The sequence below is a fragment of the Streptomyces inhibens genome (assembly GCF_003389455.1).
GTDB classification, from domain to species: Bacteria; Actinomycetota; Actinomycetes; order Streptomycetales; family Streptomycetaceae; genus Streptomyces; species Streptomyces inhibens.
Map to the genome: position 1 here is coordinate 1 of NZ_QUAC01000110.1, position 54927 is coordinate 54927.

Consider the following 54927-nt stretch of genomic DNA (forward strand, 5'->3'; position numbering starts at 1 on the left):
AGCCCTTGGCGTCCTGCCGCGGGCGCTCGGTCCGCTCCGGCGCACTCGTCGACGCGGCCGCGGCCTTGGCGGCGCCGGCCTTGGCGGCCGCCGGCTTGCTCTTACCGGCCTTGCTCGCACCGGCCTTGCTCCCGGTCCCGGCGGCCGGTTCGGCCACCGGGGCGGCCGGCTTCGCCTTCGGCCCCCGCGTCACCCGCGACTTCGGGGCCGCCTTCGGCTTCGGCGTGTCCTTGGGCTTCGGCGCCACCCGCTCCTCGGGGGCCGTCGGCAGCGCCATCGCCCGGGTCGCGTCGGCCGGCGGCTCCGGCGCCTGTGCCTCGGGGGCGTGGATGACGTCCAGCAGCAGCGCCCGCGCGCCGGCGTCGTCGAGGCGGTTCGCCGGATCCTTCACCAGCAGGCCGTAGATGACCTCTTCCAGTACGCCGGCGTTCTTCGGCGGCTCGACCGGCTCGGTCATCACCGCCGTCAGCGTGGCGATCGCCGACCCCTTGTCGTACGGCGGGACGCCCTCGACGCAGGCGTACAGCAGACCGCCCAGCGACCACATGTCGGCCGGCGGGCCGGGCTTGTGGCCGCGGGCGCGCTCGGGGGAGATGTAGGAGGGAGCGCCGACGAGCATGCCGGTCGAGGTGACGGAGGGGTCGCCCTCGACCTGGGCGATACCGAAGTCGGTCAGCACGACCCGGCCGTCGTCGGACATCAGGACGTTGGACGGCTTCACATCGCGGTGCAGGATGCCCTCGCCGTGCGCGGAGCGCAGCACGTCGAGCACGGCAAGGCCCACCTCGGCGGCGCGGCGCGGGGTGAGCGGGCCGTCGTCACGGATGACCTCGGCGAGCGAGCGGCCCTCGACCAGCTCCATCACGATCCACGGCCGGTCGTCCTCGTCGACCACGTCGTAGACCGTCACCGCGCCGTTGTTCCGGATCCGGGCGATCGCCTTGGCCTCGCGCAGCGTGCGGGTGATCAGACGACGCTTCTCGTCCTCCTCGACCCCGCCCGGGAAGCGCAGTTCCTTGACTGCGACCGTACGGCCCAGAACCTCGTCGCGTGCCCGCCAGACGGTACCCATACCGCCCCGGCCGAGAACATCGGCGAGCCGGTACCGGCCGGCGAGCAGCCTGCCCTCCTTGCCGTCCATCTCGACCTCGTCGCCCACTGAATCCCCTCTGCAATCCAGCCGAGTTGGCAGCTTCGACTTCCCATCGATCACCAAACTGGCCCAACTCGGACAACCCACCCTGGCAGAGCCTTCATTCTCCCTCATCCGCGGCCATGCGGAAGGCCCGGGTCGGTGCCGGTCGGTGCCGTGTACCCGTCATGATGGCCCCGACGAACGGGAGTCCCGATGACGATGCGCTCGCCCCGCCCGGCCGCGGCCGGTGCCTTCCCTCCGGCGCCGTCACCAGCCGGTCACCGCGGCACCACGGTGCGTACCGGCGCGCTGGCCGCCCTGGCCGCGCTGGCCCTGACGGCGTGTACCGGCCAGACCCACTACGCCCCGATCCTGCCCCTGGAACTCGAACGGCCGCCCGCGACGACCGGGCACGCACTGCACCGTCTGGTCGACGACGGGGCCCCGGGCGCGGCCTCCCTCATCACCCGCGTCGGGTTCCCGGCCCCGCGCTTCTCCACGGCCGGCGTGGCCGATCTGCGCAGCGGCCGCAAGATGGGCCCGCTGGACCACTTCCGGGCCGGCAGCCTCACCAAAACCCTGGTCGCCACGGTGATCCTGCAACTCGTCGCCGAGGGGAAGCTGACCCTGCACGACACCGCGGCCGCGCACCTCCCGCCGGACGTGCCGGCCACGGGAGAGGGCGACCGCAGCGATCTGCGGAAGGTGACGATCCGCCAGCTGCTGGACCATACGAGTGGCTTGTTCAACTACACCGCGGACCCCCGGCTCTCGAAGCAGCTGTACGGCAAGGGCTTCGGCGCCCACCGCTACGACAGCCACACCCCGGCGGAGCTGCTGCGGATCGCCCTCAGCCACCCGCCGGTCGCCGCACCGGGCACCCGTTACGCCTACTCCAACACCAACTACCTCGTCCTCGGCCTGGTCATCAAGGCGGTCACCGGACACCCGTACGCCACGGAGATCCGGCGCCGCATCCTCTTCCCCGCCGGGCTCGACCACACCTCCTTCCCCGGCACCGACCCCGCGCTGCCCATGCCGCACGGCCGCGCGTACTCCCGGATCGGCGACCGGCGGGTGGACGCCACGTCCCTGGACCCCAGCCGGGCCGGCGCGGCCGGCGAGATGGTCACCACCCTGGGCGATCTCAACCGCTTCTTCTCCGCGCTGCTCGGCGGCAAGTTCCTGGCGCCGCGCCAGATGGCCCAGATACGCAACGAGAAGGGCACCGGCGGCACGTACGGCCTCGGCCTGTACGCGACCGAGCTGCCCTGCGGCGTCACGGTCTGGGGCCACAGCGGCGATATCAACGGCTCCTTCGCCCAGACCGCGGGCACCGCCGACGGCCGCCACCTGGTCAGCTACCGCGTGAACACCGACATCCTGCCCGACCGGGCACACGCCACCGCCGTACTGACGGCGGAGTTCTGCGCGCCCTAGGGTCTTTCCGGCCCTGATCCGCCGGACGCGCCCTAGAGCGGCACGATGTCCGGCGCCCCCAACCGCGCCGCATCCGCCGTCAGATCGTCCGGCTGCCGCTGGGATTCGCGCTCCGCCTCGACCCGCTTCTGGTAGTGCGCGATCTCCTTCTCGATCTGGTCGCTGTCCCAGCCCAGCGCCGGCGCGATCAGCTCGGCCACCTCGCGGGCGCTGCGGGTGCCCCGGTCGAAGGTCTCGATGGAGATACGGGTACGCCGGGTCAGCACGTCGTCGAGATGCCGGGCGCCCTCGTGCGTACAGGCGTAGACCGCCTCGGCGCGCAGATAGTCGTCCGCGGCCGCCAGCGGTTCGCCCAGTGAGGGATCGGCCACCACCAGCTCCAGCAGCTCCTCGGCGAGCGAGCCGTAGCGGTTCAACAGATGCTCGATGCGCGCCACATGCAGTCCGGTGCGCGCCGCGATCCGGGCCCGCGCGTTCCACAGCGCCTTGTAGCCCTCGGCCCCGACCAGCGGCACATCCTCGGTGACACACTCGGCGACCCTCTGGTCCAGGCCGTGCACCGCCTCGTCCACCGCGTCCTTGGCCATCACCCGGTACGTCGTGTACTTGCCGCCGGCGACCACCACCAGGCCGGGCACCGGATGCGCGACCGTGTGCTCACGCGACAGCTTGCTGGTGGCGTCCGACTCACCGGCCAGCAACGGCCGCAGCCCCGCGTACACGCCTTCCACGTCATCCCTGGTCAGCGGCGTCGCCAGCACCGAGTTCACATGCTCCAGCAGATAGTCGATATCCGCGCTGGAGGCCGCCGGATGGGCCTTGTCCAGATCCCAGTCGGTGTCCGTCGTGCCCACGATCCAGTGCCGTCCCCACGGGATGACGAACAGGACGCTCTTCTCCGTCCGCAGGATCAGCCCGGTCGTCGAATGGATCCGGTCCTTGGGTACAACCAGGTGAATTCCCTTCGATGCGCGGACGTGGAACTGCCCGCGCTCACCGATCAGCGCCTGGGTGTCGTCCGTCCACACACCGGTGGCATTGACGATCTGCCGCGCCCGGACCTCGTAGTCCAGGCCCCCCTCGACGTCCTGCACCCGCGCGCCGACCACCCGCTCGCCCTCGCGCAGAAAACCCACCACGCGCGCCCGGTTGGCGACCTGTGCGCCATAGGCGGCCGCGGTCCGCACGATCGTCGCCACATACCGCGCGTCGTCCATCTGCGCGTCGTAGTACTGCAACGCGCCGACCAGCGCGTCCTTCTTCAGGCAGGGCGCCACCCGCAGCGCCCGCTTGTGCGACAGATGCCGGTGTACGGGCAGCCCGCGGCCGTGCCCCGACGAGATCGACATCCCGTCGTACAGCGCCACACCCGCGCCCGCGTACCAGCGCTCCCAGCCCTTGTGCTGCAACGGATACAGGAACGGCACCGGCTTGACCAGATGCGGCGCCAGCCGCTCCAGCAACAGCCCCCGCTCCTTCAACGCCTCCCGCACCAGCGCGAAGTCCAGCATTTCCAGATACCGCAGACCGCCGTGGATGAGCTTGCTCGACCGGCTGGACGTGCCCGAGGCCCAGTCGCGCGCCTCGACCAGTCCGGTGGACAGGCCGCGCGTCGCCGCGTCCAGAGCGGTCCCCGCGCCGACGACTCCGCCGCCGACCACGAGAATGTCCAGCTCCCGCTCCGCCATTCGGGCGAGCGCCTCGGCCCGCTGCGCCGGTCCCAGTATCGCTGTCTTCACCGCTGCCTCCCGCTGTGATCGGGGCCACACCCCCCGTCCGTCGATTCTGTCCGCGCTACGTGTCGGTATCCACCCTCCGCTCACGGCGGCAACACCCCGCCACCTTGATCCACCAATCCCTATTCTGGGCCAAATGTCGGCTTAGTCTACTTATGCGCCATCCGGAATCGCTCGGGAAGGACGGCCGCAGCATGCCCGCAGATCTCGCCGTCATCGGACTCGGTCACCTCGGCCTCCCCCTCGCCCAGGCCGCCACCACCGCCGGCGTCGGCACCCTCGGCTACGACCCCGACCCGCACGCCGCCGCCCTCTCCGGCGCCGACGGGCCACTGACCGCCATCGAACTCCGCCGCCTGCTCTCCGCCGGCTTCCGCACCACCAACGACCCCACCGCCCTCGGCCGGGTCCGTACCGCCGTCATCTGCGCGCCCACGCCACTCGGCGAGGACCGCGCCCTGGACCTGACCGCCGTCGCCGACGCCGCCCGCACACTCGCCGCACATCTGCGCCCGCACACCACGGTGATCCTCGAATCCACCGCGTACCCGGGCACCACCGAGGAATTCCTGCGCCCGCTCCTCGAAGAGGGCTCAGGCCTCACCGCCGGCCGCGACTTCCACCTCGCCTGCTCCCCCGGCCGCCACGACCCCGGCAACCGCACCCACCGCTACGCCAACACCCCCAAGGTCATCGGCGGCCTCACCCCCGCCTGCACGGAGGCGGCCGCCGCCTTCTACAGCCGCCTCACCGACAAGGTCGTCCGCGCCCGGGGCCCCCGCGAGGCCGAGACCGCCAAACTCCTGGAGACCAACTACCGCCACATCAACATCGCCCTGATGAACGAGATGGCGGTCTTCTGCCACGACATCGGCGTCGACCTGTGGGACGTCATCCGCTGCGCCGAGACCAAGCCGTTCGGCTTCCAGTCCTTCCGCCCCGGCCCCGGCGTAGGCGGCCACGCCGCCCCCATCGACCCCAACTACCTTGCCTACAAAGGCCGTTCGATGGGCCACCCGCTCCGCATGGTCGAACTCGCCCAAGAGGTCAACGGCCGGATGCCGCGCTATGTCATCCAACGCTGCGCCACCCTCCTCAACGAACACGGCAAGTCCGCCCGCGGCGCACGCGTACTGCTCCTCGGCGTCACCTACAAGCCGGACATCGGCGACCAAGCGGGCTCCCCGGCCCGTGAAATCGCCTCCCGCCTGATGGAACTGGGCGCGCACCTCACCTACCACGACCCGTACATCCCCCAGTGGAACGTCCTGGGCCGCCCCGTCCCCCGCGCCGACTCCCTCTACGAGGCCGCCGCCGCCGCGGACCTGACGGTGCTGCTCCAGCCCCATCGCACCTACGACCTCCAGGGCCTGTCGGTAAAGGCCCAGCTCCTCCTCGACACACGGGGCGCCACCCCGACGGGCGCGGCCCATCGGCTGTGAGCCGCCCCTGGCAGAAACCGCAGAAGCTCGGCCGCGCCGTGGCGCGACCGAGCTTCTGCTGTGGGGACTGCGGGAACTACCGCCGGTGAGGCGCGACCGTGACCTCGACCCGCTGGAACTCCTTGAGTTCCGAGTAGCCGGTGGTGGCCATCGCCCGGCGCAGCGCACCGAAGAAGTTCATGGAGCCGTCCGGGGTCGTGGACGGCCCGAGCAGCACCTCCTCGGTCGTGCCGACCGCACCGAGGTCCATCCGCTTGCCGCGCGGCACGTCCTCGTGGACCGCCTCCATGCCCCAGTGGTGGCCACGGCCCGGCGCGTCCGTGGCGCGGGCCAGCGGGGAGCCCATCATCACCGCGTCCGCACCGCAGGCGATCGCCTTCGGGAGGTCACCCGACCAGCCCACACCGCCGTCGGCGATGACGTGGACATAGCGGCCGCCGGACTCGTCCATGTAGTCGCGGCGCGCGGCGGCGACATCGGCGACCGCGGTCGCCATCGGGACCTGGATGCCGAGGACGTTACGGGTGGTGTGCGCGGCGCCGCCGCCGAAGCCGACCAGCACACCGGCCGCGCCGGTACGCATCAGGTGCAGCGCCGCGGTGTACGTGGCGCAGCCGCCGACGATGACCGGGACGTCCAGCTCGTAGATGAACTGCTTGAGGTTCAGCGGCTCGGCCGCGGAGGAGACGTGCTCGGCGGAGACCGTCGTCCCGCGGATCACGAAGATGTCGACACCGGCGTCGACAACGGCCTTGGAGAACTGCGCGGTGCGCTGCGGGGAGAGCGCGGCGGCGGTCACGACGCCCGCGTCGCGCACCTCCTTGATGCGCTGCCCGATCAGCTCTTCCTTGATCGGCGCGGCGTAGATCTCCTGCAACCGCTTGGTGGCCGTGGCGCCGTCCAACTCCGCGATCTCGGCGAGCAGCGGCTCCGGGTCCTCGTACCGGGTCCACAGACCCTCCAGGTTGAGGACGCCCAGACCGCCCAGCTCACCGATGCGGATCGCGGTCTGCGGAGAGACCACCGAGTCCATGGGAGCGGCCAGGAACGGCAGCTCAAAACGGTAGGCGTCGATCTGCCAGGCGATCGAGACCTCCTTCGGGTCGCGGGTGCGGCGACTGGGTACGACGGCGATGTCGTCGAATGCGTATGCCCGGCGGCCGCGCTTGCCGCGCCCGATCTCGATCTCAGTCACGTGTGTGGCCTTTCCCTCTACGTCTGCCGTTCCAGTATCCCCGACACATCGAAGCCCGCGGCCGGGGTGCGGCCGCGGGCTTCGGCGTCGCGTACGGGCAAGCCCGTACGCGCAGGTCAGCGCCGGCTGTAGTTCGGTGCCTCGGTCGTCATCTGGATGTCGTGCGGGTGGCTCTCCTTGAGGCCCGCGGAGGTGATGCGGACGAAGGTGCCCTTCTCCTTGAGCTCGGGGATGTCGGCGGAGCCGACATAGCCCATGGAGGCGCGCAGGCCGCCGACGAGCTGGTGGGCGACCGAGGCGAGCGGGCCGCGGTAGGGCACCTGGCCCTCGATGCCTTCGGGCACCAGCTTGTCCTCGGAGAGGACGTTGTCCTGGAAGTAGCGGTCCTTGGAGAAGGACCGGCCCAGGCCACGGGACTGCATCGCGCCCAGCGAGCCCATGCCGCGGTACGACTTGAACTGCTTGCCGCTGATGAAGACCATCTCGCCCGGCGATTCCTCGCAGCCGGCCAGCAGCGAGCCCAGCATGACGGTGTCCGCACCGGCCGCGATGGCCTTGGCGATGTCGCCGGAGAACTGCAGGCCGCCGTCACCGATCAGCGGTACGCCCGCGGCGTTCGCGGCCTGCGCCGCCTCGTAGATCGCGGTGACCTGCGGAACGCCGACACCGGCGACGACACGGGTGGTGCAGATCGAGCCCGGGCCGACACCCACCTTGATGCCGTCGGCGCCGGCGTCGATCAGCGCCTGGGCACCGTCGCGGGTGGCGACATTGCCGCCGACGACATCGACGTTGATGTTGGACTTGACCTTGGCGATCATGTCGAGGATGCCGCGGCTGTGGCCGTGCGCGCTGTCCACGACCAGGAAGTCGGCACCGGCCTCGACCAGCGCCTGCGCCCGCTCGTACGCCGCGTCGCCGACGCCCACCGCGGCACCGACGACCAGCCGGCCCTCGGCGTCCTTGGCGGCGTTCGGGTACTTCTCCGCCTTGACGAAGTCCTTGACGGTGATCAGGCCCTTGAGCACGCCCGCGTCATCGACCAGCGGCAGCTTCTCGATCTTGTGGCGGCGCAGCAGCTCGATGGCGTCCTCGCCGGAGATGCCGACCTTGCCGGTGACCAGCGGCATCGGCGTCATGACCTCGCGGACCTGACGGCTGCGGTCCATCTCGAAGGCCATATCGCGGTTGGTGACGATGCCCAGCAGCTTGCCCGCGGCATCGGTGACCGGCACACCGCTGATCCGGAACTTGGCACAGAGCGCGTCGGCCTCGGCCAGATCGGCCTCCGGCCGGACCGTGATCGGGTCGGTGACCATGCCGGACTCGGAGCGCTTGACCAGGTCGACCTGGTTGGCCTGGTCCTCGATGGACAGGTTGCGGTGGAGTACGCCCGCACCGCCCTGACGCGCCATGGCGATGGCCATCCGGGCTTCGGTGACCTTGTCCATCGCCGCGGACAGCAGCGGGATGTTCACCGAGACGTTGCGCGAGACCCGGGAGGCGGTGTTCACCGCGTTCGGCAGCACCTCCGACGCACCGGGCAGCAGCAGCACGTCGTCGTAGGTCAGCCCGAGCATGGCGAATTTGGCGGGCATACCGTCGACGTTGTCACTCATGACACCTTCCCCAATGCTCTTGCCTCAGCGCGGACTCCCATGCTAACGGCCTAAAGAAGTGTCCCAATCCACGAGCGATGAGGGCCTCGTCACTTGTGCCTTTCTACGGCGATTTCTCGCCGCCTACGGCAGGGGCCGTTACTGCTCGGCGAGCGCCCGCAGCCTGCTCAGCGCACGGTGCTGGGCGACCCGTACGGCACCGGGCGACATCCCCAGCATCTGCCCGGTCTCCTCGGCCGTCAGACCGACGGCGACCCGCAGCAGCACCAGCTCGCGCTGATTCTCCGGAAGATTGGCCAGCAGCTTCTTGGCCCACTCGGCGTCGCTGCTCAGCAGCGCCCGCTCCTCGGGGCCCAGAGAGTCGTCCGGCTGTTCGGGCATCTCGTCGGACGGCACGGCCGTGCTGCCCGGATGCCGCATCGCGGCGCGCTGCAGATCGGCGACCTTGTGGCCGGCGATGGCGAAGACGAACGCCTCGAACGGCTTGCCGGTGTCGCGGTAGCGCGGCAGCGCGCAGAGCACCGCGACACACACTTCCTGCGCCAGATCCTCGACGAAGTGCCGGGCGTCACCCGGCAGCCTCGACAGCCGGGTGCGGCAGTAGCGCAGGGCGAGGGGGTGCACATGAGCCAGCAGGTCATGGGTGGCCCGCTGGTCTCCCTCGACGGCGCGTGCGACGAGATCGCCGATCTCCTGCTTCCCGTCATCGCGCATCGGTCCATGGTGCCTTGGCGCCGCACGATCCGCGGCACCAGGTCCGTGCTTGTGCACTGAAGCGTTATGCGCGGCAGGTGCGCCGGCTGTCATGTCCTGCGCCCTCCCCTCGTGCCCGACCGACCCGTCCCCGAGGAACTCCATACCTCAAGGATGCGGCACCGCGCGGGGAATCGGACCGCCGTCGCACGCGGGCGGCTTGCGGGGCACCATGTCGCCCCGCCCGCCGCAGGGCGGGCGGGGATCTTCACTCCCCCGCATCGCTGCACGTCACAACGCCTTAGCGGACCAGTCCCCAGCGGAAGCCCAGGGCCACCGCATGCGCCCGGTCCGAGGCGCCGAGTTTCTTGAAAAGGCGCCGCGCGTGGGTTTTGACCGTGTCCTCGGAGAGAAAAAGCTCACGCCCGATCTCGGCGTTCGACCGGCCGTGGCTCATGCCCTCCAGGACCTGGATCTCGCGCGCGGTCAGCGTCGGCGCGGCCCCCATCTCGGCGGACCGCAGCCGGCGCGGGGCGAGCCGCCACGTCGGGTCGGCCAGCGCCTGGGTCACCGTCGCCCGCAGTTCGGCGCGCGAGGCGTCCTTGTGCAGATAGCCGCGGGCACCGGCGGCGACCGCGAGCGCGACACCGTCCAGATCCTCGGCCACCGTGAGCATGATGATTCGGGCGCCGGGGTCGGCGGACAGCAGCCGGCGCACGGTCTCGACACCGCCGAGACCGGGCATCCGTACGTCCATCAAAATCAGGTCCGAGCGATCGGCACCCCAGCGGCGGAGGACTTCCTCGCCGTTGGCCGCGGTCGTCACACGCTCGACGCCGGGCACGGTCGCAACCGCCCGACGGAGCGCCTCTCGGGCAAGCGGGGAGTCGTCGCAGACGAGGACGGATGTCATGACCGTCCTCCGCAGCTGATGCGCGTCACCTTGAGCCTCCAGGCTGGTACGTATCGTCACCTGTGCGATTGACGGCCGCTCGGACATCTGCCCGAGGGCTACCTCTGCCAATCGCCTCCGCACACTCAACGACGGTCACTCGAAAGAGTTACGGCTTCGGCGACCGAGTTCAGCACGCTCCGTAAGGAGCCGGATACGCAGACGACTCATCGGGCGACCGGCATCCGCGCGTGCACCCTATGCCCTATTTGGCTCTCTTTCTTCCATTTTCGCGTTGACTATGACTAGATTCGCAATGAGTCATATTTACATCTACTTCGACAGTAGATGTACGGTCGTGAGCACCGAGCCCGAATCAGCATCGCTTCGAGGGGACAAGCAATGGCAGATTTCTCCCGCCTCCCGGGCCCGAACGCAGACCTCTGGGACTGGCAGCTGCTCGCCGCCTGCCGCGGTGTGGACAGCTCTCTCTTCTTCCACCCCGAGGGCGAGCGCGGAGCGGCCCGTAGCGCGCGTGAGACATCGGCGAAGGAGGTCTGCATGCGCTGCCCCGTGCGGGCCGAGTGCGCGGCGCATGCCCTGGCCGTCCGTGAGCCCTACGGGGTCTGGGGCGGACTGACGGAGGACGAACGCGAGGAGCTGATGGGCCGGGCCCGCCACCGGCTGATCCCCGCGACCTCCATGACCGGCCACGGCGTCTCCGGCGCCTGAGCCTCGGGAGCGGATCGCTCCTGAAGAAACGTTCCTGCAGAGTTGTGCGACTGCGGGAGCACAAGGCTGTGCAGGCGCGGGGCTGTGCGGTCACAGGAGTGCGCTGTCGTTGCGCGCACACCGCACCTGATCTTGCTCGTCCACCGCACCTGATCTTGCTCGCCGCCCGGGCGGAAGCCGGGCGCGCCTCCCCCGGGCCTCAGCGGCCCGCCGCGTCCGCCAGCTGGTCGAGCGTCGCCGCGACGGCGGGGACATGCGCCAGATCCGGCAGCGTGAGCGCGACGATCTCGCGGTGCACCGCAGGCTCCATCCGTACCGTCGTGGCCCCCTTGGGGCGCACCGACTCCAGCGTGAGCTCGGGCAGCGCGGCGACCCCCAGGCCCGCGCCGACCAGGCCGATCACCGCCGGATAGTCGTCCGTCGCGAAGTCGATACGGGGCGTGAACCCCGCGCTCTCACAGACCTCCACCAGATGCCTGCGGCAGCGGGGACAGCCCGCGATCCACGGCTCGTCGGCCAGCTCGGCGAACCGCACCGTGCCCGCCTTCGCCAGCCGGTGACCGTCCGGCACCAGGCCGATCAGCCGGTCCGCCAGGATCGGCCGCACCACCAGGTCGTCCCACTCGGCGCCGGCCGCCGGGTCCGCGCCGCGCACTTCCGGATAGCGGAAGGCCAGCGCGATCTCGCAGTCGCCGTTGCGGAGCATCTCGATCGAGCGCGGCGGCTCGGCCTCGACCAGCGAGACCCGGGTGCCCGGGTGCGCGGCCCGCATCTTCGCCAAAGCGGTCGGCACCAGCGTCGAGCTGCCCGACGGGAACGACACCAGCCGCACCCGTCCCGCCCGCAGGCCCGCGATGGCCGCGACCTCTTCCTCGGCGGCGGTGAGCCCGGCCAGGATGCCGACGGCGTGCCGTACGAGCGCCTCGCCCGCCTGCGTCAGCCGCATCTCGCGGCCCGCACGGACCAGCAGGGGCGTGCCGGCGGACTGCTCCAGGGCCTTCATCTGCTGGCTGACGGCCGGCTGGGTGCAGCCCAGCTCGCGCGCGGCGGCGGAGAACGAGCCGGTCCTGGCGACGGCGCGCAGCACTCGGAGATGTCGGGCCTCGATCACGCTTCGATCATAAGCGAATCTTGGGGCGATGGGGGAAAGTCGGGTCGCCGGTTTGGGGTCGGGTGGTTAGCGTGAGAGGTGGCGGGGCTGGTCGTGGGCCCGGTGGCCGGAGTCCGACCGTGGGCCGGTGCGCGTTGCCCGGGCCCCTTGTCGTGGACCACGCGAAGGGAACGACGGAGAGCGTATGAAGCTGCTGACCGTGAACGTGGGGCGGCCGACGCCGTCCGAGTACACCGACGCCGAGGGCGGCACGGGCATCGACAAGCGGCCCGTGGACGGCCCGGTGGCGGTCACCGCCCCTGGCCCCAAGGGCGTGGGCGGCAGCGGGCTGGCCGGTGACGCGGTGGTCGATCTGCGCCATCACGGCGGCGACGACCAGGCCGTGTACGCCTACGCGCGCGAGGATCTGGACGACTGGCAGCGGGAGCTGGGCCGCGAGCTGGCCAACGGCTCCTTCGGCGAGAACCTCACCACCTCGGGCATCGAGATCACCGGCGCCCTCATCGGCGAACGCTGGCGGGTCGGCCCCCGGCTGCTGCTGGAGGTGACCTCGGGGCGGATCCCGTGCCGTACGTTCCAGGGCTGGCTCGGCGAACGCGGCTGGATCAAGCGATTCACCCAGGCTGCGGTGCCCGGCGCGTACTTCCGGGTGATCGAGGCGGGCGAGATCCGCGCCGGGGACACCATCGAGCTGGTGCACCGCCCCGGTCACGAGGTGACGGTCGGGCTGATGTTCCGGGCGGTGACCACTCAGCGGGAGCTGCTGCCCCGGCTGCTGGAGACGGGTGAGGCGCTGCATCCGGAGGCGCGCAGACGTGCCGTGAAGTATGTGGAGCAACAAGGGAGTTGACCTCGCGGGACGGGCGGGGAGGCGGCCTCGGGGCGGGGCAGCGGAGCACCCTCGGATCCGCAGGTGGGGTGGCGTGGCGCGCCCCGTACGCAAGGGGGCCGCGCACCACCGGGGGCTGGGGCTCCGGTGTCGTCCCCCGGGCGGATAGCGTGCCGGTATGACGACTGCATTGATCACGGGAGCGACGGCGGGCATCGGGGCGGCGTTCGCCCGGCGGCTCGCGAGCGACGGCCACAGCGTGGTGCTGGTGGCGCGCGACGAGAAGCGACTGCGCGAGCAGGCCACCGAGTTGCACGACCGGCACGGCATCGAGGCGGAGGTGCTGAGCGCCGATCTGTCCACCGAGGACGGCATCGCCGCCGTCGAGGCACGGCTCTCGGACACCAAGCACCCGGTCGATCTGCTGGTGAACAACGCCGGCTTCGGCAACAAGGGCGAGTACCTCGAAGTCTCGATGGCCGACGAGCTGACGATGCTCAAGGTGCACTGCGAGGCGGTGCTGCGGCTGACCACGGCCGGGGTGCGCGGTATGCGGGACCGGCGGCGCGGGGCCGTGGTCAATGTGGCGTCGGTGGCGGCGTTCGTGCCGCGCGGCACGTATGGCGCGAGCAAGGCGTGGGTGGTGCAGTTCACCCAGGGCGCCGCGCGGGATCTGGCGGGCAGCGGGGTGCGGCTGATGGCGCTGTGCCCCGGCTTCGTACGGACCGAGTTCCACCAGCGGGCCGGGATGGGCACGGACAACATCCCGGGGTGGATGTGGCTGGATGCGGACAAGCTGGTGGACGCGGCGATGAAGGACCTGGCGCGGGGGAAGTCGCTGTCCATTCCGGATCCGCGGTACAAGGCGTTGATGGGAGCGGTGAAGTTGGCGCCGCGTGGAGTCCTGGGCGGGCTGACGTCTCGGACGGGGCGGAAGTACGGGCCTCGCTAGGGCGGTGGCTTCCCACGTTGCCTTGCCGGGTGCTTGCGCATGCGATTGATCAGCTGATTTCACTTCTCATCGACCTGGATCAGTCGGGCGATCACTGGCACCGCGTTCTCACCGGCCGAGGGCACCAGCAGCGTCGCCCGCTGATCGCGTTCACGATCTCCTCCACAGCCGTTCCCGGCGTTCCTCGTGCGGTGACCAGCTGCTTGATCCCACTTGTGGAACAACTCAGCCCGCCGGGCACCGTTGAACGCGGCCGGATCGGGTCCCGTCGCTGTGCCCAGAGGCCCACAACACGCTTGTTGAGCAAGCACGCCTTGAGCGGACCGGCGCCGAGCTCGTCCGGCCAGGGAGCCAGCCGGACGACCGCCGCCTGCACGTTGAGGAGCCGCGGGGCACAGGTGCTCGACAGCGCTCGCCGCAGTTGGTCGGCGCTGCGGCCGGTGAGGGCAGCGAGCCGGTCGGCGGCCTCTGCGCTGAGGGATACCTCATGGTGCTGGGGAGAGGCTTGTCGTTCGGGAGCGTGAGGCGTCCGCGGTGCAGGGCTTTGAGGAGCTGGACCAGGTCCTGGCCGTTGGCGGACGCGGTCCAGGCGAGGTAGGAGAGCGTGGTCTCACCGGAGAGCAATGGGACGCGGATCGGGCGGTCGGCCCACTTGAGCGGCTCGCTGGCGGTGCCCTGGGTCATGCGCCGACCGTGGCACACCCCGTCCGCCTACGGCGGGGAAGCTGCATCTTGATGACTCCCGACGAGGGTACGGATACGGGTACGTACCCGTACCCTATGGGGATGGGAAGGAGTACGACGATGTCCGATGCCAATGTCCGTATCCCCGAAGAGGCCAAAGATCGGCTCGCCGCGATCGCGGCTGCCGAGGGCCTGTCGCTGCGCGCCTACCTGGCTCGCCTGGCCGAGACCCTGCTCACCCCGGCCGAGCGGGCCGAGCGCGCGGAAAAGGCCCTCGCCGCGCTGAACAAGTGGAACGGCTATGCCCCCACCGCGGCCCAGCAGCAGGATCTGGACAGTGAGCTCGACCGGCGCCTGGCTCAGGTGACCGGCCGATGAGCGACGCCATGCATATCGTCCTGGACGACAGCGCGATGACCGCGGCCGGCCAGGGCAACGTCCTCGCCTCCCGTCTGATCCACCGGGCCCACGCCGAACCCGGGTGGTACCTGTACGCGCCCTCGTGCGCGCTCGTCGAAGCTGACCGCGCCCGGCCCGGTACCGCCGAGCACCTCGCTGCTCTGCCCGGCATCACCGTCCTGGATTTGGACCTTCCTGCAGCCCTGGCCGTGGCGCAGCAGGAGACATGGGCGGCAGCCCACAGTCAGTACGCGGCCCAGCCCACCCCGGACCGCCCCGATGGGGCGATCGTCGCTACCACCACCCCGAAGCGCTGGGACGGCGAGCCGGTCCGGGTCCTGGACCTCAACGCCTGACCGCTGCAGCGCGCCGGTGGCGGGCCGGTCGTCCGGGGTACTGCTGGGCCTTCAGGCGGGGAACTGCCCGCGCTTGACGGCCGAGACGAACGAGGACCAGTCCGCGGCCGGGAAGAACAGCGCGGGGCCGTGCGGGTCTTTGCTGTCACGGACGGGGACGACGTCGGGGATACCGGGGGCTACTTCGATGCAGTCGCCACCGTCGCGGTCGCTGTAGCTGCTCTTGATCCACGTCGCCGTGCGGAGACCGTGCCTGTCCATGCTGGCCGTATCCTTCCCATGCCTCGCTGATCAGAGCGGCAGACTCGCGGGCTGACAGAGCGTCGGCCCTGAGCACATCATAAGTCTGGCTGTGACGGGCGTAGAGGGCCGGATCGTCGTTGAGATAGCCGCGGTCCAGCGACTCCGAATAAAGCCACTGGTCTCCGTCGGGCAGCGTGATCAGCGACATGGACGTCTTGGGGCGGATGAGTCCCGAAAGGGCGGCCGGGGCGACCTGAATGCGCATGTTGGACCGCTGTCCGACCTCCAGCAGGTGCGCGCACTGGCCACGCATGACGGCCGCGCTCCCCACCACGTTACGCAGACAGCTCTCGTCCAACACCGCGACATACAGCGGGCCGCCTGGGGTCAGAAAACGTTGCTGACGGCTCAGCCGTGCTCTGACCAGCTTTTCCACCTCGTCGTCGCTCGCGATCGAGGAGAACAGCGCCCGTGCGTACTCCTCCGTCTGCAACAGACCCGGCATAACCTGGTTCTGATAAGCGCGCACGGCGACGGCTTCGGCGTCCATCTCGGCGCGCCGCTCGAACCAGTCGGGGTGCTCGACCTCGGGGTACCAGTCGATACGGCCCCAGAGGCGCTGTAACACCCCACCTGTGCCAAGCAGTTCGTCGCACGCCTTCGCAAAGCCTTCCTGCGGTACGCGCGTGCCCGCCTCGACGCGCGCCACGTGTGACCGGTCGCACGGGACCTTGTGCGCCAAGGCTTCCTGGGTGAGGCCCGCTGCCTCCCGGTGGTGCTTCAGCACCTCGCCGAACACGGCGGCCGTGGTGGCCGCCGTTCCCCCCGCGGCATTGCGTCGGTTCACGACATCCCCCTTCGTGACAGTTGGCAAATGTCACGCGCCCAGCGTTGTGACCAACCGTCTCACTGAGCAACGATGAACACACCCAGAGTAAGGGGCCGTTCAGCCGATTTCGGCCTGTTCCCGTATGCCAATACCCCCGCAACGTTGGTGGACGTCCGGGGGCGTGGCCCTCAACCCCACGGAGGTTGACGACATGCACCACGCTATCCGGCTCTTCGAGTCGCTGCTACGTCTGTTACTGCCCGCGACGGGGCGCCATCGGCCGACCGATGCGGCGCCGCGCCCCGTGAGGTGCACGGACGTGCCGAGGTCGGCGCGGCGCCGCGCACCCGCACGCCACACGGAGCTGCTGCAAGGTGAGGACTCCGCCCTCGTACGCCCGTACCTGGTCGCGTACGAGCGGCAGCAGTGTTGTGAGCGGCTACAGCGGATTCACGCTATGGGGGTGGCGGCCGCGTGGTGACCTACGACCGGAACGCCGCCTCCGCACCCGTGCCCGGCCTGCGGTTGCTGCCGTGGGAGAGCGATACCGGGAAGCCGTGTTTCCTGTCTCCGGAGGGCAGCCGGAGCGCGCTGTCCCGGATCGCTGACGAGATCGAGGCGGACCAGCTGCGCGATGGCGCCGACGTGGCCGAGGGCGCACAAGCCGTACTGGACGACCGCAAGGCCGGGGAGTACGCGCTACGGCTCGCGCTGCGGGCGGCGACGCAGGCCCTCGTGGCTGTGGTGCGCGTGGCGGACAGCCGGGGCGCGCGGCTGTCCGTCCCGGACGACTCCCCCGCGCGCGCGGACTCCCCGCCCGATGGGCGGGGCACTGTAGAACCCGAACTGCCGGCAGTGTCATCTGACGACGACCGCCGGGCGACCGCGAGCACCGCGAAGGAGCACCGGTACCAGCATGCACCCCACCCCTGACAACACGCCCGGACCTGCGGAAACCCCGCCCCGGCGGCCCGCCCTGCTGCTCTCCATGGGCCCCGGCATCGCGGACCGGCTGCTTGACGCCCGTCACCACATCCGCCTCGCGGCCCTAGCCCGTACCGACTCCCGCCTTGTCGCCCATGAGTTGGCCGACCCCACGCCCGAGGTGGCCGCCGCCCTCGCCGATGCCGAGGTTCTCCTCACCTGCTGGGGTGCCCCGCGGCTCACCGACCGGGTCCTGGACTCGGCTCCCCGGCTCCGCGCCGTCGTCCACGCCGCCGGATCGGTCAGACACCACCTCACCGACGCCTGTTGGACACGCGGTATCGCCGTCGCCTCGGCGGCCTCCGTCAATGCGCTGCCCGTCGCCGAATACACCCTCGCCGCGATCCTCTTCGCCAACAAAAGGGTCTTGCACAGCGCCCGCCGCTACCGCACCCTGCGCGCCCCGCACGACTGGCACCACGAGCTGTCCGGTGCCGGCAACTACCGCCGGACCGTCGGCATCATCGGCGCCTCCCGCATCGGCCGCCGTGTCATCGAGCTGCTGCACCCCTTTGATCTGCGCATCCTGCTGTACGACCCGTACGTCGACGCCGCCGAGGCCTGCCGGCTGGGCGCGACGCCGGTCTCCCTCGGCACCCTCTGCGCCGACAGCGACATCATCACCGTGCACGCTCCCCAGTTGCCCGCCACCCACCACATGCTGGGCGCCCGCGAGCTCGCGCTGATGCCGGACGGCGCGACCCTCATCAACACCGCCCGCGGCTCGCTCATCGACGAAACGGCCCTGCTTGCCGAGCTGGTGACCGGCCGTCTGCACGCGGTCCTGGACGTCACCGATCCCGAACTGCCGCCCCCCGACTCCCCGTTGTACGACCTCCCGAACGTCCTGCTCACCCCGCATATCGCCGGCTCCCTGGGCGGCGAACTCCACCGCATGGCCGACCGGGCGCTCGACGAGGTGGCGCGATTCGCGTCCGGTCTGCCCTTCATGGACCCGGTGCACCCGGCGGACCGGAACCGCTCCGCCTGACCCCATCAAGAGCCGCATTCCTCACTAAGATGGATGTATCAATGCATCTTGGCTCTGCGCATCGCGCCCAGCCCCTAAGGGAGGCGCCATGAAATTCGTACAAATAATCGACTACAAGACCGAGCGGCCCGAGGGCATGAACGAGCTCATGGACAAGTGGGTCGAACAGACCAAGGGCAAGCGGACCGCCACCCACAGCCTCATCGGCAAGGACCGGACCGACGCGTCCCACTACGTCGAGATCGTCGAATTTCCTTCGCACGAAGAGGCGGTGAAGAACTCCCAGCTGCCGGAGACCGACCGGATCTTCCGGGAGATGACCGAGCTCTGCGACGGAATGCCGTCGTTCATCGACCTCGACGTGGTCCGGGACGAACAGTTGAACACCGCAACCGCCCGCCGGTTCTTCCACGAGATCGCCGTCGGGGGCAACCTCAACGCCATCGACGAGGTGTTCGCGGCCGACTACCGGGACCACGACGTCATCAAGGAGGAGGAGACCGTGGTCGGGTCCGACGCCCTCCGCAGCGACGTCACCTCCTGGCGGGCCGCCTTCGACTTCACCATCAACCTCGAAAGCCAGATCGCCGAGGGCGACGACGTCGTGACGCGCTGGACCTGGACCGGCACGCACAAAGGCGCATTCATGGGCATCCAGCCGACCGGCACGGTGTGCACCATGACCGGGGTGACGACCTTCCGGTTCCACGACGGAAAGATCCAGGAAGGCTGGTGGCACTACGACCTCATGCGCCTGATGCGGCAGCTCGGCGCGCTCTGACCGGGCCATCGAGAGCGCAGGCGGCAAGCGGAAGGCCCCTGTTCCCGTCGCTCACGAGCGGGAACAGGGGCCTTTTGGCCGGTTACGCGGCCGACTGCGCGGCTACCCGGCGGTCATGCCTCAGTGGGAGTGACCGTGCCCGTGACCGTGGCCGGCCTCGGCCTCCTCATCCGCGGGCTTCTCGACAACCAGGGTCTCGGTCGTCAGGAGCAGCGAAGCGATCGACGCGGCGTTCTCCAGCGCGGAGCGGGTGACCTTGACCGGGTCGATGACGCCGGCCTTGACCAGGTCGCCGTACTCGCCGGTGGCGGCGTTGAAGCCGTTGCCCTTCTCCTGCTCGGCGACCTTCGCGGTGATGACGTAGCCCTCAAGGCCGGCGTTCTCCGCGATCCAGCGCAGCGGCTCGACGACGGCGCGGCGGACGACGGCGACACCGGTGGCCTCGTCGCCCTCCTTGCCCAGGCCGCCCTCCAGCACCTTGGCGGCGTGGACCAGCGCGGAGCCACCACCGGAGACGATGCCCTCCTCGACCGCGGCGCGGGTCGCGGAGATGGCGTCCTCCAGACGGTGCTTCTTCTCCTTGAGCTCGACCTCGGTGGCCGCACCCACGCGGATGACGCAGACGCCACCGGCGAGCTTGGCGAGGCGCTCCTGGAGCTTCTCGCGGTCCCAGTCCGAGTCGGTGGACTCGATCTCGGCCTTGATCTGGTTGACGCGGCCGACGACGTCCTCGGAGCTGCCGCCACCGTCGACGATGGTGGTGTCGTCCTTGGTGACGGTCACCCGGCGGGCGGTGCCGAGCACGTCCAGACCGGCCTGGTCGAGCTTGAGGCCGACCTCCTCGGCGATGACGGTGGCACCGGTGAGGGTGGCCATGTCGCCGAGCATCGCCTTGCGGCGGTCACCGAAGCCGGGGGCCTTGACGGCCACGGCGTTGAAGGTGCCACGGATCTTGTTCACGACCAGGGTCGACAGGGCCTCGCCCTCGACGTCCTCGGCGATGATCAGCAGCGGCTTGGAGGCGCCGGCCTGGATGATCTTCTCCAGCAGCGGCAGCAGGTCCTGGATCGAGGCGATCTTGCCCTGGTGGATCAGGATGTACGGGTCGTCGAGGACGGCCTCCATACGCTCCTGGTCGGTGACCATGTACGGCGAGAGGTAGCCCTTGTCGAAGGCCATGCCCTCGGTGAAGTCCAGCTCCAGGCCGAAGGTGTTGGACTCCTCGACGGTGATCACACCGTCCTTGCCGACCTTGTCCATCGCCTCGGCGATGAGCTCGCCGACCTGCGTGTCCTGCGCGGACAGGCCGGCCACGGCGGCGATGTCGGACTTGTCCTCGATCGGGCGGGCGGTCGCGAGGAGCTCCTCGGACACGGCCTTGACGGCGGCGTCGATGCCCTTCTTCAGCGCGGCCGGGGAGGCGCCCGCGGCGACGTTGCGCAGGCCCTCGCGGACCAGCGCCTGGGCCAGCACGGTGGCGGTGGTGGTGCCGTCACCCGCGATGTCGTTGGTCTTGGTCGCCACCTCCTTGACGAGCTGGGCGCCCAGGTTCTCGTACGGGTCCTCGATCTCGACCTCACGGGCGATGGTGACACCGTCGTTGGTGATGGTCGGGGCGCCGAACTTCTTGTCGATGACGACGTTGCGGCCCTTGGGGCCGATCGTCACCTTGACCGTGTCGGCAAGCTTGTTGACGCCGCGCTCAAGGGCGCGACGGGCGTCCTCGTCGAACTTCAGGATCTTCGCCATGGGTTGCTTCAAGTCCTCTCATTGCGATCCTCGGCCACGACGTGGGGACCGCTGTCGCTCAAACGAACTGCGCCCCTGCCCCGGGTTGTTTAGACGCGGGAACCAGGGGCGCAGATCACGGCAAAACTGGTGACTTACTTCTCGACGATCGCGAGAACGTCGCGAGCCGAGAGGACGAGGTACTCCTCGTTGTTGTACTTCACCTCGGTGCCGCCGTACTTGCTGTAGAGCACGACGTCGCCGACCTTCACGTCGAGCTCGACGCGCTTGCCGTCCTCGATCCGGCCCGGGCCCACGGCCAGGACGACGCCCTCCTGGGGCTTCTCCTTGGCGGTGTCCGGAATGACCAGGCCCGAGGCCGTGGTCTGCTCGGCGTCGAGCGGCTGGACCACAATGCGGTCCTCAAGCGGCTTGATGGCAACCTTGGAGCTGGTGGTCGTCACGATCCGACCTCCCCCTTCGGAGATCTCACGGGGTTAACTGTCTGAGGTGGCGACCAGGTGGATCCGTCGTCGCGGGTGCCGGACCTGCCCGTCGCTGTGTCTGGCACTCCCCACTGGAGAGTGCCAACGCCGAGACTATGACGCGGTTAGCACTCGGTCAAGCGGAGTGCCAGCGCGGCGGGGGGTACGTCCCGTGACGGCGGTTGACCCGCCGTACGGTGCCGCCGTCCGCGGGCGCCCACCGTCCGCCGTTTTCGGCCATCGGCGGCCATCTGCGGCGGGATCGGGGCGGGTTGCCGGGCGGCCACCGGGGCGGTTCCGTGCCAAATCGGACACACCTTCCCCTTCCCTCGCAACCAGCTCACCGACTGCCTCGTCTACCTCCCCGACTGCCGAGCCGACCAACCGGGCTCAGCCCGGCCGGCTCGCGGCCAAGACGATCGATGGCGGAGGAATCCCGTGCGTGGACTGACCAGCGTTCCCCGGGCGGCCGGGGAGCCGGAGAGCGATGCCGAGCGCACCATGACGTTCGCCGCGCTGGCCCAGGCACCGAACCGCCGGAAGACCGAGGCCTGGCTGCTCGCGTTCGTCGTCCTGATCGCGGTCTTCGGCTATGCGTACACCGGCCTGTCGATGACCGGCCGGCTGCCCGGCGGGCTGGCCGGCTTCGCCGTCAGCATGTTCTTCGTGGCGCTGGTCCCACATCTGGTCCTGCGCCGCTTCGCGCCGCGCGCCGACCCGTTGATCCTGCCGGTGGCGACGCTGCTGACCGGAATAGGCCTGGTGCTGCTGCACCGCCTCGACGTCACCTACGCACAGACCCCCCGGCTGAAGATCGCCGAGGCGGCGAGCGGCCAGCTGGTGTGGACGGTGATCGGGGTGGCGGTCTGTATCGCCATCCTGCTGGTGCTGCGCGATCACCGCATTCTGCAGCGCTACATCTATCTGACGATGGTGGTCGCGCTCGTACTGCTGATGGCGCCGGCCTTCTTCGGCGCCGACATGTACGGCGCCAAGCGCTGGATTCTGATCGGGCCGCTGTCGTTGCAGCCCGGCGAGTTCGTAAAGATCATGATCTCGGTGTTCTTCGCCGGCTATCTGACCATCAACCGCGATGCGCTGGCGCTGTCCGGACGCCGCGTCATGGGCGTCCAGCTGCCCCCGGGACGGCAGCTCGGGCCGATCTTCACGATCTGGGTGATCAGCCTGCTGGTGCTGGTCTTCGAACGGGACCTGGGCACCTCGCTGATCTTCTTCGGGGTCTTCGTGATCATGCTCTACATGGCCACCGAGCGCACCAGTTGGGTGCTGTGCGGACTGGCCATGGCAGCGGTCGGCGCCACCGTCGTCGGCTCCACGGAGCCGCACGTCAAGGGCCGGATCATGGCCTGGCTGCACCCGATGGACATCTTCCTGCCCAAGAGCCAGCGCCCGCCGGGGCTGATCTCCGAACAGGCCGCGCAGGCGCTGTTCAGCTTCGGCAGCGGCGGCATCGCGGGCAGCGGACTGGGCCAGGGCCACCCCGAGCTGATCGGCTTCGCCGGCAACAGCGACTTCATCCTCACCACGGTCGGCGAGGAGCTGGGGCTGGCCGGGGTGATGGCCGTGGTGATGCTGTACGTACTGCTGGCGCAGCGCGGGCTGCGGGTGGGCCTGACCGCCCGCGACCCGTTCGGCAAGCTGCTCGCGGTCGGGCTCTCCGGGGCGCTGCTGCTCCAGGTCTTCGTCGTCGCCGGCGGTGTCACCGGTCTGATCCCGCTGACCGGCAAGGCCCTGCCGTTCCTCGCCAAGGGCGGCTCGTCGCTCGTCGCGAACTGGGTGATGGTGGCGCTGCTGCTGCGGATCAGCGACAGCGCCCAGCGCCGACGGGAACCGGTCGGCGCGGGAGCCGACCGGCCACCACGACGGCGACGCGGCCGCCGGGAGCGCTAAGGCGGCGGATCGATACGCCCCGAGGTCCCTCGCCCCGTATCCCCGGGCCTCGTCACCTGGCCCACAATGGTGCAGGTGACCGACCTCGACACCTTCTCCGCGCTGCTCGCCCCCGAGGGGCAGGCGCTGCTGGCCGAACTGCGGGACCACGATCCGGCGGACGAACTGGCGGCCGCGACCCGGCTGCGCCGTGACCACCCCGCGCCGCTGGTCTCCGCGGCGCTCGGCCAGGCCCGGCTGCGGCAGCGCGCGGCGGCGAAGTTCGGGGCGGACGCACGGCTGATGTACTTCACGCCCAACGGCGTCGAACAGTCCACCCGCGCCACGGTCGCCGCCCACCGCGCCACCCGGCTCGCCGCGCTGGGCGTCCGTACGCTGGCCGACCTCTGCTGCGGGATCGGCGGCGACGCGATCGCGCTGGCCCGGGCCGGGATCCGCGTACTGGCCGTCGACCGGGACCCGCTGGCCTGCGCCGCGGCACGGGCGAACGCCGAGGCGCTGGGGCTCGCCGGCCTGATCGAGGTGCGCTGTGCGGATGTGACGGAGGTGGACACCGCCGGCTACGACGCGGTGTTCGTCGATCCAGCGCGGCGCAGCACGGCGCGGGGCGGGAGAATTTTCGATCCGGAGGCGTATTCGCCGCCGCTGTCGTGGGCCGTGGAGGCGGCCCGTACGGCCCCGTTCGCGGCGCTGAAGATCGCGCCGGGGGTGCCGCACGACGCGCTGCCCGACGACGCCGAGACGGAGTGGATCTCGGACGGGGGCGAGGTCAAGGAGGCCGTGCTGTGGTTCGGGACGGCGGGGGGCGGCGGGGCCGGTCCGACCCCCGGCGCGCGCCGGGCGACGCTGCTTCCCTCCGGGGAATCGCTGCTGGGCGCGGGGCTGCCCGACCCTGAGCCGGGCCCCGTCGGGGACTGGCTGTACGAGCCGGACGGTGCGGTGATCCGGGCCCATCTCGTCGCGGATGTCGCCCGGCAGGTCGACGGGCGGCTGATCGATCCGACGATCGCGTACATCACCGCGGACCGGCTGACGGAGACGGCGTATGCGACCGCCTACGCGATCACCGACGTGCTGCCGTTCAACGTCAAGAAGCTGAAGGCGCTGCTGCGCGAGCGCGAGGTCGGCATCGCGGTGATCAAGAAGCGCGGCTCCGCGGTCGAGCCGGAGGAGCTGCGCAAGAAGCTGAAGCTCGGCGGCGGCCGCAACTCCTGCACGATCTTCCTGACCCGGGTCGCCGGCGCCCCCACGATGCTGCTGGGGCACCCGGCGGCAAAGGCCCCTTAGGGGCGCTCACGCCAGGTCGGTGAGGTCCTCGGCGTAGATCTGGGAGAGCGGCTGCGGGCCGATGTACTGCTGGCAGGTGCACTGGCCCGCTTCGTACTGCACCGGCTTGTGGTCGGCGTCCCAGGCGACCGCGATCTCCACCAGCTCATGACACTTGCCCTTTTTGTCATGCTTGGCGAGGTGATGGGTGCAGCCGCACACCGGCTCCGGCGGCTTCTGGGCAGCCTCCAGCGCCTGCCGCTCCATCCGGTCGGACTCCAGGCGCTCCATCTTGCGCTCATGGCGGGTGCGCAGCGCCGTACGGGCGGTGTCGGCGACCTTCGCGAAGCCACCCGCCATGAAGAAGATGAACACCCACCAGAACCAGTCCACAGCCTGCCGCCTCCCCACGTGCGCCCCCGGTGCTGCAAGCCAGGGTAAGACCTCGCGCCGGACGGCGGGGCGGGGGAGCCGGGAGGACTCGCAGAACGACAAAACAAGCCCCGGGCGCCCCGCCCGCACCGCCTCAGGAGTAGAGGTTGTGCTTGCTCACCTCGTGGACGTGGTCATGGCCGTGGTGGTGCGGGGCCGCGGCCCCGGAGGCCTCGCCGGGTACGTGCGGCTCGGTGACCGGCAGGGACGAGTCCGCCGAGAGGTCCCAGTCGGAGGCCGGCCGGTTCCGCGCCACCATCTCCGCGCCCAGGGCCGCGACCATCGCGCCGTTGTCGGTGCACAGCTTGGGCCGCGGCACCCGCAGGGTGATGCCGGCGTCCTCGCAGCGGCGCTCGGCCATCGCCCGCAGCCGGGAGTTGGCCGCGACCCCGCCGCCGATCATCAGGTGGTCCACGCCGTTGTCCTTGCAGGCCCGGACGGCCTTACGGGTCAGCACATCCACGACGGCCTCCTGGAAGGACGCCGAGACATCCGCCACCGGCACCTCCTCGCCGGCCGCCCGCTTCGCCTCGATCCAGCGGGCCACCGCCGTCTTCAGACCCGAGAAGGAGAAGTCGTAGACCGGGTCGCGGGGGCCGGTCAGACCGCGCGGGAAGCGGATCGCGTCCGGGTTGCCCTCGCGTGCGTAGCGGTCGATGACCGGACCGCCGGGGAAGCCGAGGTTCAGCACCCGTGCGATCTTGTCGAACGCCTCGCCCGCCGCGTCGTCGATCGTCGAGCCCAGGGGGCGTACGTCGGCGGTGATGTCGGGCGCGAGCAGCAGCGAGGAGTGGCCGCCGGACACCAGCAGGGCCATCGTCGGCTCGGGCAGCGCGCCGTGTTCGAGCTGGTCGACACAGATGTGCGAGGCGAGGTGGTTGACGCCGTACAGCGGCTTGCCGAGGGCGTAGGCGTACGCCTTGGCGGCCGAGACGCCGACCAGCAGCGCGCCGGCCAGGCCCGGTCCCGCGGTGACCGCGATGCCGTCCAGGTCGCTCGCCGCGATGCCGGCGTCCTTCAGCGCCCGCTGGATGGTGGGGACCATCGCCTCCAGGTGGGCCCGCGAGGCCACCTCCGGCACCACGCCGCCGAAGCGCGCATGCTCGTCGACGCTGGAGGCGACCGCGTCGGCGAGGAGGGTGTGGCCGCGGACGATGCCGACACCGGTCTCGTCGCAGGAGGTCTCGATACCGAGGACGAGCGGTCCGCCGCGTGAGTCAGCCATGAGTGTCAAGTTCCTTGTACGGAGGGTGCTTCGGAGGAGGTCTGGGTGGTGCGCCGCATCACGAGGGCGTCGTGGTTGCCGGGCTGGTAGTAGCCGCGACGGAAGCCGATCGGCTCGAAGCCGAAGCGCTCGTAGAGGCGTTGGGCGCGAAGGTTGTCGACGCGTACCTCCAGCAGCACCTCGTGGCACTCGAAGTCCGTTGCGGCGCCGAGGAGTTCGGTGAGCAGCCGGGCGCCGAGGCCGGTGCCCCACTGGTCGCGGGCGGTGGCGATGGTCTGGATGTCGCCGGTGCCGTCGACGGCGGCCAGCCCGCCGTAGCCGACCAGCCGGCCCTCATCGGTGCCGCTGTGCGGCGGCACCTCCAATTCGGCGACGAGATAGCGGCGGGTGGCGTGCGGGCCGCGCGCATGGGCCAGCTCGGACCAGAACATGCCGGGCGACCAGGCGTCCTCGGGGAACAGCTCCCGTTCGAGTTCGAGCACCGGCGCTATGTCCCACCAGCGCATCTCGCGCAGCACTGCGGCAAGCTGCGGGGCGCCGCCGCGCGGGGGAGGTGCCGCCGCGGGGATTGGGGCCTCCCCTGCTCGAACGGAGTTGAGAGCTTGGGGAAGGTCGGGCGACGGTCCGGCACTCACTTGGGAGTGACCACCTTGTAGTTGGCGGGCACCTGGGCGTCCGGGCGGCGCAGGTACAGGGGCCGCGGGGCCGGCAGCTCCTCGCCCGCGGCCAGCTTCTCGGCGGCCAGGGCGGCCAGGGCGCCGGCGGACTGGTGCTCGGGCGCCTCGCGCCGTACGCCGGTGAAGACCGTGTCGTAGAGCAGTGCGCCGGCACCCACGGCCGGGACGCCGGCCACCTGGTCGGCGATGTCGGCGGGGCGGTCGACGGACGGCTCGGTCAGTCGCGTACGGGCATCGGCATAGCGCGCCCAGTAGACCTCCTTGCGGCGGGCGTCGGTGGCCACGACGAAGGGTTCGGTCAGCCCGGAGGCGTAGGCGAGGCCGTCCAGCGAGCACAGGCCGTGCACGGGGACGTCCAGCACCGCCCCGAAGGTCGCGGCGGTCACCAGGCCGACCCGCAGCCCGGTGTACGGTCCCGGGCCCACGCCGACCACGATGTCGCTGACCGCGTCGAGTTTCAGCCCGGCCTCGGCCAGCACCCGGTCGACGGCGGGCAGCAGGAGCTCGCCGTGCCGGCGCGCGTCCACCTGGCGGGACTCGGCGAGGACGCACGCGCCGTCATGGAGCGCGACGGTGACGGCGGGCGTGGCGGTGTCAAGAGCTAGCAGCAGCACGTCCTCAAGACTACGGCTCGGCCGGTGGTCCCCGTTCCGGTGCTACCGTCACCCCCGTAGTAGACGTACGGAAAGGTGGCACAGCGGTGCCCGCTAAGAGCAGCACGATCGTCACCGCGCTGACCGCGGCTGCCGTGGTCGTGGTCGGTGTGCTCGGCTATCAGGCCGCGGCGTCCGCCCCGGACACCCTCACCCAGGCCCGCAAGGACAGCCACCGCAGCGCGCCCAAGGACCACTCGGACCGGCGCGGCACGAAGGACAAGGCGCCCGCACCGGCCCCGGTCCCGGCGGCGTCCGGCAAGGGCCAGCGGGTCGTCTACTCGCTCGGCGACAAGCGGGTCTGGCTGGTCGGCCCGAAGGGCAAGGCGCTGCGGACGTTCACGGTCGCGCCGAGCGCGGTGAGCCCGCCGCTGGGGACGTACGCGGTCAGCTCGCGGTCGGTGAGCGTCACGGGCTCGGACGGTATCGCGATCGAGCATGTCGTGCGGTTCGCCAATGTGGACAGCGTCACGATCGGCTTCAGCGCGGCCGTCGACGGCTCCAGGCCCGACCCGGACTCGTCGAAGAAGACCGGCGGAATCCGGGAGTCGCGGGACGACGGCAAGGCGCTGTGGGACTTTGCGCTGCACGGCACCAAGGTCGTCGTGATCGCCTGACCGCACGGTCTTCCGGGGCGGTTCCTTGACCCGTACGGGCTACGCGGCGTCGCGCCCCTGGGTGGACACGGGCTTGGTCTCGTCCTCCGCGGCCGGCTCGCCGGCAGACCCCGCGGGCCCCTCCTTACGGGATTCCGCGGTCTTACGGGATTCCTCGTCGGCGCCAGGGGGCGTGGAGACGGCGTTGGCCGCGGCGCACGCCGCCAGCAGGTCATTCATCGTCGGCGTCTCGCGCGCATCGTGCTGGTGGGCGGACATGGACGCCTCCCGGGGCTCCTGGGGCAAGCGACAGAAGCTAGGCTCGCTACTTAGGCTGACCTAACTGGGGTCTCCACCCATGTCACCACGCCCGGTACCAGCAGCGCAACATCTTACCGACGGCTTGTCGGAAACTACGGGACGAGTGACCGGATGCGGGGCCCGGCAGGTCCCGGACGTCAGCAGTTCTCCAGCTCCGGCAGCCCGGCGTCCGCCCAGCGCGCGCCATGGCCGGTGACCGTCACCTCGCGCACGTCGTCCACGTCGTCCTCCGGATGCCCGTCCGGCCCGCCCGGCGCGTCTGCCCCCACCGCGCGCCCGATCACGACATGCAGCCGGTTTTCCGACAGCTCCTCGACCTTGCCCTCGCCCCACTCCACGACCACCACCGACTCCGGCAGCGAGACATCGAGGTCCAGGTCCTCCATCTCGTCCAGGCCGCCGCCGAGCCGGTAGGCATCCGCATGCACCAGCGCGGGGCCGCCGACCAGCGAGGGGTGCACCCGGGCGATGACGAAGGTGGGAGAGGTGACGGCGCCGCGCACGCCCAGGCCCTCGCCCAGGCCGCGGGTCAGCGTCGTCTTGCCGGCGCCCAGCTCACCGGTGAGCAGCACCAGGTCGCCGGGGCGCAGCAGCGGGGCCAGCCTGCGGCCCAACTCCTGCATCTGGTCGGAGGACTTGACGGTGATGTGGGCGATCGCGCCGGTGGTGCTCATGTCGCAAATGGTACGGCCTGCCCCTCGCCCCGCCCCATGCCGTCATAGAGCGAGCAGGCCCGCCGGGCAGTGGATCATGCCCGGCGGGCCCTGCGCCTCAGGCGCGGGCGTGCCGTGTGCTGCGGGCCGCCACGCTCGCCCGCTCCACCAGCGACACCAGGTGCTCATTGACCAGCTCGGGCCGCTCCAGCATCACCAGATGCCCGGCGCCGGGGACGCACACCAGCTCCGCTTCGGGCAGCACCTCGACGATCGACCGGCTGTGGTCGGCGGGGGTGATCAGGTCGCTCTCCCCGGCGAGCACCAGTGCGGGCACCGCGTCGTACGCCACCAGCGCCTCGGTCTTGTCGTGCACCGCGAACGCCGGGAAGAACTCGGCGACCACATCGATCGGGGTCGCCTCGATCAGCCGCTCGCCGAACCGCGCGATGGCTGGGTCCACCTGCTCCGGCGAGCCGAACGAATAGCGCTTGATCAGCCCCGCGAACAGATCGGCGGTGGCCCGCCGCCCGCGCTCGACGATCTCGTGCTGCCAGCCCAGCGCCTTGAGCACACCCGGCGCGAGCCAGTGGAAGGCCTTGACCCCCATGGACGGCAGCCCGAAGCCGACCTCGCTGAGCCGGCCCGCGGACGTGCCGATCAGCGCCACGCCGACCACCCGCTGCGCGACGTACTCGGGGAACTGGTCGGCCAGTGCCATCACCGTCATCCCGCCCATGGAGTGCCCGACCAGCACGATCGGCCCCTCGGGCACCGCGGCGTCCAGCACCGCCTTCAGGTCCCGGCCCAGGAGGTCGATGGTGACCTCTTCCGTGCCGTCGATCTGGCCGTGGCCGCGCGCCGAGCGGCCGTGGCTGCGCTGGTCCCAGTGGACGGTGCGCACCGTGCCGCGCAGCGCCGCGCGCTGGAAGTGCCAGGAGTCCTGGCTGAGGCAGTAACCATGGCTGAAGACGACCGTGGGGGCCGCGGAGCGCCGCCCCAGCGCCGCCGTCAGCCGCTTGCGCAGGCCGCCCTGGGCCTCCTGGGCGGCCCGGGCCTCCTTTCCGCGGGCGGGCTTGACGGTCCTGTCCTTGCCGTTCTTGCCGTTCTTGGGCCTGCCGTCCCTGGCGGTCCTGCCCGCCCGGTCGTCGCTCTCCGGCCGGCCCGGCTCCTCGCCCGGCTCGTCGACCTCGTAGTACAGCTCGGTGCCGTCCTCGGCGATCGCCGCGCCCGGTGTGCCGCGCAGCGTGCCGTACGGGCCCGAGGCGTCCAGCGCGAGCCGGGCCCGGCGGCGCATCCCGCGGCCGACCGTCAGCCGCTCTATCGCCACACCGGCCGCGGCGCCCGCCGCGACCACGCCGATCGCGGCGCCGGCGATGCCCGCGTGCCGCCCCGCCCTGGCCCAGTTGTTGGCCGCCTCGGCCGCCACTTCGGCCGCCGCCTCGACCGCCTGCGCGGCGGCCTCCTTGCCGTCGGTCATGCCGTACCCCCCGTGAGCGCTGAGTCTCCTTCGGCTGCTTCGGCTTCGCCCTGTATGCCGCTGTCCACGTAGACGCGTGGAACCCGGGTTCCGATGCGTGTGACGATTTCGTACCCGATGGTTCCGGCCGCCCGGGCCCAGTCCTCCGCGGTCGGCTCACCGCGGTCCCCGGGGCCGAACAGCACCGCCGGATCGCCCGGCTCGGCGCCGTCGCCGCCCAGGTCGACCACGAACTGGTCCATCGCGATCCGGCCGGCGACCGTCCGCCACTTGCCGGCGACCAGCACCGGGCCGGTGCCGGAGGCGTGCCGCGGGATGCCGTCGGCGTACCCCAGCGGGATCAGCGCGAGGGTGGTCTCGCCGGGCGTCGTGTACTGATGCCCGTACGACACGCCGTGGCCGCCCGGGACGCGCTTGACCGAGGCCAGCGACGCCTCCAGGGTCATCGCGGGCCGCAGCCCGAAGTCCTGGGGGGTGCCGAGCTCGGGGCTGGGCGAGATGCCGTAGATGCCGATGCCGGCGCGGACCAGGTCGAAGTGCGCCTCGGGGAGGGTGAGCAGCGCCGGGGTGTTGGCGATATGCCGCACCTCGGGGCGCAGCCCGGCCGCGTCGGCGGTCTTCAGCGCCTCCTCGAAGGCGGTCAGCTGGGCGGCGATCGAGGGGTGTCCGGGCTCGTCGGCGCAGGCGAAGTGCGACCAGACGCCGGTGACGGTCAGCACGCCCTCGGCCTCGGCGGCGCGGGCCGCCGAGGTCAGCCGCGACCAGTCGGCGGGCTGGCAGCCGTTGCGGCCGAGACCGGTGTCGACCTTGAGCTGGACGCGGGCGGCCCGGCCGCACGCCCGCGCCGCTTCGGCCACCTCGCGCAGCGCCCACAGCCCGCTCACCGACACGTCGATGTCCTGCTCGACGGCCGTGCGCCAGGGGCCGCCCGGGGTCCACAGCCAGCACATCAGCCGCCCGGTGTCGCCGGCCGCGCGCAGCGCGAACGCCTCCTCGGGCAGCGCGGTGCCCAGCCAGCCCGCACCGGCCTCACGAGCGGCGCGGGCGCAGGGCACCGCACCGTGTCCGTAGCCGTCGGACTTGACGACGGCCATCAGCTCTGCCCGGGGTGCGCGGGCCCGCAGTGCACGGACGTTCGACCGCACGGCGGCGAGGTCGATGGCGGCACGGGCGCGCTTCGCTGTCTCGTTCATCCCCCTCAGTGTCGCAGGCGACGCCGTGGCGCCCAGGGGGACCGGCGGGGAAACCGCTCTCACACGCCGGGTTTCCGCCCCCAGACGTGGACAATGTCGCTCTTCTTCAGCACATCCCACAGCTTCCGCGCATCCGTCCATGTGAGATTGACGCAGCCGTGCGAGCCGGGTCCGTCGTAGATGTCCTCGTAGACACCGTGCAGCGCCTCTCCGCGGTCGAAGAACTGCGCGAACGGCATCGGCGTGTGGTAGAGGTTCGAGGTGTGGCTCCTGTGCCGCAGGTAGATCCGGTACGTACCGGTACGGGTCTCCATGGTCGGCCGCCCCGAACGGATCGCCACCGGGGGGAAAATCACCTGCTCGCCCTGCTGCACCCACATCAGCTGCCGGTCCAGATCGACACACGCGGTGCGCTCCGGACGTTCCGGGCAGTGACCGGCCCGGTTCGGGTCCTTCTTCGCCCGCATCAGCCGCACCACGGCGCCGGTGACCGGCCCCGCGAAGCCGCTCGCCGGCGCGATGTGGTGCATCTGCTGGAACCGCCGGATCGCCCGGCAGTCCCCCATGCTCTGCCGCCCGTCCACATCCCGCCGCAGATAGTGCTCCGCCTGCCGCTGGTAGGGCCCGGTGGATCTGCTGCAGCTCGACGCCCGGGTGCCCCGGCGCACCACCTCGGACCGCGGTACGTACTCGATGTGCCACTGCCGCCCCCGCGGCCGCCTCGGCATCGGGTCCTCGGCCGTACGCCCTTGGGGAATCCGCGGCATCAGGGCCCGGTCGGGCGTGTCGCCCTCCTCGGCCCGCCGCGGACCACCCGGGATGCCGGGGACCAGGTCGGACACCGCGTACGCGGCGGGCGACGGCGCGACGGCCACCGCGGGCGGCCCGGCGACAACGAGCAGCGAGGCGCAGACCAACAGGGCGGAAAAGGTGCGTTTCATGCCCTCACGCATGCCGTGACCAGGCGGCTTCACCGCCCGCCGGGGACCAGGTTCGCCCTGGTGCCCGCCCCATTCCCCCACCGGGCGTAACGTCGCCCCCCGCACGATCTGTCAGTCCGTCACATTCCGCCAGGCCGCGCCCAGATGGTCCGCGACCTCCGACGCGAGGATCGGCGCGCCCCCGGGGCCCGCCGCCCGGCGCGCCGCGAGACCGTGCAGATACGCGCCCACGGAACCCGCGTCACGGGCCGTGAGCCCCGCGGCGAGCAACGAGCCCGTCACCCCCGACAGCACATCCCCGCTCCCGGCCGTCGCCAGCCAGCTGGTCCCCGTGGGGTTCACCCGCACCGGCCCGTCCGCCCCCGCGACCAGCGTCGTCGAGCCCTTGAGCAGCACCGTGGCGGCATACTGCGCCGCCAGCTCCCGTACGGACTCCATCCGCGCCGCCTCGACCTCGTCGCGGCCGCGCCCCAGCAGCGCGGCTGCCTCCCCCGCATGCGGCGTCAACAGCGTCTCGGCCGTACGCTCCCGGACCTGCCGCGGCGTCAGGAACCGCAGCCCGTCCGCGTCCACCAGCACCGGCACATCCGCCGCCAGCACCTCCGCCAGCGCATCCGACTCGTCCCCGATCCCGGGCCCGATCACCCATGACTGCACCCGGCCGGCCTTGTCCGGCGGCCCGGGGTGCACCAGCGTCTCCGGGAAGTGCGCCAGCACCTTGTCCGCGGCCGGCCCGACATACCGCACGGCCCCCGCGCCGCCCCGCAACGCACCCGCCACGGCCAGCACCGCGGCCCCCGGATACCGCGCGGACCCGGCGACCACCCCCACCACGCCCCGCCGGTATTTGTCGCTCTCGGCCGTCGGACGCGGCAGCAGATCCGCCACATCCGCATGCTGCAACGCCTCCACGTCGGCTTCCTCGGGCAAGGTGAGCCCGATGTCCACCAGCCGCAGCGCCCCCGCCCGCTCCCGCGCCGGATCGACCAGCAGCCCCGGCTTGTAGGCGCCGAAGGTCACCGTCGCATCGGCCCGTACGGCCTCCCCCCGCACCTCACCGCTGTCCGCGTCCACGCCACTGGGCAGATCGACCGCCAGCACCAGCGCCGACTCCCGTGCCGCGCGGGCGAGTTGCGCGGCCTCGGGCCGCAGCCCGCCGCGCCCGCCGATGCCCACGATCCCGTCCACGACGAGATCGGCGCACGCGATGTCGCGCAGCGCGTCGCCGGAGACCCGCCCGCCGGCCGCCCGCAACGCGGCAAGACCCCCCTGGTGCGCCCGTTCGGGCGACAGCAGCACCACGGCCACCCCGGCCCCCCGGCGCGCCAGCCGGGCCCCCGCGTACAACGCGTCCCCGCCGTTGTCGCCGCTGCCCACCAGCAGCACCACCCGGGTGCCGTACACCCGCCCCAGCAACTCCCCGCAGGCGACGGCCAGTCCGGCCGCCGCGCGCTGCATCAGGGCCCCTTCGGGCAACCGGGCCATGAGCTCCCGCTCGGCGGCCCGTACGGTCTCCACGCTGTAGGCAGTCCTCATGCCTCCAGTCTCACCCCTCGGCGATCACCACGGCGGAAGCAACCCCCGCGTCATGGCTCAGGGAGACATGCCACGACCGCACCCCCAGCGCCGCGGCGCAGTCCGCGACGGTGCCCCGCACCCGCAGCCGCGGCCGCCCGCTGTCCTCCACGTACACCTCGGCGTCGGTCCAGTGCAGCCCGCCCGGCGCGCCCAGCGCCTTGGCCACCGCCTCCTTGGCGGCGAACCGTGCCGCCAAGGAGGCGATCCCGCGCCGCTCACCGCTCGGCAGCATCAGCTCCTCCCGGATGAAGAGCCGGTGCGCCAGCTCCGGCGTCCGCTCCAGCGCCGCACCGAAGCGGTCGATCTCCGCGACGTCGATCCCGACCCCGATGATCACTCCACCGTCACCGACTTGGCGAGGTTGCGCGGCTGGTCCACCTCGTTGCCGCGGGCGGTGGCCAGCTCGCAGGCGAAGACCTGGAGCGGAACCGTGGAGACGAGCGGCTGCAACAGCACCGGCGTCCGCGGGATCCGTACGAGGTGATCGGCGTAGGGCACCACCGCCTCGTCGCCCTCCTCCGCGATCACGATCGTCCGCGCCCCCCGGGCCCGGATCTCCTGGATATTGGACACGATCTTGTCGTGCAGCACGGACCGCCCACGCGGCGACGGAACCACGACAACGACCGGCAGATCGTCCTCGATCAACGCGATCGGCCCGTGCTTGAGCTCACCGGCCGCGAAGCCCTCCGCATGCATGTACGCGAGCTCCTTGAGCTTCAGCGCGCCCTCCAGGGCCACCGGATAGCCCACATGCCGCCCCAGGAACAGCACGGTGTTCTTGTCGGCGAGGCTGCGCGCCAGCTCCCGTACCGGCTCCATCGTGCCGAGCACCTGCTCGACCTGGGTGCCGATGGCCGCCAGCTCGCGCACCACGTCCCGGATCTCGTCGCCCCACTTCGTGCCCCGCACCTGCGCGACGTAGAGCGCCACCAGATAGCAGGCCACCAGCTGGGTCAAAAACGCCTTCGTGGACGCCACCGCGACCTCGGGCCCGGCGTGCGTGTACAGCACCGCATCCGACTCGCGCGGAATCGTCGAGCCGTTCGTGTTGCAGATGGCGAGCACCTTCGCGCCCTGCTCACGGGCGTGCCGCAGCGCCATCAGGGTGTCCATGGTCTCGCCGGACTGGCTGATCGCGATCACCAGCGTCCGCCGGTCCAGAATCGGATCGCGATAACGGAATTCACTCGCCAGCTCCGTCTCGCACGGAATCCGGGTCCAGTGCTCGATCGCGTACTTGGCGATCATCCCCGCGTGATAGGCCGTCCCGCACGCCACGATGACGACCTTGTCGACCTCGCGCAGCACCTCCGGCGGGATCCGCACCTCGTCCAGCGACAGCACGCCCGACGCGTCGATCCGCCCCAGCAGCGTGTCCGCGACGGCCTTCGGCTGCTCCGCGATCTCCTTCAGCATGAAGTAGTCGTAACCGCCCTTCTCGGCGGCCGACGCGTCCCAGTCGACGTGGTACTCCCGTACCTGCGCGGGCGCGCCGTCGAAGTCGGTGACCGTCACCCCGTCCCGGCGCAGCTCCACGACCTGGTCCTGGCCCAGCTCGATCGCCTCACGGGTGTGCGCGATGAACGCCGCCACGTCCGAGGCGAGGAACGCCTCGCCGTCCCCGACACCCACCACCAGCGGCGAGTTCCGGCGCGCCCCGACGACCACGTCCGGCTCATCGGCATGCACCGCGACGAGCGTGAAGGCGCCCTCCAGCCGCCGGCACACCTGCCGCATCGCCTCCGCCAGCTCGCCGCACGACGAGTACGCCTCGGCCAGCAGGTGCGCCACGACCTCGGTGTCCGTCTCGGACGCCAACTCATGTCCACGGTCGGTGAGTTCGGCCCGCAGCGCGGCGAAGTTCTCGATGATGCCGTTGTGGACGACACAGACCCGGCCGGCGTTGTCCAGATGCGGATGGGCGTTCTCGTCGGTGGGACCGCCGTGGGTGGCCCACCGGGTGTGCCCGATCCCGGTCGACCCGGCCGGCAGCGGACGGTCCGCCAGCTCCTTCTCCAGGTTGGCGAGTTTGCCGGCCTTCTTGGCCGCTGCCAGCCCGCCATCGGCCAGCACGGCGACACCCGCCGAGTCATAGCCGCGGTACTCCAGCCGCTTCAGCCCGGCCAGGACGACGTCAAGGGCGCTCTGCCCGCCCACGTAACCCACGATTCCGCACATGGAGGCAGCCTACGACGACCGCAGTTCAATACCCGCGCGCTATCCGGTGGTGCGCCTCACGCACCGTCTCCAGGAACTCCTCGTCGGCCTCCGTGTCCGCCCCGGGACCGGTGCCCGGCTCGTAGCGCTCCAGGAAGTCGCCGAGGTCCTCCCCCAGGTCCTCCTCCGGCAGCTCCTCGGCCAGCTCGGCGTACACCCGCGCGGCGAAGCCGTCCGACACGGCATCCGCCCCCCGGTCCTCGCCCGCACCCGCATTTCTCCCCCAGGCCCGCTGTCGCAACAGGCCAGCCCTACGCGCGCGCACACGCACCCCCTGATGTGTCCACGGCCCGAAGCCGGGCCTCCCCGCCGCCGACCGTACCGGGCAATATCCCCCGGGTACAGACATGCAGGCAGAGCGGCACCCGAGCCCGCCCCGGCGTCCACAGGCCCGGCCCCCGGGGCCCTGGTCGGCCACCCCGAGATGAACGGCGCATGGCGGCTGCGCACAATGGGCGCGTGCCCCTGACGACCGATCCGCAGCAACGACGCCGCGCCGACAGTTCCCCGTACGTCGATCTGACGCGCGCGCAGTGGAGTGCCCTGCGGGAGAAGACCCCGCTGCCCCTGACGGCCGACGAGGTCGAACGGCTGCGCGGCCTGGGTGATGTCATCGACCTCGACGAGGTGCGGGACGTCTACCTCCCGCTCTCCCGCCTCCTCAACCTCTACGTCGGCGCCACCAGCAATCTGCGCGGCGCCCTGAACACCTTCCTGGGCGACGTGGGCGGCGGCCCCCAGCCCGGCACCCCGTTCGTCATCGGGGTCGCGGGCAGCGTCGCGGTCGGCAAGTCCACCACCGCCCGGCTGCTCCAGGCGCTGCTGGCCCGCTGGCCCGAGCATCCGCGCGTCGAGCTGGTCACCACCGACGGGTTCCTCTTCCCCAACGCCGAGCTGCACCGGCGCGGCCTGATGTCCCGTAAGGGCTTCCCGGAGTCCTACGACCGTCGGGCGCTGACCCGCTTCGTCGCCGATGTGAAGTCCGGCAAGGCCGAGGTCACCGCGCCCGTCTACTCGCACCTGATCTACGACATCGTGCCCGGCGAGCGGCTGACCGTGCACCGCCCGGACATCCTCATCGTCGAGGGTCTCAACGTCCTCCAGCCGGCGCTGCCCGGCAAGGACGGCCGCACCCGCCTCGGTCTCGCCGACTTCTTCGACTTCTCCGTCTACGTCGACGCCCGCATCGAGGACATCGAGAAGTGGTACCTCGGCCGCTTCCGCAAGCTGCGCGAGACCGCCTTCCAGAACCCGTTCTCGTACTTCCGGAAGTACACCCAGGTCTCCGAGGACGAGGCCCTCGACTACGCCCGCATGATGTGGCGCACCGTCAACAAGCCCAATCTGCAACAGAACGTGGCCCCCACCCGCGGCCGCGCCAACCTCGTGCTGCGCAAGGGCCCGGACCACAAGGTGCAGCGGTTGTCGCTGCGCAAACTCTAGGGAGTACCGCCAGTGCTGCATCTACGCCTCATCGTGCCCGCGGACCGTACGGAGGAGGTGCTGCACCTGCTGGAGTCCACCGTGGGCACCACCCACCTGGCGGTGCTGTCCGGAGCCGCCCGCGATCCGAAGGGCGATGTGGTGCTGTGCGATGTCGCCCGGGAGGCCGGTGACGGGCTGCTGGCCCAGCTGCGGGCGATGGACCTGGACAGACATGGCTCGATCGCGATCGAGAACATCGATCTGTCGCTGTCCCACCGGGCGGACCGCGCCGAAAAGGAGGCGCCCGGCGAGGGCGCCGACGCCGTCCTGTGGGAGTCGCTGACCGACGCCACCCACGAGGAGTCCACGCTCTCCGTCACCTATCTGGCGTTTCTGACGCTCGCCACGATGATCGCGGCGTGCGGTGTGGTCCTCGACAACGCGATCCTGATCGTGGGCGCCATGGCGGTCGGCCCGGAGTTCGGCCCGCTGGCCGGTATCTGTACGGCGCTGGTGCAGCGCGCGCCCCGGCTGGCCTGGCGCTCTCTTCAGGCGCTGCTGGTCGGTTTCGCGGTGGCGATGGTGGTGACCGTCGGCTTCAGCCTCTTCATGGACGCGGTCGGCCTCTTCCATATCGAGGCGTTGGACGCCAAGCGGCCGAACACCAACTTCATCTACCGGCCCGACTGGTTCTCGTTCGTCGTCGCCGTCCTCGCCGGTATCGCCGGGGTGCTGTCGCTGACGTCCGCGAAATCGGGCGCCCTGGTCGGCGTGGCGATCTCCGTCACCACCGTCCCGGCCGCCGCCAACGCCGCGGTGGCCCTCGGCTACCAGGAGTACGGCCAGGCCTGGCACTCCATGGAGCAGCTCCTGCTCAACCTCGCCGGCATCGTCCTCGCCGGCACCCTCACCCTGGCCACACAGAAACTGCTGTGGGCCCGGCATGACACCGGGCCCGCCCTCGGCTAGGAGGGCAGGCCCGGAAAACGGCGACAGCGATCAGCCCAGCGCCGACTTCACCGCGTCGGCCAGCCGCTCGGCCACGGACCGCGCCTGCTCGATGTCCGCCGCCTCCACCATGACGCGCACCAGCGGCTCCGTACCGGACGGCCGCAGCAGCACCCGGCCGGTCGCGCCCAGCTCCCGCTCCGCCTCGGCGACCGCGGTGGTCAGCTCGGGCGAGGTGGCCACCCGCGACCTGTCGACATCGGGGACGTTGATCAGGATCTGCGGCAGCCGCTCCATGACGCCCACCAGGTCGGCCAGCGTCCGGCCGGTCGTGGCGACCCGGGCGGCCAGCATCAGGCCGGTCAGCGTGCCGTCCCCGGTGGTGGCGTGGTCCAGCACGATCACATGCCCGGACTGCTCGCCGCCCAGCGCGAAGCCGTGCGCCTTCATCTCCTCCAGGACGTACCGGTCGCCGACCGCGCTCTGCACGAGGTCGATGCCCTCGCGCTCCATGGCCAGCTTGAAGCCCAGGTTGGACATGACGGTGGCGACGACGGTGTTCTTGCGCAGCACACCGGCCTCCCGCATGCCGAGCGCGAGAACGGCCAGGATCTGGTCGCCGTCGACCTCGTTGCCCTCGCCGTCCACGGCCAGGCAGCGGTCCGCGTCACCGTCGTGGGCGACACCCAGGTCGGCGCCGTGCTCGACGACGGCCGCGCGCAGCAGCCCCAGATGGGTGGAGCCACAGCCGTCGTTGATGTTCAGGCCGTCGGGGTCGGTGCCGATGGTGATGACCTCGGCGCCGGCCCGCGCGAACGCCTCGGGCGAGACCCGCGCCGCCGCGCCGTGCGCACCATCGATGACGATCTTCAGCCCGTCCAGGCGGTTGGGCAGTACGCCGACCAGATGCGCGACGTAGTTGTCGAAGCCCTCGTCGTAGACGGTGACCCGGCCCACGCCGTCGCCGGTCGGCCGCTCCCACGGCTCCCCGGAGCTGTGGGAGCGGTAGGTCTTCTCGATCCGGTCCTCCAGCTCGTCGGCGAGCTTGTGGCCGCCGCGCGCGAAGAACTTGATGCCGTTGTCGGGCATCGGGTTGTGGCTGGCGGAGAGCATCACGCCGAGGTCCGCGCCGAGCGAGCCGGTCAGATACGCGACCGCCGGGGTCGGAAGCACGCCCACCCGCAGCACGTCCACGCCGGCGCTGGCCAGACCCGCGACGACCGCGGCCTCCAGGAACTCACCGGACGCGCGTGGATCGCGTCCGACCACCGCCACCGGCCGGTGACCTTCGAATGTGCCCGCTTCCGCGAGCACATGCGCCGCAGCGACCGACAGACCGAGCGCCAGCTCCGCCGTCAGATCCGCATTGGCGACGCCGCGCACACCGTCCGTGCCGAAGAGTCGTCCCACTGGTGTCCTCCGAGTAGATGAGCTTGGACCAGAGCATTAAGTCCAGGTATACGCCCCTGGTCCCGGATAGCCGAACGCCCCGGCAGCACGGATCCGTGCCACCGGGGCGTTCGCCAAGTGCTGCATGTCGCAGCGAGCGCGGATTAGCGCTTGCTGTACTGCGGCGCCTTACGGGCCTTCTTCAGACCGGCCTTCTTGCGCTCGACCGCACGGTCGTCACGCTTGAGGAACCCGGCCTTCTTCAGCGCGCCGCGGTTGTTGTCCACGTCGGCCTCGTTCAGCGCACGGGCCACGCCCAGACGCAGCGCACCGGCCTGGCCGGAGATACCGCCGCCGGCGATGCGGGCGATGACGTCGTAGCGGTTGTCGAGCTCGAGCACCTTGAAGGGCTCGTTGACTTCCTGCTGGTGCACCTTGTTGGGGAAGTAGCCCTCAAGGGTGCGACCGTTGATCTTCCACTGGCCGGTGCCCGGAACGATCCGGACGCGGGCAATGGCGTTCTTGCGACGGCCCAGGCCGGCGGCCGGCTGCGGGTCGCCGAAGCGGGAGGCGAGGGACTCGGAGGTGTACTCCGACTCCACGACCTCGGTCTCGGTGGTGTATTCCTCGACGGCGTCTTCGTTCTCGATGACGGTCTCGGGAGTGGTCTCGGCCACGATGCTCCTCAGATTCTCTGTCGTCTTAGGGGGTGGCCGGACTTACTGCGCGACCTGGGTGATCTCGAACGGGACCGGCTGCTGCGCAGCGTGCGGGTGCTCGGCGCCCGCGTAGACCTTCAGCTTCGAGAGCATCTGACGGCCGAGGGTGTTCTTGGGGAGCATGCCCTTGATGGCCTTCTCGACGGCCTTCTCGGGGTTCTTGTCGAGCAGCTCGTCGTAGCGGACGGAGCGCAGACCACCCGGGAAACCAGAGTGACGGTAGGCCATCTTCTGGGTCCGCTTGTTGCCCGACAGGTGCACCTTGTCGGCGTTGACGATGATGACGAAGTCACCCATGTCAACGTGCGGCGCGTAGACCGGCTTGTGCTTACCCCGGAGGAGGGTCGCGGCCTGGCTGGCCAGACGGCCCAGGACAACGTCCTGCGCGTCAATGATGTGCCACTGGCGCTGGACATCGCCGGGCTTGGGGCTGAACGTACGCACGTCTTAGCCTTCGCTTCTTAAGTGAATGGGTCCTGTACTGGTCACCCTGGCTGATCACGCAGCAGGGCGGCACTACGGGTGACGCAACCCGATCGTCCGCCGCTGGTTATCGGCCCAGGGACCGGCGTAAGGGCCCCTCACGTGAGATAGAGCAAGCCAATACGCATAACGAACCAGCAGAATACCGGGCCGCCCCGTGCGGGGTCAAAACGCCCCCCGAACCGCCGTACGGTTCCGGGCCGCCACCCCTACCGCTCCCGCTCCACCCGGCGCTCGTCCCACACCGGCTCCGCCGTCTCCCGCACCAGCCCGTCCGAGCCGAAAACCAGGAACCGGTCGAACGATCGCGCGAACCAGCGGTCGTGCGTCACCGCCACCACCGTCCCCTCATACGCCTCCAGCCCCTCCTGCAACGCCTCCGCCGACTCCAGGTCCAGGTTGTCCGTCGGCTCGTCCAACAGCAGCGCCGTCGTGCCCGAGAGCTCCAGCAGCAGGATCTGGAAGCGCGCCTGCTGGCCGCCGGAGAGGCGCTCGAAGCGCTGCTCGGCCTGTTTCTCCAGTTCATAGCGGCGGAGCGCCGACATGGCCTGGCCCTTGTCCTTGGCGTGCTCGGTCCACAGGATGTCGAGCAGGGTGCGGCCCATCAGCTCGGGGTGGGCGTGCGTCTGGGCGAAGTGCCCGGGGACGACACGGGCGCCCAGCTTCCAGGTGCCGGTGTGCGCCACGGGGTCCCCGGACCCCTCGGCGCCTCCGGCCAGCAGGCGCAGGAAGTGCGATTTGCCGGAGCCGTTGGAGCCGAGGACCGCGACCCGCTCGCCGTAGAAGATCTCCAGGTCGAACGGCCGCATCAGGCCGGTCAGCTCCAGGCGCTCGCAGGTGACCGCCCGCACCCCGGTCCGCCCGCCGCGCAGCCGCATCGTGATGTCCTGCTCGCGCGGCGGCTCCGGCGGCGGGCCGGCCTCCTCGAACTTCCGCAGCCGGGTCTGCGCCGCCGCATAGCGCGAGGCCATCTCATGGCTGACCGAGGCCGCCTGCCGCAGCGAGACCACCAGCTTCTTGAGCTGCGCATGCTTCTCGTCCCAGCGCCGGCGCAGCTCCTCGAAGCGGGCGAACCGCTCCTTGCGGGCCTGGTGGTACGTGTCGAAGCCACCGCCGTGCACCCATACGTCCGAGCCCGCCGGCCCCGGCTCGACACTGACGATCTTCTCCGCGGCGCGGGCCAGCAGCTCCCGGTCGTGCGAGACGAACAGCACCGTCTTACGGGTCGTCCGCAGCTGCTCCTCCAGCCACCGCTTGCCCGGCACGTCCAGATAGTTGTCCGGCTCGTCCAGCAGCAGCACCTCGTCCGTGCCGCGCAGCAGCGACTCCAGCACCAGCCGCTTCTGCTCACCCCCGGACAGCGTGCGCACCTGCCGCCACTGCGCCTTCTCGTACGGCACCCCCAGCGCCGCCATCGTGCAGATGTCCCAGACCGTCTCGGCCTCGTAACCGCGCGCCTCCGCCCAGTCGCTCAGCGCCTGCGCATACGCCATCTGCGCGTCCTCGTCATCGGCGGTCATGATCGCGCTCTCGGCGGCGTCCACCGCCTCCGCCGCCTCCCTGATCCGCGGCTGCGCGACGGAGACCAGCAGGTCACGCACCGTGCGATCGTCCCGTACGGAGCCCACGAACTGCGGCATCACGCCCAGCCCGCCGCTGACCGTCACCGCCCCGCCGTGCGGCTGCAGCTCCCCCGCGATCAACCGCAGCAGCGTCGTCTTGCCGGCGCCGTTGGCCCCCACCAACGCGACCGACGCGCCCTCCCCCACCCGGAAGGACACATCCCCCAGCAGGACCCTCCCGTCCGGCAGGTAGTACTCCAGATGCCCGGCTTCAAGATGTCCCATGAGCGGGATTGTCACCGGCCACCACGTGTTCCACCAACCCCATTAGGATGCGCGGCATGAGTTTTGGGCAAGGCGGGCCCTTCGACGGCCCCGGGGGATCTTCATCGTCCACTCCGGACTGGGACGCACTCGCCGCAGAGAGCGAGACGCTGGCCCGCCGCAAACGCTGGATGTGGATCGGCGGCGGCGCGGTGGCGACCCTCGCGGTGGCCGGCATCGTCGCGGCCGCCGTCATGTCCAGCGGCGGCTCACCGGGCGGCAACCCGACAGCGGCGCCCACCACGTCCGGCCAGGCCGCGGCGCCGGACGACAAGCCGTCGTTCCCCGACGTCTCCGTGCCGCCCCCGCCCAACCCGCAGGACTACATCTCGGACCCGAAGAAGGACACCGCACAGCTCACTCCCGCGACCCTCTTCCCGCAGAAGACCATGGTCATCGGCGACCACAGCTACCCGCGCACCAACACCGCCACCACCAAGGACTGCACCGCCGGCGCCCAGGGCGCGCTGGTCTCCTCGCTGTCCCACAACGGCTGTAAGCAGCTGCTGCGCGCCACGTACTCCAAGGGCGGCGTCGCGGTCACCATCGGCATCGCGGTCTTCGACTCGCCTGCCAAGGCGACCAAGGTCATGAACGAGAACAAGGCGAACCTCATGCCGCTGCCCGGCGGCGGGGTCCCCGCGAACTTCTGCCAGGGCACGAAGTGCCGGATGGCGACCAACGCCACCGGCCGGTACGCCTACTTCACGATCGCCGGCTACCTCAACGGCCAGGACGTCACCGGCACCGAGACCAAGGCCCAGCAGATCGCCCGCGACGGCGGCTCCTACGCCTTCAGCCAGATCACCCAGCGCGGCAAGGACCAGGCCGCGAAGGCCGCCGAGCGGCAGCTCAAGGAAGCCCAGAAGAAGGCCGGCCAGTCATAGCCCCGGTTGCCCGTGGTGGCGCCCTTTGCGGCGGCGCCACCACCGGGCACCCCGGCCCGCCGCGTCAGCAGCAGCCGCCCCCAAAGGCCCCGGGCAGGGTCCGCTTGTTCCGCGCCTCCTGGTTGCGCGCCATCAGCAGCTCATCGGCCGGATAGCCGACCTCTTCCAGGGTCAGACCGTGCGGGCGTACGACATGCACCGCGGAGTCCCGGACGCCCGCCGCCAGCACCTTCCCGGGCCACTCCGTGGGCCGGTGCCCGTCCCCGACGAACAGCATCGCGCCGACCAGCGACCGCACCATGTTGTGACAGAACGCGTCCGCCTTCACCGTGGCGGTGATGATCCCGTCCGCCCCGCGCTCCCAGCTGAGCTGCTGCAGCGTACGGATCGTCGTCGCGCCCTCCCGCCGCTTGCAGTACGCCGCGAAGTCGTGCTCCCCCAGCAGCGGCCGCGAGGCCTCGTTCATGGCGTCGACGTCCAGCTCCCAGTCGTGCCACAGCACATGGCCGCGCAGCAGCGGATCGACGCCCCCGTGGTGATCGGTCACCCGGTACGCATACCGCCGCCAGATCGCCGAGAACCGCGCATTGAACCCGTACGGCGCCTCGGCGATCCGCCACACCCGCACGTCCTTGGGCAACCGCCCGGCCAGCCGTCGCAGCAGCTTGTCCGCATGCTCGGCCCACACGCTCTCCGGCAGGTCGACATGCGCCACCTGACCACGGGCGTGCACCCCGGCATCGGTCCGCCCGGCGACGGTCAGCTCGTAGGTCGTCTCCCCCGACCGCGTCACCGTCCGCAGCGCGTCCTCGATCTCCGCCTGAACGGTGCGCTGCCCGCCGGCCTGCTTGGCCCACCCGGAGAAGTCCTTGCCGTCATACGACAGGTCCATCCGCACCCGGACGTACCCGGGCTCTACCTCATCACTCACAACAGCAATCCTCTCAAGCCGCGGCAGCCGCCCCGCCCTACGCCCACGCGAAAGCGGGCCCGCCCCGAAGGGCGGACCCGCTCACAGCGAGACAGTGCCTCAGGCGTCCTTCGACTCCTCGGCCGACGCCTCGACGGACTCGGCCTCAGCAGCCGCGTCCTTCTTGAGGGCGTCTTCCTTGACCGCGCGCTTGGTCGCGGCCTCGGCCTCACCGGTGGCCTGCTGGGCCACGGTCAGCGCCTCCACCAGCTCGATGACGGCCATGGGAGCGTTGTCGCCACGACGGTTACCGATCTTGGTGATACGGGTGTAGCCACCCGGGCGGTTCTCGAACCGCGGGGCGATCTCGGTGAACAGCGTGTGGACGACGCTCTTGTCCGAGATCAGCTGCATGACCTGACGGCGGTTGTGAAGGTCGCCCTTCTTCGCCTTGGTCACCAGACGCTCCGCGTACGGACGCAGACGACGGGCCTTGGCCTCGGTCGTCGTGATGCGACCGTGCTCGAAGAGAGCGGTGGCCAGGTTCCGCAGCATCAGACGCTCGTGCGCGGCGCTGCCGCCCAGACGGGCACCCTTGGCGGGCTTCGGCATGGTGTTTCTCCTTCATTGCTGCACCGGCCGTATCAGGTACCGGTGTCAGTTCCCACGAGGCGGCCGCCCCGCGGAAGATTCTGCATTCTCCGGGGGATAGCCCCCGTACCCCCAGCCGGAAGCCCGAGCCGGTGGTCAACACAGCTGAGGCCCGGGAATGGCTCCCGGACCCCAGCCGGACGAACTCAGTACTGCTCGGTCTCCACGAAACCCGCGTCCGCGTCGTCATCGGCGCCAAAGGCGTCCGCGGCGGCGGTCGGGTCGAATCCGGGCGGGCTGTCCTTGAGCGCCAGGCCCATGCCGGCCAGCTTCGCCTTGACCTCGTCGATCGACTTCGCACCGAAGTTGCGGATGTCGAGCAGGTCGGCCTCGGAGCGGGCGACGAGCTCACCCACGGAGTGGATGCCCTCACGCTTGAGGCAGTTGTACGACCGAACGGTGAGCTCCAGCTCCTCGATCGGCAGCGCCAGGTCGGCGGCCAGGGCGGCGTCCGTCGGGGACGGGCCCATGTCGATGCCCTCGGCGTCGATGTTGAGCTCGCGGGCCAGACCGAACAGCTCGACCAGGGTCTTACCGGCCGACGCCATGGCGTCACGCGGACGCATGGCCTGCTTGGTCTCGACGTCGACGATCAGCTTGTCGAAGTCGGTGCGCTGCTCGACACGGGTCGCCTCGACCTTGTAGGTGACCTTGAGCACCGGCGAGTAGATGGAGTCGACCGGGATACGGCCGATCTCCTGGCCCGCCTGCTTGTTCTGGACGGCGGAGACATAGCCGCGACCGCGCTCGACGGTCAGCTCCATCTCCAGCTTGCCCTTGCCGTTCAGCGTGGCGAGGACCAGGTCGGGGTTGTGCACCTCGACACCGGCCGGAGGCGCGATGTCGGCGGCGGTCACCAGGCCCGGGCCCTGCTTGCGCAGGTACATCACGACAGGCTCGTCGTGCTCCGAGGAGACGACCAGCTGCTTGATGTTGAGGATGAGGTCGGTGACGTCCTCCTTGACGCCCGGCACGGTGGTGAACTCGTGCAGGACACCGTCGATACGGATGGACGTGACCGCCGCACCCGGAATCGAGGAGAGGAGGGTGCGACGCAGGGAGTTGCCGAGGGTGTAGCCGAAGCCCGGCTCCAGCGGCTCGATCACGAACCGCGAGCGGTATTCGTCGACGACCTCTTCGGTCAGCGAGGGACGCTGAGCAATCAGCATGTTGTTTCGATCCTTCAGTCGTGGGCGCCCGCTATTTGACGCCCGCTGTACTTCAAAGGGTACGGGCGGTACGGCGCCAATGGCTCCGTACCGCCCGGACCACTGAGCTCTTACTTGGAGTAGAGCTCAACGATCAGCTGCTCCTGCACCTGGGTGTCGATCACCTGGCGCTCGGGCAGGCTGTGCACGAGGATCCGGAGGTTCGAGGGGATCGCTTCCAGCCAGGCCGGAACGGTCTTCTCGCCGGCCTCGGCCTTGGCCACCTCGAAGGGGGTCAGGTTCCGAGAGCCCTCGCGGACCTCGACGATGTCGTTCACGGCGACGCGGGCCGACGGGATGTCGGTCTTGCGGCCGTTCACGTTGATGTGTCCGTGACGGACCAGCTGACGGGCGTGGTCACGGGACTTGGCGAAGCCGGCCCGGTACACCACGTTGTCGAGGCGGGTCTCAAGGATGCGCAGAAGGTTCTCACCGGTCTTGCCGGACTTCTGGTTCGCTTCCTTGTAGTAGTTCACGAACTGCTTCTCAAGGACACCGTAGATACGGCTGCACTTCTGCTTCTCACGAAGCTGGAGCAGGTACTCGCTGTCCTTGGTGCGCCCGCGACCGTGCTCACCCGGGGGGTAAGGACGGATCTCGATCGGGCACTTTGCGCTCTCGCACTTGCTGCCCTTGAGGAACAGCTTCTGCTTCTCCCGACGGCAACGCTTGCAGTCGGCCCCGGTGTAACGCGCCATATTGTCTTGTCTCCTACTTCAGCTGGTCAGACGCGGCGGCGCTTGGGCGGGCGGCATCCGTTGTGCGGGGTGGGGGTGACGTCCTGGATCGAACCCACCTCAAGGCCGGTGGCCTGGAGGGAGCGGATCGCGGTCTCACGGCCGGAGCCGGGACCCTTGACGAAGACGTCGACCTTGCGCATGCCGTGCTCCTGCGCGCGACGCGCGGCCGACTCGGCGGCCATCTGCGCGGCGAAGGGGGTGGACTTGCGCGAGCCCTTGAAGCCGACATGGCCGGCAGAGGCCCAAGAGATCACGTTGCCCGTGGGGTCGGTGATCGAAACGATCGTGTTGTTGAACGTGCTCTTGATGTGAGCGTGCCCGTGGGCAACGTTCTTCTTCTCCTTGCGGCGCACCTTCTTGGCGCCGGCCGTACGGCCCTTCGGAGGCATGTATTTCTCCCGTGGAGGTGGTCGGTCCTACAGCGAAGACCGCTGATAAGCGTCCTGCTGAGGACTACTTCTTGCCCGGCTTCTTCTTGCCGGCGATCGCGCGACGCGGACCCTTGCGGGTACGGGCGTTCGTGCTGGTGCGCTGACCGTGCACCGGCAGACCGCGGCGGTGACGCAGACCCTGGTAGCAGCCGATCTCGACCTTGCGGCGGATGTCGGCCTGGATCTCGCGACGGAGGTCACCCTCGGTCTTGAGGTTGTTGTCCACGTACTCGCGGATCTTGACGAGGTCTTCCTCGGCCAGGTCGCGAACACGGGTGTTCGGGTTCACGCCGGTGGCGGCGAGAGTCTGCTGCGACAGCGTCCGCCCGATACCGAAGACGTAGGTGAGGGCGACCTCCACACGCTTTTCGCGCGGGAGATCAACGCCTGCGAGGCGTGCCATTGATGTGGCTCCTGATGGCTATTCGGAGGTCTTCCGCAGCACCGTTCCCGTAAGACTCTGAAGAATTACGAGCCGGGTCCCCGGCCTCCGAGCCGAGGGTGTCGTCCCCACGCGACAGATGCGGGGGTCGGGTGACTGCGTATGTACGTATGTGCTTGCGTCGCGCGAACTGCGAAATGCAGGTGGTCGTACGTCAGCCCTGGCGCTGCTTGTGGCGCAGGTTGTCGCAGATGACCATGACCCGGCCGTGGCGGCGGATCACCTTGCACTTGTCGCAGATCTTCTTGACGCTCGGCTTGACCTTCATGGGATGTGAGGTTCTCCGGGTCAGTGCCGTCACCCCACGGGAGAGCGGGGCGGCGACAAGATCTACTTGTAGCGGTAGACGATCCGGCCACGCGTCAGGTCGTACGGAGACAGCTCCACCACGACCCGGTCATCCGGGAGGATACGGATGTAGTGCATCCGCATCTTGCCGCTGATGTGCGCGAGGACCTTGTGACCGTTCTGGAGCTCCACCTTGAACATGGCGTTCGGGAGGGACTCGATCACGGTGCCCTCGATTTCGATGGCACCTTGCTTCTTGGCCACGCTTCGCCCTTCGAATCGGCTACCTTGATCGACTATCCCGCACCAACCCTCAACCAAGAGGGCATACGGATGCACGAGAGCCGACGCGTCAGTCTACGTCAGGGCCTAGGAAAAGACGAATCCTGGATTATTGCCCACCGGACGTGATCCTTACGCCCTGGCCCGGCTCAGGCGATGGGGTCGGGAGCCGCCGTGATGCCCAGCTCGGCCAGCTTGGCCTTGCCGCCGTCCGGCGCGGTCAGCACCAGCGGGCCGTCCTCGGTCAGCGCGACCGAGTGCTCCCAGTGCGAGGACCAGCTGCCGTCGTTCGACTTGACCGTCCAGTCGTCGTCGAGGACGTGCGTCTTGGCCGTGCCGAGATTGACCATCGGCTCGATCGCGATGCAGAAGCCGGGCACCAGCTTGGGGCCGCGGCCGCGCTTGCGGTCGACGTAGTTCAGCAGATGCGGGTCCATGTGCATCTGCGAGCCGATGCCATGGCCGCCGTAGTCCTCGACGATGCCGTACTTACCGCTGGAGGGACGGGGCTGGCGCCGGATGTAGCCCTCGATCGCCTTGGAGATGTCCACCAGGCGGTTGCCCTTGGCGACCGCCGCGATACCGGCCCACATGGACTCCTCGGTGACCCGGCTCAGCTCGACCAGTTCCGCCGAGTGACCGGAGCCGACGAAGGCGGTGTACGCGGCGTCGCCGTGCCAGCCGTCGATGATCGCGCCGCAGTCGATGGAGATGATGTCGCCGTCCTGCAGCACCGTGTCGGTGGAGGGGATGCCGTGGACCACGACATCGTTGACCGAGGTGCAGATCGTCGCGGGGAAGCCGCCGTAACCGAGGAAGTTCGACTTCGCGCCGTGCTCCGCGAGCACCTTGCGCGCCGCGTCGTCCAGGTCCTTGGTCGTGGCGCCCGGCACCGCGACCTTCCGGGTCGCCGCGTGGATGGCGGCGACCACCAGCCCCGCCTCGCGCATCTTCGCGATCTGCTCGGGGGTCTTGATCTCCACCATTACGGCCTTCCTTTGCGACTGAACCGCCGCCGCTCTCGCGGAGGTGGCTGACCGCCGCTGTGGTTACTCAATTGAGGGTCGCTGCCTACGGTAACCGGTCCGCGCCCGGACCGGCTCGCCCCGGATACGCAGCGGCCGCGGTACCCCTGGGGGGCACCGCGGCCGGTACGGAGCTGCTGGTTACGCGTCGCCCTCAAGCGCGGCCATCGCGCGCTTGGTGACCTCTTCGACCTTGCCGAGGGCCGGGATCGTCACGACCAGATCCTGGGCCTTGTAGTAGTCGATGATCGGCTCGGTCTCCGTGTGGTAGACCTCCAGCCGCTTGCGGACGGTCTCCTCGCGGTCGTCGTCACGCTGGTACAGATCGCCGCCGCAGACATCGCACACGCCCGCGGTCTTCGGCTTGTTGTACTCGGCGTGGAAGACGTGGCTGCTGTCCTTGCGACAGATGCGCCGGCCGGCGATCCGCTTGACGACCTCGTCCTCGGGGACCTCCAGGTCCAGGACGGCGTCCAGCGTGAGGTTCTTGGCCTTGAGGTACTCGTCCAGCGCCTCGGCCTGGCCGAGGTTCCGCGGGAAGCCGTCCAGAAGGAAACCCTCGGCGGCGTCGGCCTGCTCCATGCGGTCCTCGGCCATCCCGATGGTGACCGAGTCGGGCACCAGATTTCCGGCGTCCATGTACGACTTCGCCTCGACACCCAGGGGCGTGCCCTGGCTGATGTTGGCGCGGAACAGGTCCCCCGTGGAGATGTGCGGGATCGCGAGGTTCTTGGCAAGGTACGCAGCCTGCGTACCCTTGCCGGCCCCCGGGGGTCCGACGAGGACGATTCGCATCAGCGGAGGAACCCTTCGTAGTTGCGCTGCTGAAGCTGGCTCTCGATCTGCTTCACGGTCTCCAGGCCCACACCCACGATGATGAGGATGCTCGTCCCGCCGAACGGGAAGTTCTGGTTCGCGTTGAACAGCACCAACGCCACTGTTGGTACGAGCGCGATCAGCCCCAGGTACAGCGAGCCCGGCCACGTGATCCGGTTGAGCACGTAGCTGAGGTACTCGGCCGTCGGGCGACCAGCCCGGATACCCGGGATGAAGCCACCATACTTCTTCATGTTGTCGGCAACTTCTTCGGGGTTGAAGCTGATGGCGACGTAGAAGAAGGCGAAGAACACGATCAGCAGGAAGTACGTAACGATGTAAACCGGGTGATTTCCCTTGGTGAAGTTGGTGGCGATCCAGGTCGCCCATGCCGCCTTCGACCCGCTGAACTGTGCAACGAGGGCTGGAATGTAGAGCAGCGATGACGCGAAGATGACGGGAATCACACCCGCCTGATTCACCTTGAGCGGGATGTAAGTGGACGTACCGCCATAGGACCGGCGCCCGATCATCCGCTTCGCGTACTGCACCGGGATACGTCGCTGAGCCTGCTCGACGAAGACCACCAGGGCGACCATCGCCAGACCCACGGCGATCACTGCGAAGAACTCGATCCAGCCGTCGGCGAGCTTGCCGGTGAGCTTGATCTGCCACAGCGCGCCCGGGAAGCCGGCGGCGATCGAGATGAACATCAGGATCGACATGCCGTTGCCGATACCGCGGTCGGTGACGAGCTCACCGAGCCACATGATCAGGCCGGTGCCGGCGGTCATCGTGATGACCATCGTGATCGTGGTGAAGATCGAGTCGCTGGGCACGATTTCGCTGGCGACCGGGCAGCTCTGGAAGAGCGCACCGCTGCGGGCGGTGGCCACCAGGCCGGTGCCCTGCAGGATGGCGAGCGCCACGGTCAGATAGCGGGTGTACTGGGTGATCTTCGCCTGGCCGGACTGTCCCTCTTTCTTGAGGGCCTCCAGCCTGGGGATCACCACGGTCAGCAGCTGGAGGATGATGCTCGCCGTGATGTACGGCATGATCCCCAGCGCGAAGATCGTGATCTGCAGCAGCGCACCACCGCTGAACATGTTCACCAGGGCGAACAACCCGCTGTTGCCNACCACCGCTGAACATGTTCACCAGGGCGAACAACCCGCTGTTGCCGCCGGCCTGCTTCATGCAGGTCTCGACGTTCGCGTAGTTCACCCCGGGGACCGGGACGTGCGCACCGATCCGGTAGAGCACCACGATGCCCAATGTGAACAGCAGCTTCTTGCGCAGGTCGGGCGTCTTGAACGCTCGGGCGAACGCGGTGAGCACGGTGCCTCCTGCGCCCCTCGCCTTGAATGCGAGAGGTGACGGTCTTGAGGATCGACGAATACTTAGCGGCCAAAAATCCGCGTGGACAGGGTCCACGCGGCGGGGGCCCGGGACCGAAGCCCCGGAAAACAACAGTCCATGCCACCTTACCGGCGACCGTACCCCCTTGGAACGACCAACCGGGGATGCCCCAATCAATGGGCATCCCCGGTCAGTTGAACCAACGAACTCAGATGAGCTCGGTGACGGTGCCGCCGGCAGCGGCGATCTTCTCCTTGGCGGAGCCGGAAACGGCGTCAACCGAAACCTGCAGCGCCACGGAGATCTCGCCCTGGCCCAGGACCTTGACGAGCTCGTTCTTGCGCACCGCGCCCTTGGCAACCAGACCGGCCACCGTGACCTCGCCACCCTGCGGGTAGAGCTCGGCCAGCTTGGTCAGGTTCACGACCTGGAACTGCTTGTGCGCGGGGTTCTTGAAGCCCTTCAGCTTCGGGAGGCGCATGTGGAGGGGCATCTGCCCGCCCTCGAAGCGCTCCGGAACCTGGTAACGGGCCTTCGTGCCCTTGGTACCACGACCAGCGGTCTTACCCTTGGATGCCTCACCACGACCGACACGGGTCTTGGCGGTCTTGGCACCCGGGGCGGGCCGGAGGTTGTGGACCTTCAGCGGGTTGTTCTCCGCCATGTCAGTCGACCTCCTCAACCGTCACGAGGTGGCGGACGGTGTGCACCATGCCGCGGAACTCGGGACGGTCCTCCTTGACAACCACGTCGTTGAGCCGCTTGAGGCCCAGCGAACGAAGGGTGTCGCGGTGGTTCTGCTTGCTACCGATGTAGGACTTAGTCTGCGTGATCTTGAGGTGCGCCATTACGCGGTCACCCCAGCACGCGCCCGCAGCAGAGCGGCGGGAGCAACGTCCTCCAGCGGCAGGCCACGACGGGCCGCGATCTCCTCGGGGCGCTGAAGGCCCTGAAGCGCGGTCACCGTGGCGTGCACGATGTTGATCGGGTTCGACGAACCGAGCGACTTGCTCAGCACGTCGTGGATGCCCGCGCACTCCAGAACGGCACGCACGGGGCCACCGGCGATCACACCGGTACCGGGGGAAGCCGGCTTGAGCAGGACAACGCCCGCAGCCTTCTCGCCCTGGATGGGGTGAGGAATGGTGCCCTGGATACGGGGGACCTTGAAGAAGTTCTTCTTGGCCTCTTCCACGCCCTTGGCGATGGCAGCCGGAACTTCCTTGGCCTTGCCGTAACCGACACCTACGGTGCCGTCACCGTCGCCCACCACGACCAGCGCGGTGAAGCTGAAACGGCGACCACCCTTGACAACCTTGGCGACGCGGTTGATCGCGACAACGCGCTCAACGTACGCGGTCTTCTCGGCGGCAGCGCCACCGTCGCGACCCTTCCGGTCCCGCCGCTCGCCGCCACCGGCACCGCTTCCGCGGCGCTGGGGTCCAGCCATTGGATTTACCTCTCTCTGTTACGTCCGCTAGCTCCGGAACCGGGGCTTAGAACTTCAGCCCGGCTTCGCGGGCGGCGTCGGCCAGAGCGGCAATCCGCCCGGCGTACTGCTTGCCACCACGGTCGAACACGACGGCCTCGACACCGGCGGCCTTAGCACGCTCGGCAACCAGGGCGCCGACCTTCTTGGCCTGAGCGCTCTTGTCGCCCTCGCCACCACGAACCGACGCGTCCAGGCTCGACGCCGAGGCCACCGTGTGGCCCGCGATGTCATCGATGACCTGCGCGGTGATGCCACGGTTGGACCGCGTCACCACCAGACGCGGACGCTCCGGGGTACCCGAAATCCGCTTACGGATGCGGATGTGGCGACGCTTGATGGCGGCGCGCTTGTAGGCGTCACCCTTCGCGATCTTCACACCGTATGCCATGGCTTACTTACCAGCCTTTCCGACCTTGCGGCGGATGACCTCGCCGGCGTACTTGACGCCCTTGGCCTTGTACGGGTCAGGCTTACGCAGCTTGCGGATGTTCGCCGCCACCTCGCCGACCTTCTGCTTGTCGATGCCCTCGACGCTGAGCTTGGTCGGGGACTCGACCTTGAAGGAGATCCCCTCGGGGGCCTCGATCACGATCGGGTGGCTGTAGCCCAGGGCGAACTCCAGGTTGGAGCCCTTCGCCTGGACGCGGTAACCGACACCGCTGATCTCGAGCGCCTTGCTGTAGCCCTGGGTCACGCCGGTGATCATGTTCGCCACCAGCGTGCGGGACAGGCCGTGCAGGGCCTTGTTCTGACGCTCGTCGTTCGGGCGGGTGACGCTGATAACGCCGTCCTCACCCTTGGCGACCTCGATGGGAGCGGCAACGGTGTGCGAAAGGGAGCCCTTGGGACCCTTCACCGAAACCGTGCGGCCATCGATGGTGACGTCCACACCAGCGGGAACCTGGATGGGCAGCTTGCCAATACGCGACATTAGCTATTCCTCCGTTCCCTGGTTACCAGACGTAGGCGAGGACTTCCCCACCCACGCCCTTCTTGCTGGCCTGCTGACCGGTCAGGAGACCGTGGGACGTGGAGATGATCGCCACGCCCAGGCCGCCGAGGACCTTCGGCAGGTTGGTGGACTTTGCGTAGACACGCAGGCCCGGCTTCGAGATCCGCTTGATGCCGGCGATCGAGCGCTCGC

General features: G+C 70.0%; 61 protein-coding genes and 1 pseudogene (1 of these 62 only partly in view). 16 read left to right on the top strand and 46 right to left on the bottom strand.

The window, feature by feature from the left end; genetic code table 11:
• Window positions 1–1141: serine/threonine-protein kinase (locus tag DY245_RS13720; RefSeq protein ID WP_425329383.1), on the bottom strand; the 1141-nt coding region annotated here is incomplete at its 3' end.
• Between the two features lie 207 nt (window positions 1142–1348).
• On the opposite strand from DY245_RS13720, the gene DY245_RS13725 reads away from it, so the two are divergent.
• On the top strand, window positions 1349–2575 hold the full coding sequence (locus DY245_RS13725) for a serine hydrolase domain-containing protein (protein ID WP_128507109.1): 1227 nt from the start codon (window positions 1349–1351) through the stop codon (window positions 2573–2575).
• Between the two features lie 32 nt (window positions 2576–2607).
• Here DY245_RS13725 and DY245_RS13730 read toward each other — a convergent pair whose 3' ends face one another.
• Window positions 2608–4314, bottom strand: coding sequence for a glycerol-3-phosphate dehydrogenase/oxidase (locus DY245_RS13730; protein ID WP_128507111.1), 1707 nt, complete (start codon window positions 4312–4314; stop codon window positions 2608–2610).
• Between the two features lie 191 nt (window positions 4315–4505).
• On the opposite strand from DY245_RS13730, the gene DY245_RS13735 reads away from it, so the two are divergent.
• Window positions 4506–5753, top strand: a complete 1248-nt coding sequence (locus DY245_RS13735) for a nucleotide sugar dehydrogenase (protein ID WP_128507113.1) — start codon at window positions 4506–4508, stop codon at window positions 5751–5753.
• A gap of 76 nt (window positions 5754–5829) precedes the next feature.
• Here the strand turns inward: DY245_RS13735 and DY245_RS13740 are convergent, their stop codons facing one another.
• The 4 genes from DY245_RS13740 to DY245_RS13755 all read right to left on the bottom strand — a co-directional run bounded on the left by DY245_RS13740 (window position 5830) and on the right by DY245_RS13755 (window position 10173).
• Window positions 5830–6948 (bottom strand): GuaB3 family IMP dehydrogenase-related protein, encoded by a 1119-nt coding sequence (locus tag DY245_RS13740; RefSeq protein ID WP_128507115.1) that lies wholly within the window; start codon window positions 6946–6948, stop codon window positions 5830–5832.
• A 116-nt stretch (window positions 6949–7064) separates the two neighbouring features.
• On the bottom strand, window positions 7065–8567 hold the full coding sequence (gene guaB, locus DY245_RS13745; protein WP_128507117.1) for an IMP dehydrogenase: 1503 nt from the start codon (window positions 8565–8567) through the stop codon (window positions 7065–7067).
• Window positions 8568–8705: 138 nt separating this feature from the next.
• Entirely contained in the window at window positions 8706–9281 is a 576-nt protein-coding gene (locus tag DY245_RS13750; RefSeq protein ID WP_018090849.1) for a sigma-70 family RNA polymerase sigma factor, read from the bottom strand.
• A 280-nt stretch (window positions 9282–9561) separates the two neighbouring features.
• Complete coding sequence (locus tag DY245_RS13755) at window positions 9562–10173, bottom strand: response regulator transcription factor (RefSeq protein WP_003948568.1); 612 nt, start codon at window positions 10171–10173, stop codon at window positions 9562–9564.
• A 381-nt stretch (window positions 10174–10554) separates the two neighbouring features.
• Here DY245_RS13755 and DY245_RS13760 point away from each other — a divergent pair, with 381 nt between their 5' ends.
• On the top strand, window positions 10555–10884 hold the full coding sequence (locus DY245_RS13760) for a WhiB family transcriptional regulator (protein ID WP_128507121.1): 330 nt from the start codon (window positions 10555–10557) through the stop codon (window positions 10882–10884).
• A 199-nt stretch (window positions 10885–11083) separates the two neighbouring features.
• On the opposite strand, the gene DY245_RS13765 is transcribed toward DY245_RS13760, so the two are convergent.
• Window positions 11084–11995: a LysR family transcriptional regulator gene (locus DY245_RS13765; protein WP_128507123.1), complete on the bottom strand. Its 912-nt coding sequence runs from the start codon at window positions 11993–11995 to the stop codon at window positions 11084–11086.
• A gap of 184 nt (window positions 11996–12179) precedes the next feature.
• Between DY245_RS13765 and DY245_RS13770 the strand changes: the two genes are divergently transcribed.
• The 4 genes from DY245_RS13770 to DY245_RS13785 all read left to right on the top strand — a co-directional run bounded on the left by DY245_RS13770 (window position 12180) and on the right by DY245_RS13785 (window position 15215).
• Window positions 12180–12845, top strand: coding sequence for an MOSC domain-containing protein (locus tag DY245_RS13770; protein ID WP_128507125.1), 666 nt, complete (start codon window positions 12180–12182; stop codon window positions 12843–12845).
• A 157-nt stretch (window positions 12846–13002) separates the two neighbouring features.
• The gene (locus tag DY245_RS13775; protein ID WP_128507127.1) at window positions 13003–13776 is read left to right on the top strand and encodes an SDR family NAD(P)-dependent oxidoreductase; all 774 of its coding nucleotides are present in this window, start codon (window positions 13003–13005) and stop codon (window positions 13774–13776) included.
• A gap of 804 nt (window positions 13777–14580) precedes the next feature.
• Window positions 14581–14838, top strand: coding sequence for a hypothetical protein (locus DY245_RS13780; protein ID WP_128507129.1), 258 nt, complete (start codon window positions 14581–14583; stop codon window positions 14836–14838).
• Window positions 14835–15215 (top strand): PIN domain-containing protein, encoded by a 381-nt coding sequence (locus DY245_RS13785; RefSeq protein ID WP_181923667.1) that lies wholly within the window; start codon window positions 14835–14837, stop codon window positions 15213–15215. Before DY245_RS13780 ends, DY245_RS13785 begins: the two co-directional genes overlap by 4 nt.
• Window positions 15216–15266: 51 nt before the next feature.
• Here the strand turns inward: DY245_RS13785 and DY245_RS46250 are convergent, their stop codons facing one another.
• Both DY245_RS46250 and DY245_RS13795 read right to left on the bottom strand, forming a co-directional pair.
• On the bottom strand, window positions 15267–15443 hold the full coding sequence (locus DY245_RS46250) for a DUF397 domain-containing protein (RefSeq protein ID WP_244943036.1): 177 nt from the start codon (window positions 15441–15443) through the stop codon (window positions 15267–15269).
• Complete coding sequence (locus DY245_RS13795) at window positions 15361–16305, bottom strand: helix-turn-helix domain-containing protein (protein WP_244943031.1); 945 nt, start codon at window positions 16303–16305, stop codon at window positions 15361–15363. The genes DY245_RS46250 and DY245_RS13795 overlap by 83 nt, the downstream gene beginning before the upstream one ends.
• Before the next feature lie 456 nt (window positions 16306–16761).
• Here DY245_RS13795 and DY245_RS13800 point away from each other — a divergent pair, with 456 nt between their 5' ends.
• The 3 genes from DY245_RS13800 (at window position 16762) to DY245_RS13810 (ending at window position 19043) form a co-directional block, all read left to right on the top strand.
• Window positions 16762–17220 (top strand): hypothetical protein, encoded by a 459-nt coding sequence (locus DY245_RS13800; RefSeq protein ID WP_244943032.1) that lies wholly within the window; start codon window positions 16762–16764, stop codon window positions 17218–17220.
• The gene (locus DY245_RS13805; protein WP_128507133.1) at window positions 17204–18262 is read left to right on the top strand and encodes a hydroxyacid dehydrogenase; all 1059 of its coding nucleotides are present in this window, start codon (window positions 17204–17206) and stop codon (window positions 18260–18262) included. Before DY245_RS13800 ends, DY245_RS13805 begins: the two co-directional genes overlap by 17 nt.
• Before the next feature lie 88 nt (window positions 18263–18350).
• Complete coding sequence (locus DY245_RS13810) at window positions 18351–19043, top strand: ester cyclase (protein ID WP_128507135.1); 693 nt, start codon at window positions 18351–18353, stop codon at window positions 19041–19043.
• A gap of 120 nt (window positions 19044–19163) precedes the next feature.
• On the opposite strand, the gene groL is transcribed toward DY245_RS13810, so the two are convergent.
• Both groL and groES read right to left on the bottom strand, forming a co-directional pair.
• Window positions 19164–20792, bottom strand: a complete 1629-nt coding sequence (groL, locus tag DY245_RS13815) for a chaperonin GroEL (protein ID WP_128507274.1) — start codon at window positions 20790–20792, stop codon at window positions 19164–19166.
• A 134-nt stretch (window positions 20793–20926) separates the two neighbouring features.
• On the bottom strand, window positions 20927–21235 hold the full coding sequence (gene groES, locus DY245_RS13820; RefSeq protein WP_128507137.1) for a co-chaperone GroES: 309 nt from the start codon (window positions 21233–21235) through the stop codon (window positions 20927–20929).
• A 522-nt stretch (window positions 21236–21757) separates the two neighbouring features.
• On the opposite strand from groES, the gene DY245_RS13825 reads away from it, so the two are divergent.
• Window positions 21758–23167 (top strand): FtsW/RodA/SpoVE family cell cycle protein, encoded by a 1410-nt coding sequence (locus DY245_RS13825; protein WP_128507276.1) that lies wholly within the window; start codon window positions 21758–21760, stop codon window positions 23165–23167.
• 66 nt (window positions 23168–23233) lie between these two features.
• The gene (locus DY245_RS13830) at window positions 23234–24454 is read left to right on the top strand and encodes a class I SAM-dependent methyltransferase (protein WP_128507139.1); all 1221 of its coding nucleotides are present in this window, start codon (window positions 23234–23236) and stop codon (window positions 24452–24454) included.
• 6 nt (window positions 24455–24460) lie between these two features.
• Here the strand turns inward: DY245_RS13830 and DY245_RS13835 are convergent, their stop codons facing one another.
• The 4 genes from DY245_RS13835 to tsaB form a co-directional block, all read right to left on the bottom strand.
• On the bottom strand, window positions 24461–24826 hold the full coding sequence (locus DY245_RS13835; RefSeq protein WP_128507141.1) for a hypothetical protein: 366 nt from the start codon (window positions 24824–24826) through the stop codon (window positions 24461–24463).
• A gap of 133 nt (window positions 24827–24959) precedes the next feature.
• Window positions 24960–26090: a tRNA (adenosine(37)-N6)-threonylcarbamoyltransferase complex transferase subunit TsaD gene (tsaD, locus tag DY245_RS13840; protein WP_128507143.1), complete on the bottom strand. Its 1131-nt coding sequence runs from the start codon at window positions 26088–26090 to the stop codon at window positions 24960–24962.
• A gap of 5 nt (window positions 26091–26095) precedes the next feature.
• Window positions 26096–26596, bottom strand: coding sequence for a ribosomal protein S18-alanine N-acetyltransferase (rimI, locus tag DY245_RS13845; protein WP_128507279.1), 501 nt, complete (start codon window positions 26594–26596; stop codon window positions 26096–26098).
• Between the two features lie 125 nt (window positions 26597–26721).
• On the bottom strand, window positions 26722–27381 hold the full coding sequence (gene tsaB / locus DY245_RS13850) for a tRNA (adenosine(37)-N6)-threonylcarbamoyltransferase complex dimerization subunit type 1 TsaB (RefSeq protein ID WP_128507145.1): 660 nt from the start codon (window positions 27379–27381) through the stop codon (window positions 26722–26724).
• An 86-nt stretch (window positions 27382–27467) separates the two neighbouring features.
• Between tsaB and DY245_RS13855 the strand changes: the two genes are divergently transcribed.
• On the top strand, window positions 27468–28037 hold the full coding sequence (locus DY245_RS13855) for a L,D-transpeptidase (protein ID WP_128507147.1): 570 nt from the start codon (window positions 27468–27470) through the stop codon (window positions 28035–28037).
• A 39-nt stretch (window positions 28038–28076) separates the two neighbouring features.
• Here DY245_RS13855 and DY245_RS13860 read toward each other — a convergent pair whose 3' ends face one another.
• From DY245_RS13860 to DY245_RS13900, 9 genes are all read right to left on the bottom strand, one after another.
• Window positions 28077–28295: a hypothetical protein gene (locus DY245_RS13860; protein WP_128507149.1), complete on the bottom strand. Its 219-nt coding sequence runs from the start codon at window positions 28293–28295 to the stop codon at window positions 28077–28079.
• A 179-nt stretch (window positions 28296–28474) separates the two neighbouring features.
• Window positions 28475–29011 carry a tRNA (adenosine(37)-N6)-threonylcarbamoyltransferase complex ATPase subunit type 1 TsaE gene (gene tsaE / locus DY245_RS13865; protein WP_128507151.1) on the bottom strand — a complete coding sequence of 179 codons (537 nt, stop codon included), beginning with the start codon at window positions 29009–29011 and terminating at the stop codon, window positions 28475–28477.
• Window positions 29012–29108: 97 nt separating this feature from the next.
• Window positions 29109–30470: an alpha/beta fold hydrolase gene (locus tag DY245_RS13870; RefSeq protein ID WP_128507153.1), complete on the bottom strand. Its 1362-nt coding sequence runs from the start codon at window positions 30468–30470 to the stop codon at window positions 29109–29111.
• On the bottom strand, window positions 30467–31663 hold the full coding sequence (alr, locus tag DY245_RS13875) for an alanine racemase (RefSeq protein ID WP_128507155.1): 1197 nt from the start codon (window positions 31661–31663) through the stop codon (window positions 30467–30469). The genes DY245_RS13870 and alr overlap by 4 nt, the downstream gene beginning before the upstream one ends.
• A gap of 59 nt (window positions 31664–31722) precedes the next feature.
• Complete coding sequence (locus DY245_RS13880) at window positions 31723–32604, bottom strand: L,D-transpeptidase (protein ID WP_244943033.1); 882 nt, start codon at window positions 32602–32604, stop codon at window positions 31723–31725.
• A 111-nt stretch (window positions 32605–32715) separates the two neighbouring features.
• A complete protein-coding gene (locus DY245_RS13885) occupies window positions 32716–34140 on the bottom strand; it encodes an NAD(P)H-hydrate dehydratase (protein WP_128507160.1) in 1425 nt (474 codons plus the stop codon).
• Between the two features lie 10 nt (window positions 34141–34150).
• Window positions 34151–34519: a holo-ACP synthase gene (locus DY245_RS13890; protein WP_128507162.1), complete on the bottom strand. Its 369-nt coding sequence runs from the start codon at window positions 34517–34519 to the stop codon at window positions 34151–34153.
• On the bottom strand, window positions 34516–36363 hold the full coding sequence (gene glmS / locus DY245_RS13895; protein ID WP_128507164.1) for a glutamine--fructose-6-phosphate transaminase (isomerizing): 1848 nt from the start codon (window positions 36361–36363) through the stop codon (window positions 34516–34518). Before glmS ends, DY245_RS13890 begins: the two co-directional genes overlap by 4 nt.
• A 25-nt stretch (window positions 36364–36388) precedes the next feature.
• Window positions 36389–36583, bottom strand: coding sequence for a hypothetical protein (locus DY245_RS13900; protein ID WP_244943034.1), 195 nt, complete (start codon window positions 36581–36583; stop codon window positions 36389–36391).
• Between the two features lie 278 nt (window positions 36584–36861).
• Here DY245_RS13900 and coaA point away from each other — a divergent pair, with 278 nt between their 5' ends.
• Complete coding sequence (gene coaA / locus DY245_RS13905) at window positions 36862–37845, top strand: type I pantothenate kinase (protein ID WP_128507168.1); 984 nt, start codon at window positions 36862–36864, stop codon at window positions 37843–37845.
• 12 nt (window positions 37846–37857) lie between these two features.
• Window positions 37858–38796 carry a DUF389 domain-containing protein gene (locus tag DY245_RS13910; protein ID WP_128507170.1) on the top strand — a complete coding sequence of 313 codons (939 nt, stop codon included), beginning with the start codon at window positions 37858–37860 and terminating at the stop codon, window positions 38794–38796.
• Window positions 38797–38826: 30 nt separating this feature from the next.
• Here DY245_RS13910 and glmM read toward each other — a convergent pair whose 3' ends face one another.
• The 4 genes from glmM to DY245_RS13930 form a co-directional block, all read right to left on the bottom strand.
• Window positions 38827–40185, bottom strand: coding sequence for a phosphoglucosamine mutase (gene glmM / locus DY245_RS13915; RefSeq protein ID WP_128507172.1), 1359 nt, complete (start codon window positions 40183–40185; stop codon window positions 38827–38829).
• A 143-nt stretch (window positions 40186–40328) separates the two neighbouring features.
• Complete coding sequence (gene rpsI / locus DY245_RS13920) at window positions 40329–40841, bottom strand: 30S ribosomal protein S9 (RefSeq protein ID WP_128507176.1); 513 nt, start codon at window positions 40839–40841, stop codon at window positions 40329–40331.
• Window positions 40842–40883: 42 nt separating this feature from the next.
• Complete coding sequence (gene rplM / locus DY245_RS13925) at window positions 40884–41327, bottom strand: 50S ribosomal protein L13 (protein WP_128507178.1); 444 nt, start codon at window positions 41325–41327, stop codon at window positions 40884–40886.
• 248 nt (window positions 41328–41575) lie between these two features.
• Window positions 41576–43213, bottom strand: coding sequence for an ABC-F family ATP-binding cassette domain-containing protein (locus DY245_RS13930; protein ID WP_128507180.1), 1638 nt, complete (start codon window positions 43211–43213; stop codon window positions 41576–41578).
• Window positions 43214–43269: 56 nt separating this feature from the next.
• Here DY245_RS13930 and DY245_RS13935 point away from each other — a divergent pair, with 56 nt between their 5' ends.
• A complete protein-coding gene (locus tag DY245_RS13935; protein ID WP_128507183.1) occupies window positions 43270–44139 on the top strand; it encodes a hypothetical protein in 870 nt (289 codons plus the stop codon).
• A gap of 64 nt (window positions 44140–44203) precedes the next feature.
• Here the strand turns inward: DY245_RS13935 and truA are convergent, their stop codons facing one another.
• The 18 genes and pseudogenes from truA to rpsH form a co-directional block, all read right to left on the bottom strand.
• Complete coding sequence (truA, locus tag DY245_RS13940; RefSeq protein WP_128507185.1) at window positions 44204–45070, bottom strand: tRNA pseudouridine(38-40) synthase TruA; 867 nt, start codon at window positions 45068–45070, stop codon at window positions 44204–44206.
• A 99-nt stretch (window positions 45071–45169) separates the two neighbouring features.
• The gene (gene rplQ, locus DY245_RS13945) at window positions 45170–45661 is read right to left on the bottom strand and encodes a 50S ribosomal protein L17 (RefSeq protein ID WP_128507187.1); all 492 of its coding nucleotides are present in this window, start codon (window positions 45659–45661) and stop codon (window positions 45170–45172) included.
• A 185-nt stretch (window positions 45662–45846) separates the two neighbouring features.
• Entirely contained in the window at window positions 45847–46869 is a 1023-nt protein-coding gene (locus DY245_RS13950; RefSeq protein ID WP_023587013.1) for a DNA-directed RNA polymerase subunit alpha, read from the bottom strand.
• A gap of 110 nt (window positions 46870–46979) precedes the next feature.
• On the bottom strand, window positions 46980–47606 hold the full coding sequence (rpsD, locus tag DY245_RS13955; protein ID WP_128507189.1) for a 30S ribosomal protein S4: 627 nt from the start codon (window positions 47604–47606) through the stop codon (window positions 46980–46982).
• A gap of 26 nt (window positions 47607–47632) precedes the next feature.
• A complete protein-coding gene (rpsK, locus tag DY245_RS13960) occupies window positions 47633–48037 on the bottom strand; it encodes a 30S ribosomal protein S11 (protein WP_004571845.1) in 405 nt (134 codons plus the stop codon).
• A gap of 64 nt (window positions 48038–48101) precedes the next feature.
• Window positions 48102–48482: a 30S ribosomal protein S13 gene (gene rpsM / locus DY245_RS13965; RefSeq protein ID WP_018090888.1), complete on the bottom strand. Its 381-nt coding sequence runs from the start codon at window positions 48480–48482 to the stop codon at window positions 48102–48104.
• 193 nt (window positions 48483–48675) lie between these two features.
• Complete coding sequence (gene rpmJ, locus DY245_RS13970) at window positions 48676–48789, bottom strand: 50S ribosomal protein L36 (protein WP_003956441.1); 114 nt, start codon at window positions 48787–48789, stop codon at window positions 48676–48678.
• A gap of 62 nt (window positions 48790–48851) precedes the next feature.
• Window positions 48852–49073 (bottom strand): translation initiation factor IF-1, encoded by a 222-nt coding sequence (infA, locus tag DY245_RS13975; protein ID WP_003956442.1) that lies wholly within the window; start codon window positions 49071–49073, stop codon window positions 48852–48854.
• Window positions 49074–49240: 167 nt separating this feature from the next.
• Window positions 49241–50077 (bottom strand): type I methionyl aminopeptidase, encoded by an 837-nt coding sequence (gene map, locus DY245_RS13980; protein WP_128507191.1) that lies wholly within the window; start codon window positions 50075–50077, stop codon window positions 49241–49243.
• A 180-nt stretch (window positions 50078–50257) separates the two neighbouring features.
• A complete protein-coding gene (locus DY245_RS13985; protein ID WP_128507193.1) occupies window positions 50258–50911 on the bottom strand; it encodes an adenylate kinase in 654 nt (217 codons plus the stop codon).
• The coding region (gene secY / locus DY245_RS13990; RefSeq protein WP_244943035.1) for a preprotein translocase subunit SecY at window positions 50911–52068 on the bottom strand (1158 nt) is incomplete at its 5' end. The genes DY245_RS13985 and secY, both read right to left, overlap by 1 nt.
• A 1-nt stretch (window position 52069) precedes the next feature.
• Window positions 52070–52270: pseudogene (locus DY245_RS46255) on the bottom strand (preprotein translocase subunit SecY); the annotation flags it as partial.
• Window positions 52271–52499: 229 nt separating this feature from the next.
• Complete coding sequence (gene rplO / locus DY245_RS13995) at window positions 52500–52955, bottom strand: 50S ribosomal protein L15 (protein WP_128507195.1); 456 nt, start codon at window positions 52953–52955, stop codon at window positions 52500–52502.
• 1 nt (window position 52956) lies between these two features.
• The gene (gene rpmD, locus DY245_RS14000; protein WP_006604889.1) at window positions 52957–53139 is read right to left on the bottom strand and encodes a 50S ribosomal protein L30; all 183 of its coding nucleotides are present in this window, start codon (window positions 53137–53139) and stop codon (window positions 52957–52959) included.
• Window positions 53139–53741 (bottom strand): 30S ribosomal protein S5, encoded by a 603-nt coding sequence (gene rpsE, locus DY245_RS14005; RefSeq protein WP_006604888.1) that lies wholly within the window; start codon window positions 53739–53741, stop codon window positions 53139–53141. The genes rpmD and rpsE overlap by 1 nt, the downstream gene beginning before the upstream one ends.
• Window positions 53742–53787: 46 nt before the next feature.
• On the bottom strand, window positions 53788–54171 hold the full coding sequence (gene rplR / locus DY245_RS14010; protein WP_128507198.1) for a 50S ribosomal protein L18: 384 nt from the start codon (window positions 54169–54171) through the stop codon (window positions 53788–53790).
• A 3-nt stretch (window positions 54172–54174) separates the two neighbouring features.
• Window positions 54175–54714, bottom strand: a complete 540-nt coding sequence (rplF, locus tag DY245_RS14015; RefSeq protein WP_128507200.1) for a 50S ribosomal protein L6 — start codon at window positions 54712–54714, stop codon at window positions 54175–54177.
• A gap of 22 nt (window positions 54715–54736) precedes the next feature.
• Window positions 54737–54927, bottom strand: partial view of a 30S ribosomal protein S8 gene (gene rpsH / locus DY245_RS14020; protein ID WP_006604885.1) — the end only. It continues 208 nt past the right edge of the window; the window shows 191 of its 399 coding nt (coding positions 209–399); the start codon falls outside the window, past its right edge; it ends in the stop codon at window positions 54737–54739.

Bases quoted from the DNA above. Each gene is read 5' to 3' on its own strand.
- DY245_RS13785 (WP_181923667.1), top strand. From the start codon at position 14,835: ATGAGCGACGCCATGCATATCGTCCTGGACGACAGCGCGATGACCGCG.
- tsaE (WP_128507151.1), bottom strand. From the start codon at position 29,011: ATGAGCACCACCGGCGCGATCGCCCACATCACCGTCAAGTCCTCCGAC.
- DY245_RS13885 (WP_128507160.1), bottom strand. From the start codon at position 34,140: ATGAGGACTGCCTACAGCGTGGAGACCGTACGGGCCGCCGAGCGGGAG.
- DY245_RS13810 (WP_128507135.1), top strand. From the start codon at position 18,351: ATGAAATTCGTACAAATAATCGACTACAAGACCGAGCGGCCCGAGGGC.
- DY245_RS13725 (WP_128507109.1), top strand. From the start codon at position 1,349: ATGACGATGCGCTCGCCCCGCCCGGCCGCGGCCGGTGCCTTCCCTCCG.
- tsaD (WP_128507143.1), bottom strand. From the start codon at position 26,090: ATGGCTGACTCACGCGGCGGACCGCTCGTCCTCGGTATCGAGACCTCC.
- DY245_RS13870 (WP_128507153.1), bottom strand. From the start codon at position 30,470: ATGACCGACGGCAAGGAGGCCGCCGCGCAGGCGGTCGAGGCGGCGGCC.
- rplO (WP_128507195.1), bottom strand. From the start codon at position 52,955: ATGGCGGAGAACAACCCGCTGAAGGTCCACAACCTCCGGCCCGCCCCG.
- DY245_RS13780 (WP_128507129.1), top strand. From the start codon at position 14,581: ATGTCCGATGCCAATGTCCGTATCCCCGAAGAGGCCAAAGATCGGCTC.
- rpsK (WP_004571845.1), bottom strand. From the start codon at position 48,037: ATGCCTCCGAAGGGCCGTACGGCCGGCGCCAAGAAGGTGCGCCGCAAG.
- DY245_RS13750 (WP_018090849.1), bottom strand. From the start codon at position 9,281: ATGCGCGATGACGGGAAGCAGGAGATCGGCGATCTCGTCGCACGCGCC.
- map (WP_128507191.1), bottom strand. From the start codon at position 50,077: ATGGTGGAGATCAAGACCCCCGAGCAGATCGCGAAGATGCGCGAGGCG.
- DY245_RS13935 (WP_128507183.1), top strand. From the start codon at position 43,270: ATGAGTTTTGGGCAAGGCGGGCCCTTCGACGGCCCCGGGGGATCTTCA.
- DY245_RS13950 (WP_023587013.1), bottom strand. From the start codon at position 46,869: ATGCTGATTGCTCAGCGTCCCTCGCTGACCGAAGAGGTCGTCGACGAA.
- groL (WP_128507274.1), bottom strand. From the start codon at position 20,792: ATGGCGAAGATCCTGAAGTTCGACGAGGACGCCCGTCGCGCCCTTGAG.
- rpsD (WP_128507189.1), bottom strand. From the start codon at position 47,606: ATGGCGCGTTACACCGGGGCCGACTGCAAGCGTTGCCGTCGGGAGAAG.
- rpmJ (WP_003956441.1), bottom strand. From the start codon at position 48,789: ATGAAGGTCAAGCCGAGCGTCAAGAAGATCTGCGACAAGTGCAAGGTG.
- DY245_RS13985 (WP_128507193.1), bottom strand. From the start codon at position 50,911: ATGCGAATCGTCCTCGTCGGACCCCCGGGGGCCGGCAAGGGTACGCAG.
- DY245_RS13775 (WP_128507127.1), top strand. From the start codon at position 13,003: ATGACGACTGCATTGATCACGGGAGCGACGGCGGGCATCGGGGCGGCG.
- DY245_RS13860 (WP_128507149.1), bottom strand. From the start codon at position 28,295: ATGTCCGCCCACCAGCACGATGCGCGCGAGACGCCGACGATGAATGAC.
- glmS (WP_128507164.1), bottom strand. From the start codon at position 36,363: ATGTGCGGAATCGTGGGTTACGTGGGCGGGCAGAGCGCCCTTGACGTC.
- alr (WP_128507155.1), bottom strand. From the start codon at position 31,663: ATGAACGAGACAGCGAAGCGCGCCCGTGCCGCCATCGACCTCGCCGCC.
- rplQ (WP_128507187.1), bottom strand. From the start codon at position 45,661: ATGCCGAAGCCCGCCAAGGGTGCCCGTCTGGGCGGCAGCGCCGCGCAC.
- DY245_RS13930 (WP_128507180.1), bottom strand. From the start codon at position 43,213: ATGGGACATCTTGAAGCCGGGCATCTGGAGTACTACCTGCCGGACGGG.
- DY245_RS13825 (WP_128507276.1), top strand. From the start codon at position 21,758: ATGACGTTCGCCGCGCTGGCCCAGGCACCGAACCGCCGGAAGACCGAG.
- rpsE (WP_006604888.1), bottom strand. From the start codon at position 53,741: ATGGCTGGACCCCAGCGCCGCGGAAGCGGTGCCGGTGGCGGCGAGCGG.
- DY245_RS13755 (WP_003948568.1), bottom strand. From the start codon at position 10,173: ATGACATCCGTCCTCGTCTGCGACGACTCCCCGCTTGCCCGAGAGGCG.
- DY245_RS13735 (WP_128507113.1), top strand. From the start codon at position 4,506: ATGCCCGCAGATCTCGCCGTCATCGGACTCGGTCACCTCGGCCTCCCC.
- guaB (WP_128507117.1), bottom strand. From the start codon at position 8,567: ATGAGTGACAACGTCGACGGTATGCCCGCCAAATTCGCCATGCTCGGG.
- rimI (WP_128507279.1), bottom strand. From the start codon at position 26,596: ATGCGCTGGTGGGACATAGCGCCGGTGCTCGAACTCGAACGGGAGCTG.
- rplR (WP_128507198.1), bottom strand. From the start codon at position 54,171: ATGGCATACGGTGTGAAGATCGCGAAGGGTGACGCCTACAAGCGCGCC.
- DY245_RS13880 (WP_244943033.1), bottom strand. From the start codon at position 32,604: ATGAAACGCACCTTTTCCGCCCTGTTGGTCTGCGCCTCGCTGCTCGTT.
- DY245_RS13770 (WP_128507125.1), top strand. From the start codon at position 12,180: ATGAAGCTGCTGACCGTGAACGTGGGGCGGCCGACGCCGTCCGAGTAC.
- rplF (WP_128507200.1), bottom strand. From the start codon at position 54,714: ATGTCGCGTATTGGCAAGCTGCCCATCCAGGTTCCCGCTGGTGTGGAC.
- DY245_RS13805 (WP_128507133.1), top strand. From the start codon at position 17,204: ATGCACCCCACCCCTGACAACACGCCCGGACCTGCGGAAACCCCGCCC.
- DY245_RS13760 (WP_128507121.1), top strand. From the start codon at position 10,555: ATGGCAGATTTCTCCCGCCTCCCGGGCCCGAACGCAGACCTCTGGGAC.
- rpmD (WP_006604889.1), bottom strand. From the start codon at position 53,139: ATGGCGCACCTCAAGATCACGCAGACTAAGTCCTACATCGGTAGCAAG.
- DY245_RS13830 (WP_128507139.1), top strand. From the start codon at position 23,234: ATGGTGCAGGTGACCGACCTCGACACCTTCTCCGCGCTGCTCGCCCCC.
- rpsM (WP_018090888.1), bottom strand. From the start codon at position 48,482: ATGGCACGCCTCGCAGGCGTTGATCTCCCGCGCGAAAAGCGTGTGGAG.